We start from the raw sequence: 57,671 nt of genomic DNA on the forward strand, positions 1-57,671 counted from the left end.
CGCCCTCTTCTACCGCCACGACGCACCCGCCGACTCGGTGCTCGGCCAGGCCGATGTGAGCACCAACCGCTTCGTCTACGGCGTCTTCGTCGAGACCTCCTCCGTCACCCAGATCGCCTGGGAGGACGGGGTGCGCGCCACGATCTCCACCGGCCGCGAGCCGGCGACGCCGGTGCTCAACAGGGAGAACAACCTCGGGCTGATCCTGCAGGGCACCCGCGGCCGCATCGTCGTGAACGGCCAGGAGGCCGTCGTGCAGCGCTTCGGCGCCGACGGGATGCGCTTCCCGACCCCGTTCGAGACCGACGCGACGACATGGGACCACGGCATCGACCCGGCGATCTTCGCCTGCACCGAGGCGGCCGTCGCCGACCTGGTGGACGCGCTCCAGCGGGGCACGGAGCCGGTGCTCGACGTGCGCCACGCGCTCGCCGGAGCGGAGATCATCTTCGCGACGTACGAGAGCGCGCGGTCGCGCGGTCGCGTCAGCCTGCCGCTCGGCGTCTACGACAACGCCCTGACCACCGGGGTCGCCGACGGGCTGTGGTCGCCGGTCGGCGAACTGCGGTCGACCTGGTGAAGGGGGACGTCATGACGACGGCGACGGTCGTCCTCACCGGGGACGACGTGTACGAGGATCTGTTCGGCGCGGGCGTCGAGCTCCAGGAGCTGCTGGCCGAGGAAGGCCTCGCGACGCGGGTGCGCATCGGCTGCGGATCCCTCGCCTCCGGCGCACCCGGCGCACCCGGCGCACCCGGCGACGCCGTCATCGCCCTCTACCGCGCGGCCGGGGACCTGGGACCGCGCGAGCGCGCCGGGCTGCAGGATGCCGTCGCCGCCGGCACCGGCCTCCTCGCGGTGCACTCGACCGCGTACTTCGACGACGGCGCCGAGGCCGACGATGCCCTCGCCGGGCTGATCGGCGCGCGCTACCTCGACCACGGACCGCGCCCGCACGAGAGCCGCTACCGGGTGCACCTCGCCGAGCATCCCGTGACCGCCGGCGTCGAGCCGTTCGACCTCGAGCACGAGCACTACCGGCTCGCGCTGCAGCCCGGCGCCGACGTGCTCGCCTGGCGCGAGGCGCCGTACGGGCGGGAGCCGCTCGTGACGGCGCACCGCTACGGCCGGGGCCGCGTCTGCTACCTGCAGTTCGGCCACGATCTGCGCGCGTGGGCCTCCGAGGGCGTCCGCGCTCTGGTCGCCGGCGCCGCGCGGTGGCTCACCGAGCCGACCGCCGCCTCCACCCCCGCATCCACCACCGACCCCACCCGTCCGACCGAGACCGAGGACCGCATCCTGCCATGAGAGTGCTCCTGAGACGAGCCGTCTTCTACCTGATCACCGCCTGGGCCGCGATCAGCCTCAACTTCCTGCTCCCGCGCATCATGCCGGGCAGCCCCGCCGACGCGTTGATCGCGAAGTTCCACGGCAAGCTGTCGCCGCAGGCCATCGAGGCGCTCCGCGTGCTGTTCGGCCAGAGCGACGCCAGCCTGTGGCAGCAGTACCTCGACTACTGGAAGAACCTGTTCAGCGGCAACTTCGGCATCTCGTACGCCTACTACCCGACGCCGGTGGCCGACGTGCTGGCGAGCAGCATCGGCTGGACCCTGGTGCTCATCACCGTCTGCACCGTCCTGGGCTTCGTGATCGGCACGGGCCTCGGGATGATCGTCGGCTGGAAGCGCGGCAGCTGGCTCGACGGCCTCATCCCGGTGACGACGCTGCTGTCGAGCATCCCGTACTTCTGGTTCGCGATCTGCGTCGTGCTGATCTTCTCCATCGTGCTGCACTGGTTCCCGCTCTCGGGCGGCTACTCGGTGACCGAGACGATCGGCTGGAACATCGGCTTCATCGGCAGCGCCACGTACTACGCGATCCTGCCCGCGCTCACGATCGTGGTCGCCTCCATCGGGGGCTGGCTGATCGGGATGCGCAACATGATGGTCACCACCCTCAGCGAGGACTACGTGCGCCTGGCGGAGGCGAAGGGGCTCTCCAAGCGCCGGGTGATGGTCACCTACGCCGCACGGAACGCCATCCTGCCGTCGTTCTCGAGCTTCGCGATGTCGCTCGGCTTCGTGGTCGGCGGCTCCATCGTGACCGAGGTGGTCTTCAACTACCCCGGCATCGGCACGGTGCTCTTCAAAGCGGCGCAGGCGCAGGACTACCCGCTCATGCAGGGCATCTTCCTGGTCATCACCATCACGGTGCTGATCGCGAACATGCTCGCCGACCTCATGTACGTCTTCCTCGACCCCCGCACCCGAGAGAGCTGAGAGCGCATCCCATGGCCATCGCAACCGCCACCGTCGCCGACGCCGAGTCCGGCGAGACGGACACCCCCACCTCCCGCTTCGCCTGGCTGCGCGCCTTCCGCCGGCCGTGGACGCTCGCAGGCGTCGTCATCGTCGCCGTGTTCTGCGTGCTCGCGATCATCGGACCCTGGATCGCGCCGTACGATCCGTCGGCCGTGAGCAAGCAGACCCTGGCGCCGCCGAGCCCGGAGCACTGGCTGGGCACGACCCAGACCGGCCAGGACGTGCTCTCGCAGATGCTGTACGGCACCCAGATCTCGCTGCTCGTCGGCGTGGGCGCCGCGATCGTCGCCACCGTGCTGTCGGTGATCGTCGGCCTCGCCGCCGGCTATCTGGGCGGTCTCTCGGACGAGCTGCTGTCCCTCCTCGCGAACGTCTTCCTGGTGATCCCGGCGCTGCCGCTGACGGTCATCCTGGCCTCGTACCTGCCGAAATCGGGATCGCTCGGCATCATCCTGGTCATCTCGATCACCGGGTGGGCGTGGGGCGCCCGGGTGCTGCGCGCCCAGACGCTCTCGCTGCGCAAACGGGACTTCGTGGAGGCGGCGCGCGCGACCGGCGAGCGCACGTCGAGCATCATCTTCCGCGACATCTTCCCCAACCAGATCGCGGTGATCGCGGCCAGCTTCCTCGGCACCGTCACCGGAGCGATCCTCACGCAGGCGAGCCTGGCGTTCCTCGGGCTCACCAACGTGACCGAGTGGTCGTGGGGCACCATCCTCTACTGGGCGCTGGTGTCGAGCGCGATGCTCACCGGGGCGTGGTGGTGGTTCGTCCCCGCCGGTCTCGCGATCGCGCTGCTGGGCACCGGCCTCTCGCTCGTCAACTTCGGCATCGACGAGTTCATCAACCCGCGGCTCCGTCAGGCCGGCATCGGCACCAGGAAGGCGCAGAAGGCCCAGGCCCGCGCTCAGCGCGCCAAGATCGTGCGTCGCCCGGCGCGGGGGCGGGGCGAGCGCGCGGCCCACCGCCCGTTCGACCCGGCGACCAGCGACGTCATCCTCCGCGTCGAGAACCTGCACGTCGACTACATCGGGGAGTCCTCGGTCACGCCGGCGGTCAACGACGTGTCGCTCGCGCTCCGCCGCGGCGAGGTGCTCGGCATCGCCGGCGAGTCCGGCTCCGGCAAGTCCACGCTGGCGTACGCCATCACGCGGCTGCACAAGCCGCCGGCGCAGATCACCAGCGGGCGGATGCTCTACACGAACCCGGACGGCTCCGTGACCGACATCCTCGCGATGGGCGATTCCGACCTGCGGGACTTCCGCTGGGAGGAGCTCTCGATCGTGTTCCAGTCGGCGATGCACGCGCTCAACCCCGTGCTCACCGTCGGCGCCCAGATCGACGACGTCCTGCGGGCGCACCGGCCCGGGATGTCGCAGGCCGCGCGCGCGGCGCGGGTGGTCGAGCTGCTCGGGCTCGTCGGCATCCAGACCGACCGCGTGAACGCCTACCCGCACGAGCTCTCCGGCGGCATGCGCCAGCGCGCGATGATCGCGGTCGGACTCGCGCTCGACCCCGAGATCATCGTGATGGACGAGCCGACGACCGCGCTCGACGTGGTCATCCAGCGTCAGATCATCGAGAAGATCATCGAGCTGAAGGACCGCCTGGGCTTCGCCGTGGTCTTCATCACGCACGACCTGTCCCTGCTCATCGAGCTGTCGGACACGATCGCGGTGATGTACGCCGGCCGCGTGGTCGAGCTGGCGGACGCCTCGGAGTTCTACCGCAATCCGCGGCACCCGTACAGCCAGGGGCTGCTCGCGTCGTTCCCGACCCTGTCCGGCCCGAAGCGCGAGCTCGCCGGCATCCCGGGGTCGCCGCCCGACCTGCGCCGCCTGCCCGCGGGATGCGCGTTCGCCGAGCGCTGCCCGCTGGCCTTCGACCGCTGCCACGAGGTGGTCCCCGAGCTGCTGAAGCTCTCCGGACCCGCCGAATGGCGCCAGGCCGAGGCCGCCTGCCTGCTCTACGAGGGCGACGGCACCGCGCCCGACCGCCCCGCCCAGGACGGCCGCGACGCCGTCGAGATGGAGGACGCCCGATGACCGCGATCGAGACGACGGCCGCCGCCGCGCCCGAGCAGCCCGACGTGCCGGTGCTGGAGGCCCTGCACGTCACCAAGCACTTCGCCGCACGCGGCGGGCTCTTCTCCCGGGGGCCGAAGCGGGTGGTGCACGCCGCCGACGACGTGTCGCTGGCCCTCCACGCGGGGCGCATCATGGCGCTGGTGGGGGAGTCGGGATCCGGCAAGTCCACCTTCGCCCGGCTGCTCGCCCAGCTGCACCCGGTGACGAGCGGGGAGATCCGGTACCGCGGCCGGACCGTGCGCGTGAAGGGCGGCCGGTCGCTGCGCGAGCACGTCAGCCGCGTGCAGCTGATCCTCCAGGACCCGTTCGGGTCGTTCAACCCCGTGGCGACGATCGCCAGGACCCTCACGCGCGCCGTGCGCATCCATCACCCGCAGGCGTCGGCGAAGGAGCAGACCCGCATCATCGACGACCTGCTCGGCCAGGTGAGCCTGCGCCCTGCGCGCCAGTTCACCGCGAAATACCCGCACGAGCTCTCGGGCGGACAGCTGCAGCGCATCTCGATCGCGCGCGCCCTCGCGGCGAACCCGGACGTGTTCCTCGCCGACGAGCCCGTGTCGAGCCTCGACGTGTCGATCCGCTTGGGCGTGCTCAACCTGCTGCGCCGACTGGTCGAGGAGCGCGGCGTCGCCCTGCTCTACGTGACGCACGACATCGCCTCTGCACGCTACTTCGCCGAGGACACCAGCGTCATGTACGCCGGGCAGCTGGTGGAGGCCGGACCGAGCGAGACGGTCACGCAGAAGGCCGCGCACCCGTACACCCAGCTGCTCATCGCCTCCGCGCCGGACCCCTCGAGGCCCGACGACGAGCGCCCGCGCGACATCGGGCAGCCGCCGAGCCTCATCGATCCGCCGAGCGGCTGCCGCTTCCACCCGCGCTGCCCGTTCGCCATGGAGCGCTGCCGCACCGACGCGCCGCCGGCCTTCGCGCTCGACGACGGCCAGTGGGCGAAGTGCTGGCTCTACGCGGACGACGCCGAGGCCGCGGCCGGCCGCGCCGACAACGCGGTCGCCTACGGCCTGGGCCCGGTGCGCCCGGCCGGCCGCCGCATCACCACCGGGCCCCACGCGGCCCCCTCAGACGCTCCAGCGACAACCGAAACCAAGGGAGACCAGCAATGAATCGCAGAAGGTCCGTGCGCCGCGCCGTCATCGGCGCGACGCTCGCCGCCTCACTCGTCGTACCGCTCGCCGCCTGCTCGTCGAACGGCTCGGGCTCGGGTGACGGACTGATCCTCAATGTGGCGAGTCAGTCCGACAGCCTCACCCAGTCCTTCAACCCGTACCTGCCGAACACGGCGCAGGGGGCGACCTACACGAACCAGGGCGCAGGCGGCTTCATCTACGAGCCGCTCGTGCAGATCAACAACGTCGACATCGGCAAGGACATCCCCTGGCTGGCCAAGTCGTGGGAGTGGTCGAACGAGAACAAGACGCTCACCCTGCACCTGCAGAGCGGTGTGAAGTGGACCGACGGCCAGAAGTTCTCGGCCGACGACGTCGTCTTCACCTACGACATGCTGAAGAAGTACCCGGCGCTCAACGTGGGCGGCGTCGACTTCGACACCATCACCGCACCCGACCCCGACACGGTGGTGATGACCTTCGCCTCCCCGTCGGAGACCAAGTTCACCTCGCTGGTCTCGGCCGCGATCGTGTCCAAGCACATCTGGTCGAAGGTCGGCGATCCCACCACCTACGTCGACAAGAACCCGGTCGGGACCGGCCCGTTCGTCCTCGACACGTTCTCGCCGCAGAGCTTCGTGCTCAAGACGAACAAGGACTACTGGCAGGACCCGGCGAAGATCGCGGGCATCCGGTTCATCCCGTACAAGGACAACCAGGGCCAGACGAACGCGCTCGTGCAGGGCCAGGCCGACTGGTCGGGCACCTACATCGCCGACGCCGAGAAGACCTACCTCTCCAAGAGCAAGGACAACCACTACTGGGCGCCCGTGGTCGGTTCCGACGGCCTGATCCCGAACCTCGAGAAGTGGCCGCTCAGCGACATCGCCGTCCGCCGCGCGATCAGCCTGGGCGTCGACCGCGCGCAGGTCGGAGCCGCGACGGACTCGCCGCCGGCGACGAGCCAGACCGGGTTGCCGATGCCCGCGTTCGAGAGCGAGGTCGCCGCGAAGTACAAGGGCCTCGACTTCAAGCAGGACAAGCCGGCCGCCGAGAAGCAGCTGACGGACGCCGGGTACACCAAGGGCTCCGACGGCTTCTACGAGAAGGACGGCAAGAAGGTCGAGTTCTCGGTGAGCTTCCCCGCGTCGTACACCGACATCGCCGCCCGCGCCCAGGTGCTCGTCTCGCAGCTGAAGGACATCGGGATCAAGCTCGACATCGACACCACGTCGGTGAACGACATCAACAAGATCACCGCCGACGGCACCTTCCAGTCGACCATCGGCTACCCGGTCGGCCCCGCGCCCCGCGCGTTCAACATCTACGACTCGATGATGAACCCCAACAAGTACTACCCGGTCGGGCAGGCGACGCCGACGTTCGAGAACATCGAGCGCTTCAACGACCCGGTCGCGAAGGAGCTGTTCGCGCAGTACCCGCTCGCGACCACCGACGAGGAGCGCTCCGCGATCCTCGAGAAGCTGCAGGGGATCTGGATCGACCAGCTGCCGATGATCGTGATGTTCTACTGGGGCAACTACGGCGACTGGAGCAGCGCGAAGGTCACCGGCTGGCCCAGCGAGAAGGACCCGTACTTCGCGCCCTACCCCAACCCGGTGGTGGCGCTGAAGCTGAAGCCGGTCTCCTGAACCTCCGGGAGCATCGGGAATGACGATCCGCGGGCGGGCCGGCGACCACCGGTCCGCCCGCGGTGTGGACAACGAGAAGACGAGATGAGCCGAAACAGATCCGCACTCGTCGTCGTGAACGGCGACGACATCCACCACGACCTCCTCACCGCCTCGCAGGTGTACCAGCAACTGGGCATCGAGGCCGGCCTCGTGACCCGGCGCGGGATGGGGATGAACCGCTTCGTCGACGCCCGGCCGGAGACCGCCGACGCCGACACCTACCTGCTCTACACCTCCGGCGGCCAGTTCCCGACGGCGCAGCAGGAGGCGCTCGCCGCGGCCGTCGCCGGAGGCAAGGGCCTCGTGGGCGTCCACGGAGCCAACATCCTCGGCTGGGAGGGCGACGGTCTCGACCCCGCCGACCGGCCGATGTTCGGGCTGCTCGGCAACCGGTACCTGTCGCACGGACCGGGCCACCACGAGGGCCGCCACACGATCGAGATCGTGGGCGAGCATCCCATCACCGCCGGGATGGCCGATTTCGACCTCTTCGACGAGTACTACGAGTTCGAGCTCGCGGACGAGGACGTGCAGGTGCTCGCCCAGCGCCATCGCGCCGACGGCGCCGTCATCCCCGTGATGTACGCGCGCGAGGTCGGGGCGGGCCGGGTCGTCTACCTGGCCCTCGGCCACGACCTGCGGGCCTGGGGCGAGCCGCCCGTGCGGGAGCTCGTCCGCCGCGCCCTGCAGTGGACGGCGGGCGCGCTGTGAGCGCCGGGTCCGTCACGACGGCCGCGCCGATCGCCGTCATGGGATACACGATCCTGGAGCAGGGACTCGCCGATCTGGAGGGGACGTTCGCGAGGGTCGCCGAGATCGGCTACCTCGGCGTCGAGACGTACGGGCTGGTCGAGGAGTACGGACCGGAGCGCGTGCGCGCGGCCGCCGACTCCGCGGGGCTCGCCATCACGAGTGCCCACACGCCGTTCCCGGCGGGGGCGTCGGCGGACCGCATCCTGGACACGGCCGAGGCACTCGGGGCGGAGACGCTCGTCTGGTCGATGGAGCGGGAGGAGTTCGACTCGCCCGCCGCCATCGCCGCCGGGGTCCGGCGCATCAACGAGGCTGCCGAAAACGCGGCCGTGCGGGGGCTCACGATCGCGTATCACAACCACTTCGCCGAGTTCGCGAACGCGTTCGACGGGCGCCAGGCCTACGACCTCCTGCTCGAGCTGCTCGACCCCCGGGTCGTCATCGAGCTCGACGCGTACTGGGCGCGCATGGGCGGTGCCGACCCGGCCGAGGTGCTGACCCGCCTCGGGGACCGCGCCCGGCTCGTCCACATCAAGGACGGCCCCGCGGTCAGCTACGAGGACGATGTCATGGTCCCGATCGGAGCGGGCGCGATGGACTGGGAGCGCATCCTGACCGCGCCCTCCGGCCTGCGCTGGCACATCGTCGAGCTGGAGCGGCTGAGCGTCGACACCATCGACGCGCTCGAGCAGTCGTACCGCCACCTGGTCGGCGCCGGACTCTCCACGGGGAGGACCGCATGAGCGGGCGCATCCTCTTCCTCGGCGGCAACGGGATGATCGGCTCGGCCGCCGCGCACGAAGCCGTCGCCTCGGGCGCGGAGCTCACGATCGTCACCCGCTCCGAGCCCCGGCGGCCGGTGCCGCCGGGGGCGCGCGTACTGAACGGCGACGTGCGCGATCCCGCCGCCCTCCGCGCGCTGCTCGGCGACGAGCGGTGGGACGCGGTGGTCAACTGGGTCGCCTTCACCCCGGCCGACCTCGACGGCCACGTCGAGTACTTCGGCGAGCGCACCGGCCAGTACGTGCTCATCTCCACCTGCTCGGTGTTCGGGCGGCCGGTGCCGCTCCTCCCGATCACGGAGTCGAGCCCGCGACGGCAGCCGGTGTTCGGCTACGCGCGCGACAAGATCGCGTGCGAGCTCGCGCTCGAGGAGGCCCACCGCGAGCACGGCTTCCCGGTCACCATCGTGCGCCCGTTCCACACCTACGACGAGACGACCGTCCCGCTGCTGTCGGGCTGGACGGCGGTGGAGCGGATGCGGGCCGGCGAGCCCGTGGTGGTCCACGGCGACGGCACCTCGCTGTGGACCCTCATGCACTCCAGCGACTTCGCCCGCGCCTTCGTCCCCCTGCTCGGCGAGGGCCATGCGATCGGCGAGAGCGTGAACGTCGTGAGCGGCGAGGTGCTCACCTGGGACCAGATCCACCTCGAGCTGGCGCGGGCCGCCGGCGTGCGCGACCCGCTGCTCGTCCATCGCTCGAGCCAGACGATCGCCGCGGAGATCCCGGGCTGGGACGAGGTGCTCGAGCACGACTTCCGGCACACGATGCTGTTCGACACCACGAAGCTGCGGCGGCTCGTCCCCGGCTTCGCACCGCGGGTCTCGTTCGCCGAGGGGGCGCGGCAGGTGGTGCGTCACCACGACGCCCATCCCGCGGCGCGGGAGGTGAGCACAGAGCTCGCTGCGGCGTTCGACCGGCTTGCCTCGCCGCCTCACGGTTCCCGAGTGGTATGAATGAGGCACGCGATCGGCAAGGGGAGGATAGCCACTGTGACGCAGCCGGAGACACTCGGGGGTAGTGCGGTCGCCGCCATCCGCCCCGACTACCCCGAACCCCTGTGGATCCAGGTCATCAACCTGATCACCAACGAGATCGCCGCGGGCGTGCTGAAGCCCGGGATGCGGCTGCCTCCGGAGCGCGAGCTCTGCCAGCAGCTCTCCATCTCGCGGGTCACCCTGCGCAAGGCCCTGAGCCAGCTGGTCGAGGACGGCGTGCTCAGCGCCTCCCACGGCCGTGGCTGGTACGTCGCGCAGACCCCGTCGGTCGGCAAGGACTTCCCGAACAGCCTCGAGTCGTTCACCGAGACGGCCACGCGGATGGGGCTGTCGGCGACGTCGCTCGTCCTGCGCGCCGAGACCAAGCCGGCGACCCTCGACGAGGCGGAGGAGCTGGCTGTCGCCCCCGGCACGCCGCTCTTCCACCTGGAGCGCGTGCGGCTGCTCGACGGCGTGCCGATCGCGGTGGACGTCACCCGCATCCCGACCGCGCTCGCCCCGTCGCTCGAGCAGGTCGACTTCGCGACGGCCTCCTTCTATCAGGCGCTCGCGGACGCGGGTGTCGAACCGCTGCGCGCGGACGCGACGATCGAGGCCCGCGAGTCGACGGAGACGATCGCCGAGCACCTCGGGCTCGACCTCGCCAAGCCGGTGCTCGTGATGCGCCAGGTGGCCGTCGACCACAGCGAGCACCCGATCTTCGTCTCGACCATCACGTACGCGGGCGAGCGCTACCGGCTGCGCACGAACTTCGCCCGGGCCCGCTGACCCGCTGACCCGCTGACCCGCTGCGCACATTCGTGCCGAATGTCGACTATGCGAGCCGCATAGTCGACATTCGGCACGAATGTGCCGGGGCACGGCCTCAGCGGGCGGCGGCGAACTCGCGGATGAAGAGGGTCTGCGCGTCGATCATCCGGCGGATCTCCTCCGGGTCGACCGACTCGTCGGAGGCGTGGATGCGCGACTGCGCGGTGTCCTCCGCGCCCCAGAGCACGATCGCGGCGTCGGGCGACACCTTCTTCAGCGAGGCGACGAGCGGGATCGACCCACCGGCGCCGATCGACTCGGCCGGCACGCCGAAGGCCGTCCCGAGCGCATCCATCGCCGAGGTGATCGCCGGATGCGACTCGTCGACCCGGAAGGCGTGGCCCACCTTCACCTTCTCGACCTCCACCTCGCAGTTCCACGGGCGCTGCGACCGCAGGTGCGCCATCAGCGCCTCGAGCTGGGCGTCGCCGTCCGAGCCCGGGACGATGCGCATGGACAGCTTCGCCGTGACCGACGGCAGGAGGACGTTCGACGCCTCGGCCGTGTTCGGCAGGTCCATCCCGAGCACCGTGACCGAGGGCTTTGCCCAGATGCGGTCGGAGAGGGAGCCGGTGCCGAGGTAGTCGACGCCGGGCAGGATGGCGGAGCCGGCGCGGTAGGCGGACTCGTCCATGTCGGCGCCCGGCCAGGCGCCCGCATCCACGCCGGGGATGACCGTGTCGCCGTTCTCGTCGTGCAGGGAGTCGAGGATGCGGATCATCGCCGTCATCGCATCCGGGGCCGCGCCGCCGAACTCGCCCGAGTGGACGGGGTTGGCGAGGGTGCGCACGGTGACGGTGCACGCGACGTCGCCGCGCAGGGCCGTGGTGAGCGCGGGGCGTCCGGCCTCCTGCGGTCCGAGGTCGGCGATAACGAAGGCGTCGGCGGCCATCAGCTCGGGGTTCGCCTCGACGAACTCCTCCAGGTGCGAGATGGTCTCCTCCTCGCCCTCGATCAGGATCTTGACCCGGCAGGGACGGTCGGGACCGAGCAGGCGCAGGGTGCCGTAGTGGATGACGAGACCGGACTTGTCGTCGGCGGCGCCGCGGCCGTAGATGCGGCCGTCGTCCTTGCGGGTCGGCTCGAACGGTTCGGAGCTCCAGCCCTGGCTCGCGGGAGCGGGCTGCACGTCGTAGTGCGCGTAGAGCAGCACCGTCGGCGCGCCCTCGGGCCCGGGGAGGTCGGCGTAGACGCAGGGGTAGCCTCCCGGCACGTCGAGCAGGCGCACGCCGTCGGCGCCCGCCGCCTCGAAGAGCTCGACCACCGCGCGGCCCATCGCGTGGACCGGCTCGGCGTCGAAGCCGGGGAAGGCGATCGAGGGGATGCGCACCAGCGCATCCAGGCGGTCGAGGACGTCGGGCATGAGGGCTTCGGCTTCGGACACGGGCGCTCCTAACGGTTCAGGATGGGATGACGAGCTGGATGAGCAGCCCCGACACGACGACGGACACCCACGAGACCAGCATAGGAATCGTGAACGAGTGCCAGATCGGCACCGGGGTGAGCCGGGTGGATCCGGTGCGGTCGGTCTCCACCGCCGCGATCTGCGAGCCGTTGGCCGGGAAAAGCCAGACGCCGATCAGCGACGGCCACATGGCGGTGATGACGCCGGGCGCGAGGCCGGCGGCCAGGGCGATCGGGATGAGGGTGTTGGTCGTCGCCGACTGGCTGGTGGTCAGACCGGCGACGAGGAAGAGGGCGACGGCCAGCAGCAGCGGCTGCGCGGTGATCAGCTGACCCAGCGGCTCGATGATCGTCTTCTGGTTGGCGGAGATGAAGGTGTCGGCCATCCACGCGATGCCGAACAGCGCGACCGCGGCGACGTAGCCGGAGCGCAGGAGGGGCTGCTCCACCACGAGCGACGGCTTGACCTTGCGCACCAGGATGATCGCCAGGGCGACCGTGAACATCACCATCTCGATCACCGGGGACATGCCGATCGGCACCGGCTTCCCGTCCGCATCGGGGAAGGCGGGGCGCAGGGCCGGGAACAGACCGAGCGCGACGACGAGGAGGGTGCCGACGATGAAGATCCAGGCCGCGGTCTGGCCGCCCGGCGGCACCGTGTGCTCGACGGGGGCGGCGCCGGCGCTCGTCCGCCGCGCGGCCTTCGTGGCTGAGTGGGGACCGGAATCGGAACCGGCACCGGCCGCGGCCTCCGCGCCACCCGACGTCCGGGCGGCGAAGCTCGCCTCCAGCGCCGCGGGCACCTCGACCGTGCCGGCCTCGACCCGCTTGCGGAACACCGGGTCGGCGATCAGCTCCCTCCCGATCCGCTGCTGCACGAACGAGGTCACGATGCAGGCGACGATCGCGGACGGCACCGTGATCGCCAGCACCTGCGGCAACCCGAACCCCTTGGCCTCCATCAGCACGAGGTACGCCGCCATCGCCGCCGAGACCGGGCTCGCCGTGATCCCGAGCCCGGAGGTCACGGTCGACGCCGCGAGCGCCCGCTCCGGCCGCTGCCCGTTGCGGTAGGCCGTCTCGTAGATCACCGGGATCAGGGCGAAGAAGATGTTCGACGTCCCCGACAGCACCGTGAACACGAACGCCACCAGCGGCGCCACGTACGTGAGCCGGCGGGGATTGCGCTGGATGATCCTCGACGCGATCGAGACGAGGAAGTCGATGCCGCCGGCGGCCTGCATCGCCGACGACGCCGTGATCACCGCGATGATGATGAAGAACGCGTCGACCGGGGGAGAGCCGGGCGGCAGCCGGAACACGAACACCAGGATCGCGGTGCCCACCACTCCCCACAGCCCCAGCCCGATCCCGCCGACGCGCACGCCGAGCACGATCGCGCCGATGACGACGCATGCCTGCAGGATGACGAGAACGACTTCCATGGCGACCTCCCCCTCGGCGACAGCATGCCCGACGGAGCGGCCGGTGTGAAGGCCCGGCGTCCGGGATATTCCGTTAAATGCCTTGTTCCGGTGACAGTGGAACGTGCCAATTTCCCGAATGGCACGTAGAGTGGAGCCGGGAGAACGGAGGGAGCGGCATGTCACCGACGATCGACGCGATGTCGCCGGCAGAAGCGCGACGGCTCGCGCTCGAACTCGTGGCCGCACGGCTTCCTGCCGGGTGGTCGCTCTCGCCAGCGTCCGGTCTGGATCTCGTGCTGACGTCCCCGGACGGCATCGCCACGAGCGTGATGGTCGACGCGAAGAACACCGTCGCGCGACGCGACCTGGCGGGCATCGAGGCGAACCTCCGGCCCTCGGCCGGACCATCGGACACCGATGGGGTCAGGCTGGTCACCGCCCGCTACCTCTCGCCCCCGGTGCGGGAGGAATTGCGTGGCCGCGGGCTCTCGTTCGCCGACACGACGGGCAACATCGAACTCTCGTCGGCGAGACCCGGCCTGTTCGTTCGTGACGTCGGTGCGGACGCCGACCCCTTCCGTCGCTCCGGGCGGCCGCGCGGCACTCTCAAGGGCGAACCGGCGGCGCGGGTGGTTCGTGCGCTGGTCGACCGGCGGAGGTCATGGAAGGCGACGGAACTGGTCGAAGCCGCTCGGACGTCCGTGGGCGCCACCTATCGCGTCGTCGACTATCTCGAGAGCGAGGGGTTGGTGACGATGCGGGATGACACGGGGACGTTCACCGTCCCGGATTGGCGGCGTCTTCTCGAGGCGTGGAGCGCCGACTTCAACACGTTCGAGGTCAATCGCGTCAGCGCGTGGATCGCACCGCGTGGCGTTCAGGAACTGACCGAGCGGGTCGGCGCGGCCGGTGCGCCCGTGCCGTACGCGGCCACGGCATCCGTCGCGGCGGCGACCTGGGCTCCGTACGCCCCGGTGCGTTCGGCCTTCTTCTACGCCGAGGATGCGCGAGCGATCGCCGAGACGTGGGATCTGCGACGTGCGGACCAGGGTGCCAACGTCTTCCTGCTGGAGCCGACGAAGCTGGACGACGTCGCCTTGGTCGGGGCCCGGGCCCGCACCGATGGCCTCGTGGTCGCGGCGCCGTCGCAGGTCGCCGTCGATCTCCTGAACGGCCCCGGCCGGAGTCCCAGCGAAGCAGAGGAACTCCTGTCCTGGATGACTGATCACGAGGACGAGTGGCGCTCGTGACCGACGCGATTCTCGTCCGCGCGCGCCGAGCGCTGCTCGACGCTCTCGAGGCGCTCGGGCCGCATCGGGAGTCCGTGGTGCTCGTCGGAGCCCAGGCGGTCTACCTGCACACGGGCGCGGCCGACGTCGCGCTGGCGGAGTTCACGATCGATGCGGATCTCGCGTTCGATGCACGGACGCTGGGAGACGATCCGCGGATCGAGGCGGCGATGATGTCGGCCGGCTTCGAGCACGGCGTCTCCAGGAATCCGGGCGTCTGGACATCGAAAGACGGGGTCCAGGTCGATCTGATGGTCCCAGCGGCTATCGCTGGGAGCGGGCGCCGATCCGTGCACGCTCCTCCGCACGATCGGAGCGCACTTCGGAAGAGTTCCGGGCTCGAAGCCGCGCTGGTGGACCAGTCGTCCCGCTCGGTCTCGTCGCTCGACTCGTCGGACTCCCGGACCTTCGACATCGCGGTCGCCGGGCCCGCAGCCCTCCTCGTCGCCAAGCTCCACAAACTGGCGGACCGGATCGCCGGCGAGCGCGCCGTGGAGAACAAGGACGCCCACGACGTGTACCGGATCCTGGTCGCGATCGGAACGACGGCCCTGGCCGACGATCTGCGCCTGCTCGCAGCCCACCCGCTGAGCGCGTCGACCACGACGGAATCGATCGGATTCCTCGCCGAGTACTTCGCCGCCGGACCGGATGCCGCCGGCCCGCGGATGGCCGGTGCGGCGGAGGAGTTGGTCGGCGACCCGGCGACGGTCGGTCTGGCGGCGAGCATCCTCGCCTCCGACCTGCTCGCTGCGCTGAGGGTGTGAAGGCCCGGCGTCAGACCCCGGCGAGCAGCTCCGTCACCGCCGCGTCGTCGGCCCAGGCGCGCGCCCAGTGGCGGCCGTCGGCGGGGCCGGTGTCGGCCTCGGAGACGAGCACGTCGGGGGAGGCGTGGTGCCGGTCCGGGTCGATCACGAACGGTTCCGAGCGGGGGTCCGGCGCCGCGCGCACCAGCAGCTGCGTGTAGGGGTGGATGGGGTCGAGGATGACGGCGCTCGACGGTCCGCGCTCCACCACCCGGCCGTGCCGCATCACGACGATCTGCGTGGAGAAGTGCCGCGCGGTGGCGAGGTCGTGGGTGATGTAGAGCACGGCGAGGTTGCGCTCGCGCTTGAGGTCGTCGAGCAGTTGCAGGATCTCGAGGCGGATGGAGACGTCGAGCATCGAGACGGGCTCGTCGGCGATGAGCACCTCGGGCCGCGGTGCGAGGGCGCGGGCGATCGCGATGCGCTGGCGCTGGCCGCCGGAGAGCTCGTGCGGGTACTTGGCGAGGATCTCGGCCGCCGGGCCCAGGTTCACCGAGTCGAGCAGGCGGTGCAGCTCGCGCTCCTCCTCGGCGCGGGTGCGCACGATGCCGTGGATGCGCAGCGGCCGGGCCAGCTGGTGGCGGATCGGGAGGGACGGGTTGAGCGACGAGAACGGGTCCTGGAACACCATCTGCACCCGCTTGCGGTATGCCTTGGTGGCGCGGCGGCCCGTTCCGATGTGCTCGCCGTCGAGGGTGACGTCTCCCGCGGTCGGCTCGACGAGACGGATCAGCATCTTGGCGATCGTCGACTTGCCGCTGCCCGACTCGCCGACCAGGGCCACGGACTCGCCGGGGCGCACGAGCAGCGACACGTCGTCGACGGCGCGCAGCGTGGCTCCGCGCAGGCCGGTCCCGCGGATCTGGTAGTTCTTGCTCAGGTGACGGGCGTCGAGCGTGGTCACGCGCGCGCCTCCTCTCGTGGGGTGGCCGGGCCGCGATCCACATAGCGGGTGCCGGTGATCGGGGTGTCGCCGCGGAGGCTCGGGAACGAGCTCAGCAGGTGCCGGGTGTAGTCGTGGCCGGCGCCGTCGAGCAGCGCCTGCGGAGTGTTCTCCTCCACCAGCCGGCCCGACAGCATGACGCCGACCCGGTCGCTGATCTCGAGCAGCAGCCCGAGGTCGTGGGTGATGAAGAGCACGGCGAAGCCGAATTCGCTGCGGAGGCGGTCGATCTCCTCCAGGATGTTGCGCTGCACCACCACGTCGAGGGCGGTGGTCGGCTCGTCCATGATGATGAGGCGCGGCCGGAGGGCCAGCGCCATCGCGATCATGACGCGCTGGCGCATCCCGCCGCTCAGCTCGTGCGGGTAGCTGCGGAGGCGGTCGACCGGGATGCCGACCGTGCGGAGCAGCTCGGCGGCGCGCTCCCGGCGTTCCGCCTTGTTCAGGCCGGCGCGGTGGTCGAGGAAGACGTCCTCGATCTGCGGGCCGATGCGGTGCACGGGGTTGAGCGCGTTCATGGCGCCCTGGAAGACCATGGAGATCTCCTGCCAGCGGAAGGCGCGTAGCTCGCGGCCGCCGAGGCCGAGGATGTCGGTCGTCCCGCCGTCCTCGCGGCGCCACTCGATCGAGCCGCCGCTGATCTCGGCGGGCGCCTGCAGGAGGCGGGTGATCGTGTAGGCGAGGGTGGACTTGCCGCAGCCGGACTCGCCGGCCAGTCCCACGATCTCGCCGGGGTGGATGTCGAGGGAGACGCCGTCGACGGCGCGGACCGGCCGGTCGGTGGCGTAGTCGACGGTGAGGTCGCGGATGCGCAGCAGCGGCTCGCTCATGCGGCGGCTCCCTTCGGGCGGGACGAGCGGGAGCGCTTCGCGATGGCGGCGGTCCGCAGGCGCGGGTTGATGCGCTCGTCGATGGAGAAGTTGATCAGGCCGAGGGCCGCGCCGAGGATGGCGATGCAGAGGCCGGGCGGCACGAACCACCACCAGGCGCCGAGCGTGATCGCCTGGGCGTTCTGCGCGAAGAACAGGATGCTGCCCCAGCTCTTGCCGCCGGGGGCTCCCAGCCCGAGGAACGAGAGTCCCGCTTCGGCGAGGATGGCGCCCAGGGCGCCGAAGACGAACTGGGAGGCGATGATCGGCATGAGGTTGGGCAGGATCTCGCGGAGCATGATGCGCCAGTTGGACTCGCTGGCGACGCGGGCGGCGTCGACGTAGTCGCGGGAGCGCACCGAGAGGGTCTGCGCGCGGAGGACGCGGGCCGCGCCGGCCCACGACACCAGGGCGATGACGACCGCGATGACGACGATGTCCCGCGACTCGACGTAATCGGTCACGATGATCAGCAGCGGCAGCCCGGGGATGACGAGGAACACGTTGCTGACCAGCGAGGACGCGTTGTCCCAGAAGCCGCCGAGGAAGGCGCCGCCGACGCCGAAGATCATCGACAGGACGACCGTGATCGCGCCGGCGACGACGCCGATGACGACCGAGCCGGAGGTGCCGGCGACCACCTGGCCGAAGACGTCCTGGCCGATGTTGGTCGTGCCGAACCAGTGCGCGGCGCTGGGCGGCTGGAGGCCGGCCGGGCTCGACTGGTTGGGGTTCGGGACGAGGAAGGGCGCGACGATCGCCACGACGGCGAAGAAGACGCACACCGCCAGCCCGACCCAGAACTTCCAGCCGCGGGACGTGCGCCGACGGCCGGTCGCGCGCCCGGTGGCGCGGAAGAACCCGGTGCGCGGCGGTCCCGCGTCCGGCTCGGAGCCCGAGAGGTCGGGGTCGGCGAGTTCTTGCTGCGTGAAGCTCATGATGCTCTCCTAGTTCGCCAGCCGGGTGCGCGGGTCGATGAAGCCGTAGACGAGGTCGACGACGAGGTTCGCGCCGAGCACGGCGAGGGTGATGATGAGGAACAGCGCCTGCATCAGCGGGTAGTCGTTGTTCTGCACGGCGGTCAGCAGGGTGAAGCCGACGCCGGGATAGCCGAAGACGCTCTCGGTGACGACCGAGCCGTTGACGATGAAGCCGAGGGACATGGCGAACCCGGCCACCGACGGCAGCAGAGCGTTGCGCATGGCGTAGGAGCCGAAGACGCGAGTCGGCCGCAGGCCCTTGGCGCGGGCGGTGACCACGTAGTCCTCCGCCATCGTCGACACCATCATGTTGCGGGTGCCGAGCAGCTGGCCGGAGACGGAGGCGAGGATGATCGTGATGGCCGGGAGCATTCCGTAGAGGAGGACGGAGCCGATGAACTCCGGTGTGAAGCCCGGAGTGATGTTGAGGTCGTAGCCTCCGCTCACCGGGAACCAGTGCAGGATCGACCCGAAGACGTAGACGAGGACGAGCGCGAGCCAGAAGTAGGGGATCGCCGAGAAGAACGTCGACGCGGGGAGGATGCCGTCGGTCCAGGTGCCGCGGCGCCAGCCGAGCCACGAGCCGAACACGATGCCGATGACGTAGCTGATGACGGTGGCGAGCCCGACCAGGCAGAGGGTCCAGGGCAGCGCCTGCATCACGACCTCGATGGCCGGGGTGGGGTAGTAGCTCACCGAGAGACCGAAGTTGCCGGTGAAGATGTTGTGGAGGTACTGGCCGTACTGCACGATCAGCGGATCGTGCGAGACGCCGAACTGCAATTCGAGCGCGTGGCGCGCCTCGGGCGGCATCGGGGCGACGCCCTGCGTCTTGGCGAGGATGACGTCGACCGGGCTCCCCTTGACCAGGCGGGGGAGCAGGAAGTTCAGGGTGATCGCGATCCACGCGGCGATCAGGTAGAAGCCGAGCTTGTTCAGGTAGTAGCGCATAGGAGGGTTCCCGCCGGTCGGGGCGCCCGGCGGCGGAAGGGATCCGCCGCCGGGCACCGGGGAGTCACTTGACGGGCTTCAGCGACTTCGCGATGTAGCCGATGTTGCCGGAGAGCCAGTTGGACGGCGTCGCCCAGAGGTTCTCCGTCGTGGGCATCCCGGTGAAGTACTGGTCGCGGTAGGTGGTGACCGCGCCGTTCTGGCTCAGGATGATGTACGGCTGGTTCTCGGCGAAGTAGGTGCCGAGCGCCTGGTAGGCGCTGGTCAGCTTAGCCGGGTCGTTGGTCCCGCCCGCCTCGGCGATGAGCCCGTCGACCGTCGGGTCGTCGAACCGCACGAAGTTGGCGTTCGCCGGCTTGCCGACGGGTGCGCTCTTGGCCGAGTCGAGGCTGTCGCTGAACTGCTGGAACGGGTTGGGGCCGGTCGGGATGCGGTCGTCCAGCAGGTCGAACGTGCCGTTCTGCCGGGCGGTGGAGTAGGCGCCGAGCGACAGCTCCTCCGGGGTCGCGGTGACGCCGATCTTGGCGAAGTCCTGCACGAGGAGCTGGTTGGCCGTGATGGTGTCGGTGTAGCCCGTGACGGTGCTGAGCTTGAAGGTCACCGGGCGGCCGTCCTTGCCGAGCAGCTTGCCGGAGCCGTCGTAGCTGTAGCCCGCGCCGGTGAGGATCTTCTTCGCCTGCTCGATGTCCTGGTCGAGCGTCTTCCCCTTGTAGGCGGCGGGGATGTACGCCTCGTCGCGCGGCTGGAGGAGGCTGGTCGGGTTGGCCGGGGTGTCGGTGCCGCCGAAGGCCTGCTTGATGATCGCGTCGCGGTCGATCGACAGGCTGAGGGCCTGGCGGAAGGCCAGGTCGTCGAACGGCGCCTTGCTGAGGTTGGGCATGAGGACCTTGATGTCCGCGGGGATCGACGTGTACTTGTTGTACTTCGGGTCCTTGTCGACGAACGACTTCTGCACGTCCTGCAGGGCGATGCCGGCCCAGTCGATCTGTCCCGCGTTGAGCGAGTTGAGCGCCGCGGCGTTGCCCGTGGAGGTGACGAGGCGGATGCCGGGGATGCCCGGCTGGCCCTGCTGGTAGTAGTCCTTGTTGGCGGTCAGCGTCACCGACTGCGGCGTGAACTGGCCGAAGTCGAACGCGCCGGTCCCGACCGGCTTCTGGTTGGTCGTCTTGGACGGGTCCGGGATCGACTTCCAGATGTGCTCGGGCACGATGAACGTGAGCCCGAGGAGGCGGTACTCGTTCGGGTAGTCCGGCTGGGTGAGGGTGATGGTGGCGTGCGTGTCGTCCACGGCCTTCGCCTCGGCGATCTTGAGCCCGTAGAGGTTGATCGCCGGGTTCGCCTTGATCAGGTTGTACGTGTACGCGACGTCGGCGGCGGTGAACGGCTTGCCGTCCTGCCAGGTGACGCCGTCGCGCAGGGTGACGGTGTAGGTGAGGCCGTCGGGCGAGACGGTGTACTCCGTGCCGAGCCAGGGCTGGGGCTTCTCGTTCTTGGCGGAGTTGAAGTAGAAGAGGGGCTCGTAGACGGCGCCCAGGATCGCGCCGTTCGCGCCGTAGGCGACGTCGGTGGCGAACGGGTTGAAGTTGTTGGTGAGGTTGCCCGGGTTGCCGGAATAGACGTTGATGTAGCGCGAGCTGCTGCTGGTGTTCGATGAGCCGTCGCCGGCGCATCCCGTGATGATCAGCGTGACGGCTGCCACGGATGCCAGCGCCGCAGCCACTCGCATCTTCATTGACCTGCGTGGGTGCACTTCACTTCTCCTCGGTATCGGGGTGGGTTGACCGAGAGCATACATAGCGGTCACTAGAGGTAGCAAGAGGTATTTTGTTTCCAGAAGATTACGGCTTTAGGTATAGACCAAATGCGTACCACATGGCTACTATGACAAACACCCACCGCCCCACAGGAGGAAATGTGATTCGAGTCGGTCTTCTCGGTTCCGGTTTCATCGCCGACACCTACGCTGACGCCCTGCAAGACGTCCGCGGAGCCGAGATCGTTGCCACCTACTCCCGCGACCTCGCCCGCGCCGAGGCCTTCGCGGAGAAGTGGGGGCCCATCGCGCGCCAGTACGACGACATCGCGGGGCTCTGCGCCGATCCGGAGGTGGACCTCGTCGTCATCGCCCTCCCCAACGAGGCGCACGTGGAGGCCGTCCGGATCGCCGCCGCGGCCGGCAAGGGCATCGTCTGCACCAAGCCCCTCGCGCGCACCGGCGCCGAGGCGGCCGAGATCGTGCGGATCGTGCGCGAGGCCGGTGTCTGGCACGGGTACGCCGAGAGCTCGGTCTTCTCGCCCAACATCGCCAAGGCCCACCAGATGGTCACCGCGGGCGCCATCGGCGCGCCCCTGACCATGCGGGCGCGGGAGGCGCACTCCGGCCCGCACGCCCCGCACTTCTGGGACGCCGAGACGGCCGGCGGCGGCGCCCTGCTCGATATGGGGTGCCACACCGTCGAGTCGGCCCGCCACTTCTTCGGCAAGGACAACCCGGTCACCGAGGTCTTCGCCTGGGGGTCGACCATGGTCCACACCGACAAGACGACGGGAGAGGACACGGCGATCGCGCTCCTGAAGTTCGCCGGCGGCCAGCTCGCGCAGATCGAGTCGTCGTGGATCGAGAAGGGCGGGATGCAGCTGCGCCACGAGCTCGTCGGCACCGCCGGCCGCCTGGTGACCGACACCTCCCACACTCCGGTCTGGGGGTTCATCGAGAACCCCGCGGGCTACCTCGTCGAGAAGGCCGACGCCGAGACCGGGTGGGTGTACCCGGTGCCGGAGGAGGCGCGCGCGTACGGCTTCAGCCAGGAGATGCGGCACTTCGTCGAGCGTTTCGCCGCCGGGACGACCCCGGACGAGACCTTCGATGACGGCTTCATCGTGAACTGCATCCTCGACGCCTGCTACACCTCCATGCGCACGGGCGTCTGGGAGACGGTGAGCTTCGAGCGATGACGCAGACGCCTGAAGCGGCCTCCCTGAGCATCGGCCAGGCGAGTGTCCGCACCGACTACCCCGACCCGCTGTGGGTGCAGGCCGCCGACTCCCTGCGGGGGCGGATCGCGAGCGGCGAGCTGCGGTCCGGCAGCCGCCTCCCGCCGGAGCGCGAGCTCTGCCAGCTCCTCGGCATCAGCCGGGTCACCCTGCGCAAGGCGCTGCAATCGCTCGTCGAGGACGGCGCGCTCGCTCCGTCGCACGGCCGCGGCTGGTACGTCTCGGGCGGGGGCGACACCCGCAACGAGTGGCCGAACAGCCTCGAGTCCTTCACCGAGACCGCCGCGCGGATGGGCCTCGCGGCCACGTCGCGCGTGCTGCGGGCGAGCACCGCGCCCGCGACCATCGACGACGCCGAGCTGCTCGGCATCGCGCCCGGGCTCCCGCTGTTCCGGCTCGGCCGCGTGCGCATGCTCGGCGGTGTGCCGATCGCGCTCGACTGGGCCCTCATCCCCGCGGCGCTCCTGCCGGACGCCGACCGGCACGACTTCGCGGTCGACTCCCTCTACGAGGCGCTCACCGCCGCGGGCAACGAGCTCGCGAACGCCGAGACGACGATCGAGGCGCGCGAAGCCGGGACCGACATCGCCGACCAGCTCGGCCTCGAAGCCGGCACCCCCACCCTCGTGATGCACCAGGTGGTGCGCAACCGCGCCGAGCGGGCCGTGCTCGCCTCGACCGTCCAGTACGCAGGCGACCGCTATCGCCTGCGCACCTACTTCGCCCGACACAACCGAACGGAGACCCTGTGACCGACACCGCCACGCCCGCGACGACGACCGTCGCCGCCGCCCTGGCCTCGCTCCGCCCGGAGGAGATCACCGCCGCGCGCGCCATCCTCGAACGCGACGGCCTGCTCGGCCCGGACACCCACGTGTCGTACTTCGGCCTGCTCGAGCAGGACAAGCGCACGCTGCTGGCGCCGGGCGCGGTGCCCGAGGCCCGCCGTTTCCGGGCGATGCTCGTGGACCTGGCCTCCGGCGCCTCGTTCGACGTCGTCGTGTGCCCGGCCGAGGACCGCGTCGTCTCCGCCGTCGAGCTCGACCCGGCGCAGGGGCAGGTCCCCGTCGTGCTGGCCGAGTTCGGGCTGGTGGAGGAGATCGTGCACCAGGACGCGCGCTGGCTGGCCGCCATGGCCAAGCGCGGGCTCACCGATCTGTCGACGCTGCGGGTCAACCCGCTCTCGGCCGGAGTGCTCGCGCCCGAGGAGAGCGGCCGCCGCATCCAGCGCTGCTTCACCTTCGTGCAGAAGACCCCGGACGATCTCGGCTGGGCGCACCCGGTCGACGGCGTCACCGTGATGGTCGACGTGGTCACCCGCGAGGTCCTCGACGTCATCGACTACGTCGACCTCCCGGTGCCGCAGGAGGACGGCAACTTCCACCTCCCGGAGTGGGTCGGCAAGCCCCCGCGGGCCGGGCTCAAGCCGATCGAGATCACCCAGCCGGAGGGACCGAGCTTCACGATCGACGATGACGGCGTGCTGTCGTGGGCCGGCTGGAAGCTGCAGGTCTCGTTCGACCAGCGCGAAGGGCTGGTCTTCCACAACGTCTCGATCGACGACGACGGCGAACAGCGTCCGGTGCTGTACCGGGCCTCCATCGCCGAGATGATGGTGCCGTACGGCGACCCGAGCCCGCAGCGCTGGTTCCAGAACTTCTTCGACTGCGGCGAGTACCTCCTCGGCGGCTTCGCGAACTCCCTCGAGCTGGGCTGCGACTGCGTCGGCGACATCACCTACCTCGACGCGACGCTGGCAGACAACGCGGGCGAGGTGCGCGTGGTGCCGCAGGCGATCTGCATCCACGAGGAGGACACCGGGATCCTCTGGAAGCACTTCGACAACTGGAACGGCTCCAGCGACTCCCGCCGCAACCGCCGCCTGGTGGTCAGCTTCTTCGTGACCGTCGGCAACTACGACTACGGCTTCTACTGGTACTTCTCGCTCGACGGCGCGATCGAGCTGGAGGTGAAGGCGACGGGCGTCGTGTTCACCTCCGCCTATCCCGGGCCCGGCTACGCGTACGCCTCCGAGCTCGCCCCCGGGCTGGGGGCGCCGTACCACCAGCACCTCTTCTCCGCCCGGCTCGACATGATGGTCGACGGGACGAGGAACAACGTGGACGAGCTGGAGGCGGTGCTCGTGCCGCGCGGACCGGAGAACCCGACCGGCACCGGCATCACCCAGACCGTCACCCGGCTGCGCACCGAGAAGGAGGCGCAGCGGATGGCCGACAACGCCCGCGGCCGCGTCTGGCTGGTCTCGAACCCGCACAAGCAGAACCGCCTCGGTCGCGACGTCGGCTACGTGCTCTTCCCCGAGGGCCGGCCGGCCCTGCTGGCGGACGAGCAGTCGGACATCCACGCGCGCGCGACCTACTCGGCCAAGCACCTGTGGGTCACCCCGTACGAGCCGGGCGAGCTGTACCCGGCCGGCGATCTCGTCAACATGCACCCCGGCGGTGCCGGACTGCCCGCCTGGACCGCCGCGGACCGCGACGTGGAGGACGCCGACGTGGTGCTGTGGCACACCTTCGGGCTCACGCACTTCCCGCGCATCGAGGACTGGCCGATCATGCCGGTCGACTCCGCCGGCTTCGTGCTGAAGCCGCACGGGTTCTTCGGCGCGAACCCGACCATGGACATCCCGGAGCCGGCGGCCCACTGCGCACCGGGCCAGCACGGGCACGGGCACGCGGCACCCGAGCACGCGAGCCACGGCCACGAAGGCCACGGCCACGACGGCCACGACCACGACGGCCACGACCACGAAGGGCGCCACGCATGAGTCTCGGCATCCAGCTCTACAGCGTCCGAGACGACATCGGACCGGACCAGCTGACCGCCACCCTCACCCGGCTCGCCGGCTTCGGGTTCACCCACGCGGAGCCCTACGACATCCTGAGCGACACCGAAGGCCTGAACGCGGCCCTCGACGCCGCCGGGCTGCAGGCCGAGACGGCGCACGCCAAGATCACCGAGCTCGACCACGAGCGCGTGCTCGACGCGGCGGAACGGCTCGGCATCGGCACGGTCATCGTCCCGTTCGTGCCTCCCGCGAGCATCGCGGATCGCGACGGGGTGCTCGCGCTCGCCGCGGCGATCAACGCCCTCGTCCCCGTGGCCGCCGACCGGGGGATCCGCCTCGGCTATCACAACCACGACTTCGAGTTCGCGCAGCGCATCGGCGACCGCACGGTCTACGACGTGCTCGTCGACGCGCTCGACCCGGCCGTGGTCCTGGAGCTCGACACGTACTGGGCCGCCGTCGGCGGGGAGGACGTGAACACGCTCCTCCCGCGGCTGGGCGAGCGGGTGCGCTTCCTCCACGTGAAGGAGGACGGGACGAACCCGTTCGACGTCGCCGAGGTCGTCGGTCTCGCCTCCGCGCTCGAGCTGCCGGTCGTCGAGGTGGTCGTGCACGAGGGGGACGTGTTCCCGCTGATCGAGCGCAACGCCGACTTCTTCTCCGGGCTGGTGCGGGCATGACGGCCACGGGCGTCGGCATCGTCGGGGCCGGCAACATCTCCGACGAGTACCTCAGGTCGCTGGCGACCTACCCGGACGTGCGCGTCGTCGCGATCGCCGACCTCGACCCGGACCGCGCCCGCGCCCAGGCCGAGCGCTTCGGGGTGCCGGAGGCGGTGACGGTGGAGCAGCTCCTCGCGCGCGACGACGTCGAGATCGTGGTCAACCTGACCATCCCGGCCGCGCACGCCGAGGTCGCGCTCGCCGCCATCGCCGCGGGGAAGCACGTGTGGGGCGAGAAGCCGCTCACCCTCGATCTGGCGACCGCCCGCGCGGTGCTCGACGCGGCGGCGGACGCGGGGGTCGTGGTCGCGAACGCGCCGGACACCATCCTGGGCGAGGGCATCCAGAACGCGCACCGGCTGCTCGCGGAGGGCGCGATCGGGGAGCCGCGCACGCTGCTCACCCTCATGCAGGGACCGGGACCGGACGCCTGGCATCCGCGGCCGCAGTTCCTGTTCGCGCGCGGAGCCGGCCCGCTCTTCGACATCGGCCCGTACTACGTGAGCACGATGATCCAGCTGCTCGGACCGATCGCGTCGGTGGAGGCCGTCGGCCAGCGCCCGCGCGCCGAGCGCGTCGTCGGCTCCGGACCGGACGCGGGCACGCGGTTCCCGGTCGAGGTCGACACGCACCTCAGCGTGCTCACGCGCTTCGCCTCCGGCGTCGTCGGGACCTCCGTCTACAGCTTCGACTCGCCCCGGCGCCGCCAGGCGTTCGAGATCACCGGGGCGGACGGCGTGCTGGAGGTTCCGGTCAGCGGCTTCGACGGAGCGACCCGCGTGCTCGCGGGCGACGACCGCGAGACCGACTGGGTCGAGGTGCCGCCGCCCGGCGTGCACCGCGAACGCGGCGTTGGCGTGCTCGAACTCGCCCGCGCCCTGCGCGACGGCCGCGCGCCGCGCGCCTCGGGGGAGCTCGCGCTGCACGCCCTCGAGGTGATGCTCGCGATCGAGCGATCGGCCGAGACGGGCACGGCCGTCGCGATCGAGAGCACCGCTCCCGTCGTGGAGCCGTTGCCGACAGAGTGGGATCCGACGGCGTCGACGCCGCACGGGACCGCACCATCCACGTCGGGAGGAACCCTCCCGGCACCAGCTAGGGGAGTCCGATGAACGGGTACATCACTTTCGCGTCCGCCCGCGCGACGCAGGCCGAGGAGCTCGGGCGCGCGATCCCGCAGATCGCCGACCAGATCGCGGCACGCGCCGACCGGGGCCAGCTCGCGGGACCGGGCCCGATCTTCGTGGGCATCGGCGCGAGCCTCGCCGCGGCGTGCGCACCGGTGTGGTCGCTGCGTTCGCGCGGCATCCACTCGTGGCGGCTCGGCGCGGGCGACTACCCGCTGCCGTTCCCGCACAGCGCGCACCCCATCGTCGGCATCTCGCAGAGCGGCCGCAGCGCCGAGACGCTCGCCGTGCTCGAATCCGTGCCCGAGGAGCTGCGGTTCGCCGTGGTCAACAGCGAGCCGTCCCCGATCGGCCGGATCGCGTCCAGCCTGTCGCTCGGCAACCTCGCCGACAGCTACGCGTCCACGCTCGGCTACACGGCGACCATCGCCGCGCTCGGGATGCTCGCCGACGGCTGGGACGGCGGCCGACCGGACCAGGGCTGGTCCACCCTCGCCGAGACGTTCGCCGACGCGGAGGAGCGGCTCGCCGCACCGGTCGCGGCGCTGGCCGAGCTGTTCGCGACGGTCTCGTCGAGCGACTTCGTCGGTGCCGGTCCGGCCGTCGGCTCGGCCGAGGCCGGTGCCCTGCTGTTCCGCGAGGTCGCCCGCATCCCCGCGACCGGGATGAGCACGCGCCAGTACCTGCACGGCTCGATGGAGTCCGCCGGCGACGGCGTGCACGTGGTCTTCGGCGACAGCAGGGAGCTCGATCTGGCGACGACGCTCGCCGACGCGGGCCATCACGTCGTGCTGATCACGGGCGAGCAGGTCCCGGGATCGCGGACCCTGCACCCGGTGCGGCTCCCGAAGCTCCCGGCGCCCCAGCGCGCGATCCTGGAGGCCCTGGTGATGCAGCAGCTCGTGGGGGCCGTCGCCGACGTGCGCGGCGTCGACATCGAGGAGTTCGTCTTCCACAACGCGGACACGAAGGTGCCCGCGGACGCGGGAGGGGTCGCGTGACGACCACCACCCCCCTGATCGTGGGCTTGGATGCCGGAGGCACCAAGCTCGGCGCACGCGCGGAGGCCTTCGACGGCTCGCGCGTCGTCGACGTCGCTCTGCCGGCGGAGGAATGGAGCGCTTCGCCGGCGAGCGACGCCGCTCGATGGCTGCACGACCGCCTCCGGCGCGTGCTCCCCGACGGCTCGATCGTCGCCGCTCTCGGCGTCGGAGCCCAGGGGCTCGACACCGTCGAGCACGCCCACGAGCTGCGGGAGCAGCTCGCGGCCCTGGGCTATCGCGCCGTCGTCGTCAACGACGCCGAGCTGCTCGTGCCGGCAGCCGGGCGGAGGTCGGGCATCGGCGTCATCGCCGGCACCGGCTCGATCGCGGTCGGCGCCGACGCATCCGGCCGCACACTGTTCGCCGGCGGATGGGGATGGGTGCTCGGCGACGAGGGCGGTGCTCCGGCCGTGGTGCGCGAGGCCGCCGTCGCCGCTCTGCGCGCGGACGACGAAGGTGCGCCCGACGACGGACTCCTCTCCGCCCTGCAGACCGCCTTCGGCGTGACCTCGGCCCCCGCGCTCGCGCGCGCGGTCAACGACGACCCGACTCCGGAGAACTGGGGCCCGCGGGCGCCGGCCGTCTTCGCGGCGGCGGACGCGGGCTCGGCCCTCGCCATCGGCGTCGTCGAGGAGGCCGCGCACAGCCTCGCCGAGCTGGTCGACCGTCTTATCGCCCGGGGAGCCGCCGGGACCGACGTGGTGGTCGCCGGAAGCGTCTTCGCGCATCAGCCCCGCCTGCTCTCGGCCTTCTCCGGGGCTCTGGCGGTCGCGCATCCCGGTCTCGCCATGGTGCCGCTCACGGACGCGCCGGTCGCCGGCGCCGTCGAGCTCGCCCGGCGGCTCGTGGGCTAGCCCGCGACACGCATCCCACCCCCTTCACATCGCAGTACAGCCGCACGCAGAACAAAGGAGTCAGCACATGGCCATCGCCACCGTCAATCCCGCCACCGGAGAGACCCTCGAGACGTTCGAGCCGCACACGGCCGAGCAGCTCGAGGGCATCCTCGCCGCCGCCGAGTCCGCGTTCCGCGGCCTCGCTCGCACCTCGTTCGAGGAGCGCGGAGCGTGGATGCGCGCCGCCGCCGACCTGCTCGACGCCGAGCTCGACGAGGTCGCGGCGCTCGTGACCACCGAGATGGGCAAGACCATCGGCACCGCGAAGTACGAGGTCGCCAAGTCGGCCCGCGGGATGCGCTGGTACGCCGACCACGCCGCCGAGTACCTCGCCGACGAGCACCCGGTCGCCGCGGGAGACGTGGGCGCCTCCGCCGTCAGCGTGCGGTACCAGCCCATCGGCACGGTGCTGGCCGTCATGCCGTGGAACTACCCGTTCTGGCAGGTGATCCGCTTCGCCGCCCCCGCGCTGATGGCCGGCAACACCGGCATCCTGAAGCACGCCTCCAGCGTCCCGCAGAGCGCCCTCTACCTGGGATCGCTGTTCGAGCGGGCCGGATTCCCGGCCGGCGCCTTCCAGACCGTGCTGGTCGAAGGCGGAGCCGTCGCCCCCTTGATCGACGACCGTCGCATCCGCGCCGTCACCCTCACCGGTTCCGTCGGCGCCGGTTCGGCGGTGGCCGAGGCCGCGGGCCGCAACATCAAGAAGTCGGTGCTCGAGCTGGGCGGCACGGACGTGTTCGTCGTGATGCCGAGCGCCGATGTCGCGGCCGCCGCGTCCGCCGGCGTGAACGCGCGGGTGCAGAACTCGGGCCAGAGCTGCATCGCGGCCAAGCGCTACTACGTGCACGCCGACGTCTACGACGCCTTCGAGGAGGCCTTCGTCGCCGGGATGCGCGCCCAGGTGACGGGCGATCCGTTCGACGAGGCCACCTCGTTCGGCCCGCTCGCCACCGAGCAGGTGCGTCGCGACACCCACGAGTTGGTCGCCGACGCGATCGCCAAGGGCGCGACGGTGCTGACCGGCGGGGAGCTGCCGGACGGCCCCGGCTGGTTCTACCCCGCGACCGTCCTGCGCGATGTGACGCCCGAGATGCGGATCTACCGCGAGGAGTGCTTCGGCCCGGTCGCCTGCCTCTACCCGGTCGCGTCCGCGGAGGAGGCCGTGGAGCGGTCCAACGACTCTGACTTCGGGCTGAGCTCGAGCGTGTGGACCACCGACGACGCCGAGGCGGAGCTGTTCCAGCAGGGCATCGAGGCCGGCGGCGTCTTCGTGAACGGGCTCACCGCCTCCTTCCCCCAGCTGCCGTTCGGCGGCGTCAAGGACTCCGGCTACGGCCGCGAGCTGTCGGCGCTCGGCATCCGCGAGTTCACGAACGTGAAGACCGTCTGGCGCGCGTGAGCACCGTCGGGGCCGTGTCGCGACCGCGACCCGCACCGGGTCGCGGGTCGCGGCACGGCCTCGCGCTCGCCCTCGCGCACGAGACGCCGCCGGCCGCGCTGATGATCGCCGGCTGCCTCGCGGGGAGCGCCGCCGCGCTCTGCGCCGCAGCGCTCGCGCTCGCCCTGCTCTCGGCGGGGTACGCGCGGGCCGCGCGGCGCTCGCCGTCCGCGCGCGAGCACGTGGTCGATCTCTGGGCGATGCTGCTCGTGATGGTGGGCATGGCGTTCGCGGGATCGGCCGTGCGGGGGTCGGCGGCCGTGAGCGCCGTCGAGGCCGCAGGCGGCGGGGGGACGGGGGCGGCGCCGCACCACCATGCCATCGCGGCCTCCGGCCCGCTCGCCACCGGCATCGTGGTGGTCGCGGTGGTGGGCTGGCTGGTCGCGCGCCTCCTCCTCGCGCGCCGCGTCGTGCGCCTCCACACGGTCGTCTCCGCTGCGGTGTGCGGGGGGATGCTCGCCGCGATGGCCGTGATGTGACCGTGACGCCGCCGGGTGCGCCGACCCGCGGGGATGCGCATTCCCGTCGGCGTGCCGACCCGGTAGGGTGACTCTGTGGTCGAGGCACAGAGCGATGCGGCGCCGCGCCGTCCGGTGACTCTGACCGACGTCGCGCGGCACGCCGGAGTGTCCCAGCCGACCGCCTCCCGGGTCCTCAACGGCAGCGCCCGCACGGTGGCCGAGAACTACCGCAAGCGCGTGCTGGAGGCGGCGCAGGAGCTCGGGTACACGCCCAACCTCGCCGCGCAGGCGATCGCGCGCGGCACTTCCGGCACCATCGCGCTGGTCATCGGCGGCATCTCCGACCCGTACTTCTCCGCGCTGGCGGCCGCGCTGATGAAGCAGGCGGAGACCTACGGGCTGCGCGTCTCCATCGCGGTCACCGACCGGCGCGTCGACCGCGAGCTCGAACTCGTGCGCGAGCTGCGCGGGCAGCAGCCGCGCGCCATCGTCCTCGCCGGCACCGGCTACGTCGACCCGCCGAACGGCGACGAGCTGGTCGCCGAACTGCGGCGCTTCGAGGAGACGGGCGGCAAGGTCGTGCTGATCAGCCGCACCGACCTGCCGTTCGAGACCGTCACCTTCGACACCCACGAGGGCGCGCGCGAACTCGCGGCCGAGCTGGCCGGCCTCGGCTACCGGCGTGCCCTGGTGCTGGGCAGCGGGACGCCGCTGCTGTCGATGCAGCAGCGGGTCGACGGCTTCGTGGAAGGCTTCGGCGGCACGACCACCGTCGCGTACCCGGAGTTCTCGTGGGCCGGCACGCGCGACTTCATCCGCGCCCTCCCCGACGACGAGCTCGCCGCCCTCGAGCTGATCTTCGCCATCACCGACGACATGGCGCTCGGTGCGATCGCCGGTCTGCGCGACCGCGGGCGGCGCATCCCGCAGGACGTCGCCGTGGCCGGTTTCGACGACATCACCACCCTGCGCGACGTCGTCCCGCCGCTGACGACCGTGCACGTGCCCCTCGACCAGGTCGCGGAGGAGACGGTGCGCCGCGCCCTCGACGCCGACGGGGGAGGGCGCACGGTGCCGGCGCACCCGGTCATCCGCGCCTCCACGCCGCCGGTGCGCCGATAGGTTGGGCGTGTGAGCCTGAACACCCCCACCCTGACCGACGTGGCCGCGCACGCGGGCGTGTCGCTCGCCACGGCCTCCCGCGCGCTCAACGGCAGTGCCCGCAAGGTCAACCCCGAGCTGCAGGAGCGCGTGCTCGCCTCCGCGCGCACGCTCGGCTACAGCGCGAACGTGCAGGCGCAGGCGGTCGCGCGCGGCACCAGCAACGTCGTCGCGCTCGTCGTCGGCGACATCGCCGACCCGTACTTCGCCTCGATCTCGTCCGGCGTCGTGCGGGTGGCCGACGAGCGGGGGCTGGTCGTGACGATCACCGCCACCGGCCCCTACGCCGGACCGGAGTCGACGGCCAGGGAGGAGGCGGCGCTCGACGCCCTCCGCGGCCAGCGCCCGCGGGCCGTCGTGCTGGCCGGCAGCCGGGTCGTCGGCACGGACACCCGCCCCGGCGACGGCGGCCGCGTGGCCGCCATCGGCTCCGGCGCACGGGGACTGCGCACCGTCGACGTCGACAACAGGGGAGGCGCGGCGGCCCTCGCCACGGAGCTCCTCGCGCTCGGATACCGGGATGTCGCCGTGCTCGCCGGGCCGGAGGAGCTCGTGACCGTGCGCGACCGCGTGGACGGGTTCCGCTCGGTCCTGCCCTCGGCGCGGGTCGTGCACGCGGAGTTCACGCGGGAGGGCGGCCATCGGGCGATGACCGCCCTGCTGGCCGCGGGGGAGCGGCCCGACTGCGTCTTCGCGGTCAGCGACGTGATGGCGATCGGCGCGATGGCGGCGCTGCGCGAGGCCGGCATCGTTCCGGGCGAGGGGATCGGCGTGGCCGGCTTCGACGACATCCCGCTCGTGGCCGACGTGACCCCGGCCCTCACCTCCGTCGCGCTGCCGCTGGCCGACATCGGCGCGCGCGCCCTCGAGCTGGCCCTCGCGGACGACCCGTCGCCCGCGGAGCCGGTGCCGGCCGCGGTGCGCCTGCGCGCCTCCACGCCGCGTCGCTGACGGGCGCCCGAGCCCCGGCCTAGAGCTTGACGCCGCCGGAGATCAGGTCGATCTTCCAGTAGCGCTGCAACGACAGGAAGAGGATCGCGAGCGGTACGATCGACACCAGCACGCCGGCGATGACGATGGAGTACTGGGCCGCCTGGCCGCCGGTGATGATCATCAGCCCGTAGAGGCCGAGCGTGAGCGGGTACAGCTGGTCGTTGTTGAGCATCACGAACGGCAGGAGGAAGTTGTTCCAGATCCCGATGAACTGGAGCAGGAACACGGTCACCAGCGCCGGCATCATCAGTCGCGACCCGACGGACCAGAAGATGCGCCACTCGCTGCCGCCGTCGATGCGGGCGGCCTCCATGATCTCGTCGGGCACCGAGGCCTCCGCGTAGATCTTGCACAGGTAGATCGCGAAGGGCGACACCAGCTGGGGGAGGATGACGGACGCGTAGTTGTTCGTCATCCCGAACTTCGCCATGAGCAGGAACTGGGGGATGGCGAGCATGATCTGCGGCAGCAGCACGGCGGCCACGATGAGGCGGAAGATCCATTTGGACCCGGCGAAGCGGTACTTGCCGAGCGCGTAGCCGGCCGCACCCGCGACGACGGTGGAGAGGACCCCGCCGCCGATCGCGTAGATCACCGAGTTGAGCGCCCAGCGACCGAAGATGCCGCCGTTGTAGGTGAAGAGCGCCTGCAGGTTGGTCCAGAAGCCGCCGGTGAAGGAGGGGACGAACGGCGGGGTGGAGAACAGCTGATCGTTGGTCTTGGTCGACGCGATGACGATCCAGAGCACGGGCAGCACGCAGTAGAGCGCGCCGACGATGAGGATGAGGGTGGGCACGATGCGCACACCGGTGCGGGAGCTCAGCGGGGCTCGTCCGGTGCGCGGGGCGGTGGGCCGCGGGGCGGTCAGGGTGGTCATCGGGTCTCCCTCCGGGCGATGCGCCGGCCGATCACGTTGACGAGCACGGTGGCGCCGACCGTCATGACGATGAGGATGAACGAGGTGGCCGCTCCCTCGTAGATGCTGTTGTTGACGAACGCGTCGGTGTAGACGCGCATCAGCGGCACCCAGGTGGACGAGATCGCGTTGGCGAGCGGCTTGAGCGTCGTGGGCTCGTTGAACAGCTGCAGCGCGCCGATCACCGAGAAGAGCGCGACCATCGTGATCGCCGGCGCGATGAGGGGCAGCTTGATGCGCAGCGCGATCTGCAGCTCGGTCGCGCCGTCGAGCTCCGCCGCCTCGAAGAGGTCCTTCGGGAGGCTGCGGACGGCGGTGTAGAGGATGACCATGTTGAAGCCGACCACGCCCCAGACCGCCACGTTGGCGACGGAGAAGAAGATCCCGGTGCTCCCGAAGTAGTCGATGACCTTGCCGCCGATGGGGCTGGTGGCGGGCAGGTACATGAACCCCCAGAGCAGCGAGGCGACGACGCCGGGCACCGCGTAGGGCAGGAAGATCGCCAGCCGGGTGACGCCGACGAGTCGCGCCCGCTTGACGTCGAGGCAGAGGGCGAACGTGGTGGCGAGCACGATGGTGAGCGGGACGCCGATGACGGCGACGATCAGCATGCGCCCGAGGCCGGCCCAGAACTCGGGGTCGACGAGGGTGCTGACGTAGTTGGCGAAGCCGGCGAACACCTCGGTGGGTGCGCCGCCGCCGAGCAGGCCGCCGCCGACCTTCAGCTGCAGGAAGCTGAGGACCACCGCGTAGACCCCCGGTGCCACCGTGAACAGGAGCAGGAGGACGACGGCGGGCGTGACGAGGAGGACGGGCAGAAGGGTCGGCCCGCGGCGCGGGCGACGCCCGGTCCTGGGCGGGGTGGCGGCGGGGGCGCGGCGCCCGGAGCGCGCCGGCGCCGGTGGTGCGGTGCTGTCTCCGATGACGGCCATGAGCTGATTCTCCTCGGACGGAGGTGGATGGGGGATGGGGGATGGGGGAAGGGGATGAGGGTGGAGCCGAGCGGGGACGACGGGGTTTGCGGGCATCGTCCCCGCCCGGGCGGGTGGCAGCGGGTCAGCCGGCGACCTTGAAGCCGATCTTCTTCATGTCGGTGACCGTGTCGGACTGCATGGTGTCCAGCGCGGCCGACAGCTGCGACTTGTTCTGCAGGGCCGCGGCGAACGCGTTCGAGTACGAGTCGAACGTGACGTTCGCGTTGGGTCCCCAGATGTCGAAGGTCCGCACGCCCTTGGCGACCGACGCCATCAGCGTGTTGTAGTCCGGCTGGTTCGACATGAACGGCGGCGGGGTCTTCAGCTCGGGGGCCGACTGGTTCGACAGGCTGGCCGGGAAGACCTGCACGTTCGTGATCAGCGAGGCGACGCCCTCCTTCGAGGAGTTCATCCACTTGACGAACTTGGCCGCCTCCGCTGGGTGCTTCGAGTTGGCCGTGACGGCCTCCGTCTCACCGCCCCAGATGCCGACCGTGTCGTCCCCCGCGGTCCAGGCGGGGAGCGCGACGGCCTCCCACTTGCCCGCGGTGTCCTTGGCGATCGACGGAAGCTGGTTGGGAGCCCACTGCGCCCCGACCCAGCCGACGAGCGTGCCGTTGTTCATGTCGGTGTTCCACTGGGCGGACCAGTTGGGCTCCGGGCTGACGACGCCCTGGTCGACCAGGCCGCCCCAGAAGTCGGCGACCTTCTTGCTGGCGGCGTCGTTGATGTTCACCTTCCAGGTGTCGCCGGAGGCGCTCCACCAGTTGGCGCCCGCCTGCTGCGCGAGGCCTGCGAACCAGCCCGGGTCGGCGGCGGTGAAGTTGCCGATGTACTTGGAGGGGTCGGCCGCGTGGATCTTGGCCGCGTCCGCCGCGTACTCGTCCCAGGTCTTCGGCGGGGTGAGCCCCATCGAATCCCAGATGTCCTTGCGGTAGAAGAACACCATCGGGCACACGTTCTGCGGAACGCCGTAGGTCTTGCCCTCGAACTGCACCTGGGCGAGCGTCGACTTCGAGAAGTCGCCCGAGAGGTCGCCGACGTACTTGTCGATCGGGATGACCACCTTGTTGGCGATCAGGGCCGGGAGGGCCTGGTACTCGACCTCGGTGACGTCGGGGTTGGTGCCGGCCTTGTTGTTGGTGATGAGCTTGTTGTACAGGGTGTAGCCGGTGCCGGACGGCTTGGTCAGCTTGACCTGGATGTCCGGATTGGCCTTGTTCCACTCGTCGACGACGGCCTGCATGCCGCCGTCCCAGTTGACGTAGGACAGGGTGACCTTGCCGCCGCTCGTCGAGCTTCCGCTCGGCGAGCTGGAGCAGCCGGTCAGGACCGTGGCGGTCGCGGCGGCGACGCCGACGATCGCGCCGATGGTCCTCAGCGTTGACTTCCTCACTGTGTGCATCTCCTTTGATGGGGTTCCGTGGTGCGGTGGTCGTGGTGCGGGGCGGTTCAGCCCTCGGCCCAGGCGGGGTAGCGCACGGGGGAGGTCTGGAGGCCGATCCACTGCCGGCGGGTGAAGCCGGCGAGCTGGCCCTCGCCGCCGTGGCGGGCGTAGCCGTCGTTCACGTGCACTTCGTTGCTCGACACGCGCTCGGCGAATGCGAGCCCGCGCATCGGGTCTCCGGTGAAGACCGAGTTCATCAGCGTCCGGTGGCGGTTGACGAGCGCGAGCGCCTCGGCTTCGTCGTCGACGACGGTGATGGGCATCACCGGGCCGAAGATCTCCTCGGTGAACACCGGAAGGTCGGGTGTGACGCCGGTGAGCACGGTGGGCTGGTAGAACAGGCCGTCGTGGGTGCCGCCGGTAGCGATCGTCGCGCCGCCCGCCACCGAGGGCGCGACGAGGCCGTCGGCGAAACGGCGCAGCTGGGTCTCGCTGACGATCGGGCCGAGGTCGACGTCGTCGCGCAGGGGGTCGCCCACCCGGAGGGCGCGGACGCGCTCCACGACGGCCTCGGTGAACGCGTCGGCCACCGCACGCTGCACGATGTGGCGGCCTGCCGAGATGCAGGTCTGCCCCTGGTACCAGAGGGCGGCCCACACCGCGCAGCTGGCGGCCTGGTCGATGTCGGCGTCGTCGAGCACGACGAACGCGTTGTCTCCGCCGAGCTCGGTGGCGACCGGGGTGAAGGTGCGGGCCGCGAAGGCGGCGATCTGGTGACCGACCTCGAACGAGCCGGTGAAGTGGATGAGGTCGAGCCCGGGATGCTCGCTGAGCGTGCGACCGGTGGTCGGGCCGTCGCCCGGGACGACCGCGAGCACGCCCGCCGGGACGCCGGCGGCCAGCGCCGCCTCGGCGAGGATCTGCCCTCCCGCCACCGGAGTCAGCTCCGCGGGCTTGAGCACGACGGCGTTGCCGTAGGCGAGGCCGGGGGCCAGGGCGCGCATCGCCAGGCTCATCGGGTAGTTCCAGGGCACGATCAGGCCGATCACGCCGAGCGGGACCGCGCGCGAGAGCGACAGCTTGCCCTGCTTGTACGGCGGGAGGATGCTGCCCGCGTTCTCGGTCAGCTGCGTCGCCGAGTTGTTCAGCTGGGTGATCGACTGGCCGAGCTCCTCCTCCGCCTTCTCGAGGGTGCCGCCGGTCTCCCGGATGAGCAGGGTCAGCAGCTCGTCGCGCCGGTTCTCCAGCTCCTCGGCGAAGCGGCGGATGATCGCCGAGCGCGTGTTGGCGTCCACGTCGCCCCAGCCCGGCTGGGCACGGCGGGCCGCCTCGACCGCCCGGTCGACCTGGGCCGGGGACGCGTTCCCGTACGTGGCGAACGGGATGCCGGCCGCCTTGTCGAGCACGGGCAGGCCGTCGCCGGCCTCCGGCCGTTCGAACCGGCCATCGATGAACACCTGGACGTCGTAGTCGCGCAGCTCGCGCATGGGGCGTGCCTCCTGGGTGGGGGTGGGGGACGGGGTGGGTACGGAGACGGTCTCAGGCAACGGCGATCAGAGCTTCCTTCGTGACGGGATGTTCGGCCGGCCGGCCGGCGGCGAACCGTTGGACCTCGTGCAGGGCGCACTCGCCGAGGCGGCGCAGCTCGGTGCCGAGCGCGCCGGCCACGTGCGGGGTCAGGACGACGCCGGGCAGCGTGCGCAGGGGGTGACCGGCCGGAAGCGGCTCCGGGTCCGTCACGTCGAGCACGACGCGGAGGCCGGAGTCGCGCACGGCGGCGGTGAGGGCCTCCTGATCGACGATCGGGGCCCGCGCGGTGTTGATGAGCGTCGCCCCGTGGGGGAGCAGGGCGAGCTGAGCGGCGCCGATCATCCCGATCGTCTCGGGCAGGAGCGGCGCGTGCACGCTGACGATGGTGGAGCGCTCGAACAGCTCGTCGAGGCCGGCCTGGCGCGCCCGGCGAAGGATCGGGTCGCCCGGCTCCAGCGAGGGGTCGTAGAGCAGCACGTCGATGTCGAACGGATCGAGCAGCTCGATCACGCGGCGGCCGACCCGGGAGGCGCCGACGATGCCGACCGTGCGGTTGAAGTTGCCGATGGACGGGTCGGGCTCGCGCGTGTAGACGTCGGGGTCGGCCGCGTAGCCGCGGATGTAGTCGGGGACGCGCTTGCCCGCGAGGAGGATCATCGCCAGGGTGTACTCGGCGACCGGGTACGCGTTGGCGCTGGCCGCGCTGGTGACGAGCAGGCCGTGCTTCCAGACCGCGTCGTCGATGTGGCCCTTGACGGTGCCGGCCGCGTGGACGATGGCGCGCAGGCGGGGCATCCTGGCGAGCTCCTCCGCCCCGATGCGCGGTGCGCCCCATCCGGTGATGAGCACCTCCACCCGCTCGAGGAGGCCGGCGGGGGCCGACGCGAAGTCGGTGATCGTCTGCGTCGGGTCCAGGTCGGCGGCGCGGGTGAGCGCGGCCAGGTCGTCGGGGCCGAACAGCAGTCCGGGCAGGTCCGGCCGCATGGCGAATGCGGCGACGGGCGTGCGTCGTGCTGTCATCGTCGACTCCTCGATCGGGTTGGATTGCGCATTCCCAGAATGCGCATTCCCAACTATGCGACGCGGATCGTCGTTCGTCAAGAAAAACTTCGGAGAGGAGTGCTGAGCGCCGGCCGGACGTCAGGAGACGAGCCAGCGGACCGCCCGCTCGAGGATCCGGCGGTGCGTGGGCGCGTCGTACGACGCGGCGTCGTGGCCGAGCGCGTCGTAGAACACCTTCGCGTCGCCGTAGCGGCGCGCCCAGACGAGCGGGTGCTCCCGGCCCTCGTGCTCGTGCGAGGCGAGCGCCACCACGGCCGGGTCGACCCGCAGGTCCGTGTAGCGCTCGTCGACCACGGTGAAGTCGTCCAGCCCGGCGACGAGGGGGTCGCGCTCCGGGTGCACCAGGATGGTCGCCGGCCCGCGGTCCGGATGGAAGGAGGTGCCGCGCGCCCAGACCCCGCCGAGGATCGCCTCCCACTCCGGGATGCCGCGGAGCGACGTCGAGGTGACGTGCGACACCAGCAGTGGGCGCCCGCGGCGGAGGTGCGCCAGCAGGCCGAGGCGGCCACGCGCCTCGGCCTCGGGATCGGGATCGCCGGTGTGCGCCGGGTCGCCGATGTTGAGGACCAGCAGGTCGGGGTCGTCGTCGGTCAGGGCGGCCATGCGCGCGTCGACCTCCTCCGAGGTCTCCACCTCCAGGCCCTGGTCGCGGACGATCGCGGCCAGCCGGGCCGAGGTCTCCGGGAAGGGGTGCCACGGGTCGGCGTAGCGGCCGGCGCCGCTCAGGATCAGTGCTCGCATGGGGTCCTCCTGCTGTTCACGCTACGGGATGGTAAGCGCTCTCCGCTGCGCCGCGCCAATCCCGCGCCCCTCCCGCACGCTCCTGCACCCGCGGATTCCCCGCACGGGTTGACAGTCGCGCGGGGCGGTCTACGGTGACCCACCGGCAAGCGCTTTCTCGCGCTCGAAACCGATCACCGTGGATCGTAAGGAGAACCGTGTCCGACACCGCCGTCGCCTCCCCGCGCCTCACCCCCGACCAGCGCAACGCGTTCGCCGCGTCCCTGCTGGGCTGGATGATGGATGCCTTCGACTACTTCATCATCGTGCTCGTCTACGCCGACATCGGCGCCGAGTTCGGCGTCCCGCTGGAGCAGATGGCCTTCCTGACGACCATCACGCTCATCATGCGCCCCGTCGGCGCCTACCTGTTCGGGGTGTGGGCCGACCGGGTCGGCCGCCGCATCCCGCTGATCGCCGACGTGTGCTTCTACTCGGTCGTCGGCTTCCTCTGCGCGTTCGCGCCGAACTTCACCGTGCTGTTCATCCTGCGCCTGCTGTACGGCATCGGGATGGGCGGCGAGTGGGGTCTCGGCGCAGCGCTCACGATGGAGAAGGTGCCGCGCACCCGCCGCGGCCTGTACTCCGGCATCCTGCAGGCGGGCTACTCGGCGGGCTACCTGCTCGCGGCGCTCGCCTTCCTGCTCGTGCACTCGGTGTTCGGGCTGAGCTGGCGCTGGCTGTTCGCGCTGAGCATCCTCCCGGCGCTGATCTCGCTGATCATCCGCTCGCGGGTGCGCGAGTCCGAGGTGTGGGAGACGTCGCGGGACAAGCTGCGCGCGAGCGGCAGCTCGATCCGCCGGGTCTTCTTCGACGGTGCGGTGCTGCGCCGGTTCGTCTACCTCGTGCTCCTGATGGCGGCCTTCAACTGGATGAGCCACGGCACGCAGGACATCTATCCGACGTTCCTCAAGGCCACCGACAACGGCGGTGCCGGGCTCGATGCGGCGACGGCGGGATGGATCGCGGTCGTCTACAACGTGGGCGCGATCATCGGCTGCATCGTCCTCGGCTCGCTGTCCGACCGCTGGGGGCGCAAGGCGACGATCATCCTGGGCGCAGCACTGACCCTGCCGATCATCCCGATCTTCGCCTTCTCCACGACGGCGGGGATGCTGTGCCTGGGGTCCGCCCTCATCCAGTTCACGACCCAGGGAGCGTGGGGAGCCATCCCGGCGCATCTGAACGAGATGTCGCCGAACGCCATCCGCGGCTTCTACCCCGGCGTCACGTACCAGCTCGGCAACGTCATCGCGGCGTTCAACCTGCCGATCCAGCAGGCGCTGGCGCCGCAGCTCGGCTATCCCTGGGCGATGGCGTCGACGGTCGGGGTGGCGGCGATCGCCGTGATCGTGCTGACCGCGATCGGCAAGCAGGCCCACGCGGTGTCGTTCACGGAAGAGAACGCGGGCGAGGCTCCCGCCGCCAGGGAGGCGTGAAGTGGGAGGGGCTTGCGCCACCCGGATCGGGCCGGTACCGTTCTGGTAAGCGCTTTCCCGCATTGCGGAGCGCGAGCATCGCACGCAGAGCACAAAGGAGTACACGTGTCGTCGATCGGCATCATCATGAACGGCGTCTCCGGACGCATGGGCTACCGGCAGCACCTGGTGCGGTCGATCCTCGCGATCCGCGAGCAGGGCGGCGTGCTGCTCTCCGACGGCACGCGGGTGCAGGTCGAGCCGCTGCTCGTCGGCCGCAGCGAGGAGAAGCTCGCCGAGCTCGCGAAGCGCCATGACATCCCGGACTACACGACCGACCTCGACGCGGCGCTGGCCGACGACCGCTGGCAGATCTACGCCGACTTCCTGGTCACGAAGGCGCGCAGCACCGCGATCCGCAAGGCGATCGCCGCCGGCAAGGCCATCTACACCGAGAAGCCCACCGCGGAGTCGTTCGAGGAGGCGCTCGAGCTCGCCCGCCTCGCCGACGAGGCCGGCATCAAGAACGGCGTCGTGCACGACAAGCTCTACCTGCCCGGGATGCGCAAGCTCAAGCGGCTCATCGACTCCGGCTTCTTCGGCCGCATCCTCTCGGTGCGGGGCGAGTTCGGCTACTGGGTGTTCGAGGGGGACTGGCAGGCGGCGCAACGCCCCTCCTGGAACTACCGCGCGGAGGACGGCGGCGGGATCGTCGTCGACATGTTCCCGCACTGGAGCTACGTGCTCGAGAACCTGTTCGGGCGGGTCGAGTCGGTCTACGCGCACGCGGTCACCGAGATCCCGCAGCGCGTCGACGAGCAGGGCCGGCCGTACGCCGCCACCGCCGACGACGCCGCGTACGCCATCTTCCAGCTGGCCGGCGGCGTGACCGCGCAGCTGAACTCCAGCTGGACCACCCGGGTCAACCGCGACGAGCTGGTCGAGTTCCAGGTCGACGGCACGCACGGCAGCGCCGTCGTCGGGCTCTTCGGCTGCAAGATCCAGCCGCGCAACGCGACGCCCAAGCCGGTGTGGAACCCCGACCTCGCCGACGAGCACGACTACGACGGCGACTGGATCGAGTCGCCCGCCAACGACGTGTTCGAGAACGGCTTCAAGACGCAGTGGGAGGAGTTCCTGCGCCACGTGCTGGAGGACGGCCCGAACGCGTTCGACTTCCTCGCCGGCGCGCGCGGCGTGCAGTTGGCGGAGGAGGGCCTCCGCTCGTCGCGCGAGGGCCGCCGCATCGACCTCGCCGAGGTGCGCCTTCCCGAGGTCGCCCGATGACCGACGTCGCCGTGCGCGCCGTCACGCTGGTCCGCGCGGACGGCACCACCTCCACCGCCGACCTCGCGGCGCCGGCCGTGACCGAGCGTCCCACCTCTCCGCTGCAGTCGCGCGTCGCCTACGCGGCGGCGCACGTCATCCCGAAGCCCTGGGCCGACAACGTGCCAGGCGCTCCGGCCGACATCGACTGGGATGCGACGCTCGCCTTCCGCCGGCACGTCTACGGCTGGGGCCTCGGCGTCGCCGACGCGATGGACACCGCCCAGCGCAACATGGGGCTCGACGCCGCCGCGACCCGCGAGCTCATCCGCCGCAGCGCCGACGAGGCCCGCGCGGTGGGCGGCTCGGTCGTTGCCGGCGTGAACACCGACCACGTGGCGGACGAGGTCATCGGCCTCGACGCCGTGATCGACGCCTACGTCGAGCAGCTGCACTTCACCGAGGATGCGGGCGCCGGGGTCGTGCTCATGGCGAGCCGGCACCTCGCGCGCGCCGCGCAGACGCCGGCCGACTACGAGCGCGTCTACGGGGCGGTGCTCGCGCAGGCGGCCGCCCCGGTCGTCCTGCACTGGCTCGGCGAGGCGTTCGACCCCGCGCTGGCGGGCTACTTCGGCGACGCCGACACGGTCCTGCGGATCATCGAGGCGGGCGGTGACAAAGTGGCGGGCATCAAGATGAGCCTCCTCGACGCGGACGCCGAGGTCGCGCTGCGCTCCCGGCTGCCCGAGGGCGTGCGGATGTTCACCGGCGACGACTTCAACTACGTCGGGCTGATTGAGGGAACGGGGGAGGCGCACTCCGACGCGCTCCTCGGTGCGTTCGCCGCGCTCGCGCCCAGCGCCTCCGCGGCCATCCAGGCGCTCGACGCGGGCGACTCCGAGCGCTACCGCGCCATCCTCGGCCCGACGGAGGCGCTGTCGCGGCAGGTCTTCGCCGCGCCGACCTACTTCTACAAGACCGGCGTCGCCTTCCTCTCCTGGCTCAACGGCCACCAGGACGCCTTCGCCATGGTCGGCGGCCTGCACGCCGCGCGCAGCCTCCCGCATCTCTCGGAGATCGTGCGGCTCGCCGGGGCGTGCGGGGCCCTCGAACGCCCCGACCTGGCCGCCCAGCGCTGGTCGGACCTGCTGCGCCTGAACGGGGTCGACGCGTGACCGCCCCGGCCCGGCTGTCGCTCAACCAGGCCACGATCAAGTACGCGAACCTGGCCGACGCACTGCGGCTGACCGCGGCGGCCGGCATCGAGGCCATCGGCGTCTGGCGCGAGCCCGTCGCCGAGGTGGGGCTGGCGGAGGCGACCCGGATGGTCGCCGACAGCGGCCTCCGCGTCTCCAGCCTCTGCCGCGGCGGGTTCTTCACCCTGCCCGAAGGCCCCGAACGCCGCGCGGCCATCGACGAGAACCGGCGCGCGATCGAGGAGACGGCGGCGCTCGCCGCGGCCGGCGCTCCCGGGTCCGCCGCGGTGCTCGTGCTCGTCGCCGGCGGCCTGCCCGCGGGATCGACGGACCTCGTCGGCGCGCGCGGCCGGGTCGGCGACGCCCTCGCCGAGCTGGAGCCGGAGGCTCGCGCAGCCGGGGTGACCCTCGCCATCGAAGCCCTGCACCCGATGTACGCCGCCGATCGCGCCGTCGTGTCTACGCTCGGGCAGGCCCTCGACCTGGCCGAGCCGTTCCCGGCCGAGTCGGTCGGCGTGGTGGTGGACACCTTCCACATCTGGTGGGACCCGCAGGTGCTCGAGCAGATCGCCCGCGCCGGCGCCGCCGGACGCATCGCGAGCTACCAGGTCTGCGACTTCCTCACCCCCATCCCCGCCGACGCACTGCTCGGCCGGGGAATGATGGGCGACGGCCACATCGACTTCGCCGGCCTGACCGCCGCGGTCGAGGCGACGGGATACGCGGGGGACGTCGAGGTGGAGATCTTCAACGCCGACATCTGGGCCGCCGATCCGGAGGAGGTCGTGGCCCGCACCGTCCGGGCGTTCGAGCGCAGCATCCCGCTGCGGTCTGTGCCAGTGTGAGACGCGTGACCGCCCGCACCGTCGTCGTCGCCCCGGACTCGTTCAAGGGCTCCGCCACGGCCGCCGAGGTGGCGGAGGCGCTCGGCGCGGGCTGGCACAGCGTGCGGCCGCAGGACGCGGTGGTGCTCGCACCGACGGCCGACGGCGGCGAGGGGACCCTGGACGCGTTCGCCGTGGCCGTGCCCGGAGCGCAGCGACGACCGGTGCGTGTGCTCGGCCCGTCCGGCGACACCGTGGACGCGGCCTGGCTGGCACTGCCGGACGGTTCGGCCCTCGTCGAGCTCGCCGCGACCAGCGGGCTGGGCCTCCTGCGATCTCCCGCCCCCTTCGACGCCCACACCGTCGGCTTCGGCCAGGCCATCGCCGCCGCGCTCGACGCCGGAGCGACCTCCCTCCTCCTCGCGATCGGCGGCAGCGCCTCGACCGACGGCGGCGCCGGGATGCTGACCGCGCTCGGCGCCCGGCTCCTCGATGCGGACGGGCAGCCGGTCGCCCCCGGCAATCGCGGCCTGGCGGACCTCGCCCGGGTGGATCTCTCCGGCCTCCGGCCGCTCCCCGCCGGTGGCGCGCACATCCTGAGCGACGTGACCAGCCCGCTGTCGGGGCCGGATGGCGCCGCCGCGGTCTTCGGACCGCAGAAGGGGGCGGCCCCCGCGGATGTCCCGGAGCTCGACGCCGGGCTCGCGCGGCTGGCGGCGGTGCTGGGGGCCGCGCTGGAGGCGGGGCAGGAGGGCGCGGATTGCCCGCACTCGGACGCAGGTGCTGCCTCCGCAGCCGTCACCGCGTCCGCTGTCGCACCGGCTTCCGCCGCCTCCGCTGTCGCACCGGCTTCCGCCGCCGCCTCCGTTGTCGCCGTCGACGAACCGGGTACAGGGGCCGCGGGAGGCACCGGGTACGGCCTGCGGGTGTGGGGCGCGACGATGGCTCCGGGTGCGGCGGCCGTCGCCGACGCGCTCGGACTGCCGGAGCGCATCGCGTCGGCCGACCTCGTCATCACGGGGGAGGGGCGCTACGACAGCCAGTCGGCCTCCGGCAAGGCGCCGGAGCACGTCGCCGCCCTCGCGCGCCGTGCCGGCATCCCGGTGCTGCTCGCCGCCGGAGCGATCACCGCGGAGCCGCACGGCTTCGCCGACGCCGTCGCCCTCACCGACCTGGCCGGCGGCACCGACGCCGCCCTGGCCGACCCGCTCCGCTGGGCCCGCGCCGCCGGCGCCGCCCTCGCCTCCCGCGCCGCCGACTGACGCACCACCGCAGCCGCGGCCAACGGAGGAGATCCGCGCCCACCGCTCACGCATCCCCTCCGTTCCCTGCTCGACCCGGGCGCGTCGCGTGGAACCTCCTCCGTTGCCCACGGCGTGGTCAAAGGAGGAGACTCGCGCCCACCGCTCACGCATCCCCTCCGTTCCCTGCTCGAGCCGGGCGCGTCGCGTAGAACCTCCTCCGTTGCCCACGGCGTGGACAACGGAGGAGATCCCGCGCCCGAGGCGGCGTGTCGGAGGGGAACGGAGGGGATTCGGGGTGGGGAGGGGCTGGATCTCCTCCGAAAGCGCTGCGGGCGCCGCGCGCCCTACGGCCGCGCGCCCTACGGCCGCGCGGCCGCGTACTGCGCGCGGATCACGGCGCGCGTGTCGACGGGCAGCCGCTCCGCCGCCTCCACCGTCCACACCGGGCGCTCGCCCGTCAGCGCCCACGCGGCCTGCACCGCACCGCCGTCGGCGACGTACTCCCCGGGGGCCGGGATGACGACGGGCGCGTCGAACACCTGCGCGGCGACCGCGGCGACAGCCGGGTTCTGCGCGGCGCCGCCGATGAGCAGGATGCGCTGCTCGGTCACGCCGACCCCGCGCACGGCGTCGAGCCCGTCGGCAAGCCCGCACAGCATCCCTTCGATCGCCGCGCGGGCGAGGTTGGCTGGGGTGGTGGAGGCGAGGGTCAGGCCGTGCAGGCCGGCCTTCGCGTCCGGGAGGTTGGGGGTGCGCTCGCCCTCGAAGTACGGCACGAGCACCACGCCGCCGGCACCGGGCTCGGCGGTGAGGGCCAGCTCCGCGAGGCCGTCGTGGTCGAGGTTCAGGAGGCGCGCGATCGCGTCGAGCACGCGCGCGGCGTTGAGCGTGGCGATGAGGGGCAGGGAGAGTCCGCTCGCGTCGGCGAAGCCGGCGACGGTTCCTGTCGGGTCTGCGGAGGGGGTGTCCGTGACGGCGAAGACCGTTCCGCTGGTGCCGATGGAGACGACCACGTCACCGTCCGCGGCGCCGAGTCCCAGCGCAGCGCCGGCGTTGTCCCCGGCTCCGGGGCCCACGAGCACGCCGGACGGGGTGCGGCCCGCGGCCTCGCCCGGCCCGAGCACGCGGGGAAGCACCACGCCGGGTGCGCCGGCATCGGCTCCCGGATCGCCGTCCGACGTGCCGCCGGCCTCCCGGCCCGCCACGCCGAGCGCGCGCGAGAACAGGTCCAGGTCGTACTCTCCGGTGCGCGCGCTCCAGTAGGCGGTGCCGCTGGCGTCGGAACGGTCGGTGGTCAGCGCCTCCAGGTCCGGCCCGAGCGGGCTCTCGTCGGCGGGGCCGTAGCCGCGCAGCCGCCAGGTCAGCCAGTCGTGCGGGAGGGCGACGGCGGCGACGCGCGCGGCGTTCGCGGGCTCCGCCTCCCGCAGCCAGCGCAGCTTGGTGGCGGTGAAGGAGGCGACCGGCACGACCCCGACGCGCTCGGCGTACGCGTCAGCGCCGACCTCGTCGATCAGGTCGCGGGCGGCCTGCGCCGAGCGGGTGTCGTTCCAGAGCAGGGCGTCGCGGATGACGCGCCCCTCGGCGTCGAGCACGACCATCCCGTGCTGCTGGCCGGCGATGGAGATCGCGGCCACGTCGTCGAGTCCGCCGGCGGCGGCCAGCGCCTCCTGCAGGGCGTTCCACCAGGCGGCGGGCGCGACCTCGGTGCCGTCGGGGTGGGCGGCCCGGCCGCTGCGCACGAGGGCGCCGGTCTCCAGGTCGCGCACGACCACCTTGCAGCTCTGCGTCGAGGAGTCGACGCCGGCGACGAGTGTCACGTCACTGTGTCCTAACGATCGATCGAGGTGCACGTCGTGGTCGTCATCCTCGCAGGGATGAGCGCCACGACGTGCACCTCGACGGGTGAAGCGGGGTGGAGGGGGAGGTGGGAGGGTGGGCGTCTCAGCGGGCGTTGAGGAGGTGCTCGAGCGCCAGCTGCTGCAGGCGCACGAAGCCGAAGCCCTTGCCGCCGAAGTAGGCGCTCGCGTCGAAGTCCTCGTAGGCGCTGCGGTCGGCGAGCAGGTCGTCGTAGCTCTCGCCGGCGCCGAGCGTCGTCTCCGACAGCTCGTTGACCTTGGCGGCCTCGAGCGCCTCCTGCACGTCGGGGTCGGCGCGGAACGCGGCCGCGCGCTCCTTGAGCAGCAGGTAGGTGCGCATGTTCGCCGCGGCGGAGTCCCAGACGCCCGACGCGTCCTCGGTGCGCGACGGCTTGTAGTCGAAGTGGCGCGGACCCTCGTAGGCCTGGCCGCCGTTCGGGCCGCCGTTCTCGAGCAGGTCGACCAGGGCGAAGGCGTTCTGGAGGTCGCCGTGGCCGAAGACGAGGTCCTGGTCGTACTTGATGCCGCGCTGCCCGTTGAGGTCGATGTGGTAGAGCTTGCCGTGGTAGAGCGCCTGCGCGATGCCGGCGGCGAAGTTCAGGCCCGCCATCTGCTCGTGCCCGACCTCGGGGTTGAGGCCGACGAGCTCGGGGCGCTCCAGCGAGTTGATGAAGGCGAGCGCGTGGCCGACCGTCGGCAGCAGGATGTCGCCGCGGGGCTCGTTCGGCTTCGGCTCGATGGCGAAGCGGATGTCGTAGCCCTTGTCGGTGACGTAGTCGCCGAGCAGGTTGACGGCCTCCCGGTAGCGCTCGAGCGCGGCGCCGATGTTCTTGGCGGAGTCGTACTCGGCGCCCTCGCGGCCGCCCCACATCACGAACGTCTTGGCGCCGAGCTCGGCGGCCAGGTCGAGGTTGCGCAGCACCTTGCGCAGCGCGAAGCGGCGCACCGAGCGGTCGTTGGAGGTGAATCCGCCGTCCTTGAAGACCGGGGCGCTGAAGAGGTTGGTGGTGACCATCGGCACGATGAGGCCGGTGTCGGCGAGGGCCTGCTTGAGGCGGTCGATCTGGGTCTGGCGCTCGGCGTCGGTCGAGCCGAACGCGAACAGGTCGTCGTCGTGGAAGGTGAGGCCGTAGGCGCCGAGCTCGCTGAGCTTGGTCACGGCCTCGACCACGTCGAGCTGGGGGCGGGTGGGGCCGCCGAACGGGTCGGTGCCGTTGTAGCCGATCGTCCACAGTCCGAACGAGAACTTGTCGGCGCGGGTGGGGGTGAGGCTCATGGTTCTGTATTCCTTCAGCGTCGTCGGTGATTTGTTGTTTCGATAAACTTATACCAGGCCGGACACGGCCTCGTCCAGTGCCAGCCCCTCGACCGACTCGCGCTCGATGGAGACGCCCACGAAGCGCTCGTGGTCGGGCGTGACCTCGTGCACGTCGCCCGTGACGACGACGGTCGCCGTCGTCGCGCGGTCCGCGCAGGAGGCGCCGACCCACAGGTCGACCGCACCCGGTTCCACGATCCGCCGGAATCGGCGATCCGTGAAGGCCAGCCGCGTCGACGGCACGGTGAAGCGCACCACGGCCTCCTCGCCCGCCTCGAGCTCGACGCGCTGGTAGCCCAGCAGCTGGGCGACGGGACGGGTGACGCTCGCGCTCACGTCGTGGCCGTAGAGCTGCACGACATCCGTGCCCGCGCGGTCGCCGGTGTTGCGCACGCGGACGGTCGCGGTGAACGCGTCGCCCGCCGCGACCTCCGCCTCCACCTCGAGGCCGTCGTGCTCGAACGCGGTGTACGTCAGGCCGTGGCCGAAGGGCAGCGTTGGCGTGCTGTCCGCGCTCGTGATCTCGGTGGGGCCGCCCAGCCGGGGGTGGAGGTACGAGTAGGGCTGTGCGCCCGCGGAGCGCGGCAGCGACACCGGCAGCCGGCCCGAGGGGGAGACGCGGCCGGAGAGCACGGAAGCGATGGCCGCTCCGCCCTCCTCGCCCGGGAAGAAGGCCTGCAGCACGGCGGCGGGGGCGCCGTCGTCGGTGCGGTCGCCGCCGACGGCCCAGTCGAGCGCGTACGGCCGGCCCGAGAGCACGACCATCACCACGGGGGTCCCGGTGCGCACGACGGCCTGCACCAGTTCGCGCTGCACGCCCGGCAGGTCCAGGCTCTCCACGTCGTTGCCCTCGCCGACGGTGCCGCGGCCGAAGAGCCCGGCACGGTCGCCGACCACGACGATCGCCACGTCCGCGGCCTCGGCCGCCTCGACGGCGTGTGCGAAGCCGGAGCGGTCGTCGCCCTCCACGTCGCAGCCGCGCACGTGGGTGATCGCGGCGTGCGGGAACTCGGCGGTCACCGCCTTCAGTAGCGAGGGGATCTCGAAGCCCAGCGGTACCTCGGGGTGGTGCGCCAGCACGTGGTTCGCGAACGAGTAGCAGCCCATCAGCGCCTCGGGGGCGTCCGCGTTGGGGCCGAGCACCGCGATGCGACGGGTCGCCGGCCGCGTGTCCAGGGGCAGCAGACCGCCGTTGGTCAGCAGCACCACCGACTCCTCGGCCAGCTCCCGTGCGATCGCGCGGTGCTCCGGGGTGTCGAGGTCGATGGAGGTGGGAGGCTCGGCGAAGGTCTCGTCGAGCAGCCCGAGCTCCTCCTTCTGCGCCAGGACGCGCAGCACGGCCTGGTCGACGAGCGCCTCGTCGGTCAGCCCGGCGCGCACCCGTGCGGCGAGCGGCTCCAGGAACGCGTCCCCGGTCGGCAGCTCCACGTCGATGCCGGCGGCCAGCGCCAGCTCGGCCGCCTCGCCCCGGTCGGCCGCGACCGCGTGCATCGTGCGCAGGAAGTCGACCGAGAAGTAGTCGGAGACCACGACGCCGTCGAAGCCCCACTCGTCGCGCAGCACGCCGGTCAGGTACTCGGCGTTCGCGCCCACGGGCACGCCGTCGATCTCGGCGTACGAGTTCATCACCGACCGCACCCCGCCGTCCCGGACCGCCATCTCGAACGGCGGGAGCAGCACATCCCGCACCTCCCGGGTGCCCGCGTGCACCGGGGCGTGGTTGCGGCCGGCCTGCGAGGCCGAGTAGCCGACGAAGTGCTTGAGGGTCGCGTGCACGCCCGAGGACTGCAGCCCGCGCACGTACGCCGTGCCGATCGTGCCGACCACGTACGGGTCCTCGGCGATGCACTCGTCCACGCGTCCCCAGCGCGGGTCGCGGATGACGTCGAGCACCGGGGCGAGGCCCTGGTGGATGCCCAGCTCGCGCATCGAACCGCCGATCAGGGCCGCCATCCGCTCCACCAGGCCGGGGTCGAAGGAGGCGCCCCAGGCGAGCGGCGTCGGGAAGGTCGCGGCCTTCCACGCCGCCAGCCCGGTCAGGCACTCCTCGTGCACGAGGGCCGGGATGCCGAGCCGGGTCTGCTCGACCAGCCGGCGCTGCTCGCCCCACAGCCAGGCGGCGCGCTCGGCCGGGTCCACCGGGCGCGTGCCGTACACCCGGGTGAGCTGGCCGAGGCCGTGCTCGGTCGCCTCCTGGTACGACGTGGAGTTGCCCAGCTCGCCCGCCATCGGCGCGACGACCTCGTCGCCTTTGTCCACCCAGTAGCCCACCAGCTGGGCGAGCTTCTCCTCGAGGGTCATCCGGGCGTGCAGGTCGCGCACGCGGTCGGTGGGGTCGAGAGGGGTCATGGTCAGATCACACTTCTTTCTGCGGCGCGCGGAGCGTCGCCAGGGGAGGGGCCGGTCAGCCCTTGACGGCGCCGGTCAGCCCGCCGACGATGCGGCGCTCGAACAGGCTGAAGAAGATCAGCGCCGGGATCATGGAGAGGGAGGTGAACGCGAGCACCTGCGCGGTGTCGGTGGCGTACTGCGACGAGAACGCCTGCACGCCGAGCGGCAGGGTGAACGTCGAGTCGTTGTTGAGGATGAAGAGCGGCAGCAGGTAGCTGTTCCAGCTGCCGATGAAGGCCAGGATGCCGGTCGTGATCACGCCGGGCAGCGACAGGCGCAGCACCATCCGGAAGAAGAAGCCCAGGCGGCTGCAGCCGTCGATGAAGGCCGCCTCCTGGATCTCGTCCGGGATGGCGCGCAGGAACGGCACCAGGATGATGATCGTCGTCGGCAGCGCGAACGCGATCTGCGGGATGATCACCCCGCCGAGCGAGTTCATCAGGCCGAGGTTGCGCACCACGAGGTAGAGCGGCGTGATGGCCACCGTGATCGGGAACATCAGCCCGGCGGCGAACAGCGCGTAGAGGGCGCCCCGGCCGCGGAACTGGTAGCGCGCGAGCACGTAGCTCGCCATCAGGCCGAGCCCCACGGCGCCGATCGTGGTCACCAGCGCGACGATCGTGGAGTTGAGCACCTGGCCCCAGAACACGCTGCCGCCGAGGACGTTCAGGTAGTTCTGCACGTTCCACGGGTTCGGGAAGCCGGCCGGATCGACCGTGATCTGCGAGTTGGTGCGGAAGCCGCCCAGGATGATGTAGATGATCGGCACGACCATCAGCGCGATCACGACGAACGCGATGAAGTAGACCGTCGGCGAGCCCCAGGGCAGCCGCTCCTTCGTGGAGCGCTTCGACGGGTTCGTGCCGCTCCCGCGGCGCCGGGTCCGCCCGGCGGTGAGCGCGGTCATCGGGTCTTCCTTTCGGTGAGGGCGCCTGCGGTGTCACGGCGGAGCACGAAGCGCTGGTAGATGAGCGCGACGACGAGGGAGATCAGGAAGATCACGACCGCGACCGCGTTGCCGTAGCCGTAGTTGCCCGCGTTGCGGCCGTTCGCGACCATGTAGGTCGCCATCGTCGAGGTGCCCGCCGTCGATGCGACGTACTGGCCCCAGATGATGTAGACGAGGTCGAACAGCTGCAGCGCGCCGATGATCGACAGGAACGCCCAGATCCGCAGCGTCGGCCCGAGCAGGGGGAGGGTGATCCGGCGCTGCATCTGCCAGTAGGAGGCGCCGTCGAGCGCGGCGGCCTCGTACAGCTCCTCCGGGATGCCCTGGAGGCCGGCGAGGAAGAGGATGACGGCGAAGCCGACGTACTTCCAGGTCAGGATGCCCATCAGGGTCCAGATGGCGATGTTCGGGTCGGAGAGCCAGTCGTGCGCGAGGCTGCCGAGCCCGAGGTTGTGCAGCATCCCGTTGAGCGCGCCGTTGGTCGAGAGCATCAGGCTCCAGCCCGTGCCGACCACCACCTCCGAGATAACGTAGGGGACGAAGATCAGGATGCGGATGATCGACTGGCCGCGCATCCGGCGGTTGAGCAGCAGCGCCAGCAGGATCGCGATCGGGCCCTGGATGACCAGGGACATCACGACGATGAAGGCGTTGTGCCCGATGGCCTGCAGGAACGCCGGGTCGGTGAGGATGACGACGTAGTTCTGCAGCCCGACGAAGTCGGTGGGCGGGCCGTACCCGGCCCAGCGGTAGAAGCCGTAGTAGGCGGCCATCGCGACCGGGAGGATCACGAAGGCCAGGAAGACGATGACGGCCGGGCCGGCCAGAAGGGCGATCTCTGCGCGGCCGGACCAGCCGGCGCCGCGCCGGCGCGGCCGCGACGGGAGCGACGCCTTCGCGCCGCTCCCGTCGTGCTGCGCGAGATCCGACGTCGACACGGAGCCGGGGCGGGTGGTCTCGCGGGTGGTGCTCACGGGTGGTCCTCTCAGCCCTTCTTGGCGGCGTCGTTCGCCGCCTGGATGAGGCCCTTCGGGTCGCTCTTGCCCGCCAGCATGTCGACGACCGCGACGTTCAGCGCGTTGCCGATGTTCTGGCCGAGCACGGTGTCGAGCCACTGCGAGACGTACGGCGCCTTGTTGTAGGCGGCGAGCACGTCCTGCAGGTAGGGCTCGGTGACCTGCTTCTGCGCCTCCGTGTTGACCGGCGGGGCGTTGAAGGCCTTGTAGTAGGCCTCCTGCACCGGGGTCGTCGCGATGTAGTTGAGGAAGTCGGCGCACTGCTTCGGCGCCTTGACCGAGCACGAGTAGCCGTCGACGCCGCCCATGATGGCGCCGGGCTCGCCCTTGCCGCCGGAGAGCTCCGGGAAGGGGTAGAAGCCGAGGTCGGGCAGCGGCTTCTGGTCGGGCGTCAGGGAGGCGATCACTCCCGGGTCCCAGGCGCCCATGAGCTCCATGGCCGCCTTGTGGTTGGCCACCAGGCCGGCCGAGCTGCCGGCGCCCTGCTGTGCCGAGGTGGTGAGGAAGCCGTCGTTGAACGGGTTCTGCGCGGCGAAGTCCTGCAGGTCCTGCGCGGCCTTCAGCCAGCAGCCGTCGGAGAAGTCCTTCGAGTCGGCGGTCTTCTCCATCGTCGCGGGCGAGCACTCGCGCAGCGCGAACCAGTAGAACCAGTGCGCGGCCGGCCAGGCGTCCTTCGCGCCGAGCGCGATGGGGGCGACGCCGGTGGCCTTGAGCTTCTGCACATCGGCGCTCAGGTCGTCGATGGTGGCGGGAGCCTCGGTGATCCCGGCGGCCTTGAAGAGGTCCTGGCTGTAGAACAGCCCGCCCGGCAGCACCGAGACCGGCATGGCCCAGACCTTGTCCTGGTACGTCTCGGCCTTGAAGGAGGCGTCGGAGACGACCTTCTTGGTGTCGGAGGAGACCTTGTCGGTGAGGTCCATCAGCTGGCCGGCCTGCACCATCGCCGCCATCTTGCCGCCGCCGCGCTGCAGGAAGATGTCAGGGGCGTCGCCGGAGTTCAGCGCGGTCTGGAGCTTGCCGTCGAGGTCCTCGTTCTGGATCGCCTGGACCTTGATGGTGACGTTCGGGTTCGCCTTCTCGAAGTCGGCGACCGTGGTCTTCCAGAACGCCGCACCGGGACCGGTGGTGGCGTTGTGCCAGAGGGTCATGGAGACCTTGCTGTCGCTGGAGCTGTCGGACGGACCGCTGCAGGCGCTGAGCGCCAGCGATCCGAGAACCAGGACAGCCGCCCCCGTCAGGAGCTTCATGCCTTTCATGTGATTCCAACCTGTTCTCTTCGTTGAGTGGGGCGCCGCCGCGCGATGCCCCGTTTCGGGTGTCGTCTCGTCCGCCGTGCAACTGCCTCGTTCGCGAGCGGCGGGGTCGACCTCGCAGGACCCGGGGTGACCCGGACGGTGAGTGAAGTGTCGCAACCCCGCCCAGACGTGTCAAACGTTTTCGATATCGTTTTCGAAACCGATTTCCGGTGCTAGGCTCGCGCTCCATGGGACGCCGACCGACGATCAACGACGTGGCCGAGGCCGCGGGCGTCTCGGTCGCCACCGTGTCCAAAGCGGTCAACGGGCGCTACGGCGTCGCAGTGCAGACCGTCGAGCGCGTGCTGCAGGTGGTGCAGGAGCTCGGGTACGAGTCCAGCCTCGTCGCCAGCAGCATGCGGTCGCGGCAGACCGGCGTGATCGGCGTGCTCGTGGCCGACTTCGAGCCGTTCAGCGCCGAGATCCTGAAGGGCGTCGGCGCCGCCCTGCACGACTCGCGCTACGACCTCCTCGCGTACAGCGGATCGCGCCAGCTCTCGCCCGAAGGCTGGGAGCGGCGCTCGCTGAGCCGGCTCAGCGGCACCCTGATCGACGGCGTGATCATGGTCACGCCCACCGTGGTGAACGTCTCGGCGGACGTGCCGATCGTCGCGATCGACCCGCACACCGGCCGCGCCGACCTCCCCACGGTCGAGTCCGACAGCTTCGGCGGCGCGCGTCAGGCCACGGAGTTCCTGGTGCAGCTCGGCCATCGCCGCATCGGCTTCCTCGCCGGACGCCCGGACCTGCGCTCCTCCGGACTGCGCGACGCCGGCTACCGGCGTGCGCTGGGCGAGGCGGGCCTGGCCTACGACCCCGAGATCGTCGCCGTCGGCCGCTACGAGCCCGAGACGGTGCGGGAGGCTGCGCTGCGGCTCCTCGCACAGCCCGGCCGCCCGACCGCCGTGTTCGCGGCGAACGACCTCTCGGCCATCACCGTCATCGAGGTCGCGGCGGAGCTGGGCATCGACGTCCCCGGCGACCTGGCCGTCGTCGGTTTCGACGACGTGCCCGAGGCGTCGCAGTCGACGCCGCAGCTCACGACCATCCGGCAGCCCATCCAGGGCCTCGGCGCCGCCGCGGTCGGGATGCTGACGGCCCTCATGAACGACGAGACCCCCGAGAAGACGCACCTCGTCCTCCCCACGCGCCTCATCACCCGCGGCACGACCGCGCCCCCGCGCTGAATCGCCTGCGCCGCGACTGCGGTCCCGCGGGACGATTGCGGCGCGTCGACGGCGCGCAATCGTCCCGGGACGGCGCAGTCGCGGGCGGCAGGGCGCAATGCGGAGCGCGGAGCGCCCGGCGCCTCAGAGGGCGAAGCGCTCCCGCAGCCAGACCGCCTGCTTCTGCCAGTGGACGGTGCCGCCGCCCTCGTGGTCGTTGAACGCGTACACCTCGATCGTGCGATCCTCCGACCCGAGGTGGTTGTAGGCCGCGAAGGTCGTCGACGGCGGCACGACCGTGTCCATCAGCGCGACCGAGAACAGCGCGGGCGCGTGGATGCGGCGGGCAAAGTTCACGCCGTCGAAGTACGACAGCGTGCGGAAGACCTCGTCCACCCGGTCGCGGTGCACCGACAGGTACTGCGCCAGCTCGACGAACGGACCGTCCGCCGCCACGTCGGCGCCGCGCCGGTACGCGCACAGGAACGCGATGTCGGGCAGCACGGCCGATACGCCGTCCGCCAGCGCGCCGGCCGCGATCGCGATCCCGCCGCCCTGGCTGCCGCCGGTGACCGCGAGGCGCTCCGCGTCGACGAACGGCAGCGCGCGCGTGGCGTCGACGGCACGCACCGCGTCGGTGAACACGCGGCGGTAGTAGTAGTCGCGCGGGTCCTCGATGCCGCGGGTCATGAAGCCGGGGACCGACGGGCCGGTGCCGTGCGGGTCCGCGGTGGAGCCTCCCGAGCCCCAGCGGCTGCCCTGTCCGCGGGTGTCGACCATCACGTGCACGTACCCCGCGAGCGCCCACAGGGCGTTGTCGCCCGGGAGGCCGCGCCCGCCGCCGTAGCCCTGGTACTGCACGACCGCGGGGAGCGGGCCGTCCGCGTCTTTCGGCCGGGTCACCCACGCGCTCACCGGTTCGCCCCCGAAGCCCGGGAAGGTGAGGTCCTCCACGATCAGCTGCGTGATCGGCGTCTCGGCCGGGACGAGCGTGGCGGCGCCGCCCGCAGCGCGCGCCTCCTCCAGCGTCCCGGTCCAGAACGCGTCGAAGTCGGCCGGTTCGTCGACCTCCGGGCGATAGGCGAGCAGCTCGGCGTGCGTGAGGTCGGAGAGGGGCATGGCCGACATTGTGGCACAGCGACCGGATGGCCCAGCGACCGGATGGCCCAGCGGGTGGCGGATGCGGGGCGCACGAAAGTTTTCCAATCCGCCGCGGCCACTTGCGGGTCGCTCCGAGCCGCCGTTACCGTCACCAGGAGCCGAGCGCGAGGGAGCGGGACACGATGACGGATGTGGTGGGCCGCCTGCGGGTGGCGATGATCGGCTACGGCTTCATGGGGGCCGCCCACTCCCAGGGCTGGCGTGTCGCGCCGCGGTTCTTCGACCTCCCGGCCGAGCCCGTGATGCGCACGATCGTCGGGCGCGACGCGGAGCGCGTCGAGGCCGCCCGCGCGAAGCTCGGCTGGGAGCGGGCGGAGACCGACTGGCGTCGCGTGATGGACGACCCCGCGATCGACGTCGTCGACATCTGCTCGCCCGGCTCGTCGCACGCCGAGATCGCGATCGCGGCTCTGGATGCGGGCAAGCACGTGCTCTGCGAGAAGCCGCTCGCCAACACCGTCGCGGAAGCGGAGGCCATGGTCGCCGCCGCCGAGCGCGCCGGAGCCCGGGGTGTGCGGTCGATGGTGGGGTTCAGCTACCGGCGCGTGCCCGCGATCGGCTTCGCGCGGCGGCTGGTCGAGGAGGGGCGGCTCGGCACGATCCGTCAGGTGCGCGCCCTCTACCTCCAGGACTGGCTCACCGACGAGGACGGCCCGATGACGTGGCGGCTCGACAAGGAGCAGGCGGGCTCCGGCTCCCTCGGCGACATCGGCGCGCACGCGATCGACCTCGTCGAGCATCTGACCGGCTCGCAGCTGTCGAGCGTGTCCGGCACGCTCGCGACGTTCGTCGAGGAGCGCCCGTTGCTCGGCGAGACCGTCGGCCTCTCCGGGACCGCCTCCGCGGAGCGCGGACGCGTGACGGTGGACGACGCGGCCTGGTTCACCGCCCGCCTCGACGGCGGCGCCGCGGCGGGCGCGATCGGCGCCTTCGAGGCCACCCGCTACGCCACCGGCCGCAAGAACGCGCTCCGGATCGAGCTCTCCGGCTCCCGCGGCGCGATCGCCTTCGACCTGGAGGCGATGAACGAG

The 57,671-nt window shown here is 71.4% G+C and carries 50 protein-coding genes (2 of these 50 only partly in view); 30 read left to right on the forward strand and 20 right to left on the reverse strand.

Annotated features, from left to right (window positions below; all coding sequences use genetic code 11):
• The 10 genes from BGO91_RS12210 to BGO91_RS12255 form a co-directional block, all read left to right on the forward strand.
• On the forward strand, positions 1–580 hold the 3' portion of the coding sequence (locus tag BGO91_RS12210) for a Gfo/Idh/MocA family oxidoreductase (protein WP_290473019.1). 479 nt of this gene lie to the left of the window's left edge; only the last 580 of its 1,059 coding nucleotides appear in the window; its start codon lies off the left edge, out of view; it ends in the stop codon at positions 578–580.
• Positions 581–591: 11 nt separating this feature from the next.
• A complete protein-coding gene (locus BGO91_RS12215; protein WP_290473020.1) occupies positions 592–1,308 on the forward strand; it encodes a ThuA domain-containing protein in 717 nt (238 codons plus the stop codon).
• Positions 1,305–2,279, forward strand: coding sequence for an ABC transporter permease (locus BGO91_RS12220; protein WP_290473021.1), 975 nt, complete (start codon positions 1,305–1,307; stop codon positions 2,277–2,279). The genes BGO91_RS12215 and BGO91_RS12220 overlap by 4 nt, the downstream gene beginning before the upstream one ends.
• 11 nt (positions 2,280–2,290) lie before the next feature.
• Positions 2,291–4,366, forward strand: a complete 2,076-nt coding sequence (locus BGO91_RS12225) for a dipeptide/oligopeptide/nickel ABC transporter permease/ATP-binding protein (RefSeq protein ID WP_290473022.1) — start codon at positions 2,291–2,293, stop codon at positions 4,364–4,366.
• Positions 4,363–5,532 carry an ABC transporter ATP-binding protein gene (locus BGO91_RS12230; protein WP_290473023.1) on the forward strand — a complete coding sequence of 390 codons (1,170 nt, stop codon included), beginning with the start codon at positions 4,363–4,365 and terminating at the stop codon, positions 5,530–5,532. Before BGO91_RS12225 ends, BGO91_RS12230 begins: the two co-directional genes overlap by 4 nt.
• Positions 5,529–7,187, forward strand: coding sequence for an ABC transporter substrate-binding protein (locus BGO91_RS12235; protein WP_290473024.1), 1,659 nt, complete (start codon positions 5,529–5,531; stop codon positions 7,185–7,187). The genes BGO91_RS12230 and BGO91_RS12235 overlap by 4 nt, the downstream gene beginning before the upstream one ends.
• Positions 7,188–7,271: 84 nt before the next feature.
• Complete coding sequence (locus tag BGO91_RS12240; protein WP_290473025.1) at positions 7,272–7,940, forward strand: ThuA domain-containing protein; 669 nt, start codon at positions 7,272–7,274, stop codon at positions 7,938–7,940.
• On the forward strand, positions 7,937–8,725 hold the full coding sequence (locus BGO91_RS12245) for a sugar phosphate isomerase/epimerase (RefSeq protein ID WP_290473026.1): 789 nt from the start codon (positions 7,937–7,939) through the stop codon (positions 8,723–8,725). Before BGO91_RS12240 ends, BGO91_RS12245 begins: the two co-directional genes overlap by 4 nt.
• Positions 8,722–9,720: an NAD-dependent epimerase/dehydratase family protein gene (locus BGO91_RS12250; protein ID WP_290473027.1), complete on the forward strand. Its 999-nt coding sequence runs from the start codon at positions 8,722–8,724 to the stop codon at positions 9,718–9,720. The genes BGO91_RS12245 and BGO91_RS12250 overlap by 4 nt, the downstream gene beginning before the upstream one ends.
• A gap of 36 nt (positions 9,721–9,756) precedes the next feature.
• The gene (locus BGO91_RS12255) at positions 9,757–10,530 is read left to right on the forward strand and encodes a GntR family transcriptional regulator (RefSeq protein WP_290473028.1); all 774 of its coding nucleotides are present in this window, start codon (positions 9,757–9,759) and stop codon (positions 10,528–10,530) included.
• A 97-nt stretch (positions 10,531–10,627) separates the two neighbouring features.
• Here the strand turns inward: BGO91_RS12255 and BGO91_RS12260 are convergent, their stop codons facing one another.
• Positions 10,628–11,956: a M20/M25/M40 family metallo-hydrolase gene (locus tag BGO91_RS12260; RefSeq protein WP_290473029.1), complete on the reverse strand. Its 1,329-nt coding sequence runs from the start codon at positions 11,954–11,956 to the stop codon at positions 10,628–10,630.
• A gap of 16 nt (positions 11,957–11,972) precedes the next feature.
• Complete coding sequence (locus BGO91_RS12265; protein WP_290473030.1) at positions 11,973–13,424, reverse strand: anaerobic C4-dicarboxylate transporter family protein; 1,452 nt, start codon at positions 13,422–13,424, stop codon at positions 11,973–11,975.
• Between the two features lie 158 nt (positions 13,425–13,582).
• On the opposite strand from BGO91_RS12265, the gene BGO91_RS12270 reads away from it, so the two are divergent.
• Positions 13,583–14,656 (forward strand): hypothetical protein, encoded by a 1,074-nt coding sequence (locus BGO91_RS12270; RefSeq protein ID WP_290473031.1) that lies wholly within the window; start codon positions 13,583–13,585, stop codon positions 14,654–14,656.
• Complete coding sequence (locus tag BGO91_RS12275) at positions 14,653–15,462, forward strand: GSU2403 family nucleotidyltransferase fold protein (RefSeq protein WP_290473032.1); 810 nt, start codon at positions 14,653–14,655, stop codon at positions 15,460–15,462. Before BGO91_RS12270 ends, BGO91_RS12275 begins: the two co-directional genes overlap by 4 nt.
• Positions 15,463–15,472: 10 nt before the next feature.
• Here BGO91_RS12275 and BGO91_RS12280 read toward each other — a convergent pair whose 3' ends face one another.
• From BGO91_RS12280 to BGO91_RS12300, 5 genes are all read right to left on the reverse strand, one after another.
• A complete protein-coding gene (locus BGO91_RS12280) occupies positions 15,473–16,405 on the reverse strand; it encodes an ATP-binding cassette domain-containing protein (protein WP_290473033.1) in 933 nt (310 codons plus the stop codon).
• The gene (locus BGO91_RS12285) at positions 16,402–17,274 is read right to left on the reverse strand and encodes an ABC transporter ATP-binding protein (protein WP_290473034.1); all 873 of its coding nucleotides are present in this window, start codon (positions 17,272–17,274) and stop codon (positions 16,402–16,404) included. The genes BGO91_RS12280 and BGO91_RS12285 overlap by 4 nt, the downstream gene beginning before the upstream one ends.
• Positions 17,271–18,251 (reverse strand): ABC transporter permease, encoded by a 981-nt coding sequence (locus tag BGO91_RS12290; protein WP_290473035.1) that lies wholly within the window; start codon positions 18,249–18,251, stop codon positions 17,271–17,273. The genes BGO91_RS12285 and BGO91_RS12290 overlap by 4 nt, the downstream gene beginning before the upstream one ends.
• Positions 18,252–18,260: 9 nt before the next feature.
• Positions 18,261–19,244, reverse strand: coding sequence for an ABC transporter permease (locus tag BGO91_RS12295; RefSeq protein ID WP_290473036.1), 984 nt, complete (start codon positions 19,242–19,244; stop codon positions 18,261–18,263).
• A 64-nt stretch (positions 19,245–19,308) separates the two neighbouring features.
• Positions 19,309–20,976, reverse strand: a complete 1,668-nt coding sequence (locus BGO91_RS12300) for an ABC transporter substrate-binding protein (RefSeq protein WP_290473037.1) — start codon at positions 20,974–20,976, stop codon at positions 19,309–19,311.
• A 182-nt stretch (positions 20,977–21,158) separates the two neighbouring features.
• Here BGO91_RS12300 and BGO91_RS12305 point away from each other — a divergent pair, with 182 nt between their 5' ends.
• The 11 genes from BGO91_RS12305 to BGO91_RS12355 all read left to right on the forward strand — a co-directional run bounded on the left by BGO91_RS12305 (position 21,159) and on the right by BGO91_RS12355 (position 32,849).
• Positions 21,159–22,199 carry a Gfo/Idh/MocA family oxidoreductase gene (locus BGO91_RS12305; RefSeq protein ID WP_290473038.1) on the forward strand — a complete coding sequence of 347 codons (1,041 nt, stop codon included), beginning with the start codon at positions 21,159–21,161 and terminating at the stop codon, positions 22,197–22,199.
• Positions 22,196–22,990, forward strand: coding sequence for a GntR family transcriptional regulator (locus BGO91_RS12310; protein WP_290473039.1), 795 nt, complete (start codon positions 22,196–22,198; stop codon positions 22,988–22,990). The genes BGO91_RS12305 and BGO91_RS12310 overlap by 4 nt, the downstream gene beginning before the upstream one ends.
• Positions 22,987–25,026, forward strand: coding sequence for a primary-amine oxidase (locus BGO91_RS12315; RefSeq protein ID WP_290473040.1), 2,040 nt, complete (start codon positions 22,987–22,989; stop codon positions 25,024–25,026). Before BGO91_RS12310 ends, BGO91_RS12315 begins: the two co-directional genes overlap by 4 nt.
• Positions 25,023–25,727: a TIM barrel protein gene (locus tag BGO91_RS12320; RefSeq protein WP_290473041.1), complete on the forward strand. Its 705-nt coding sequence runs from the start codon at positions 25,023–25,025 to the stop codon at positions 25,725–25,727. The genes BGO91_RS12315 and BGO91_RS12320 overlap by 4 nt, the downstream gene beginning before the upstream one ends.
• A complete protein-coding gene (locus BGO91_RS12325; protein ID WP_290473042.1) occupies positions 25,724–26,881 on the forward strand; it encodes a Gfo/Idh/MocA family oxidoreductase in 1,158 nt (385 codons plus the stop codon). Before BGO91_RS12320 ends, BGO91_RS12325 begins: the two co-directional genes overlap by 4 nt.
• Entirely contained in the window at positions 26,878–27,897 is a 1,020-nt protein-coding gene (locus tag BGO91_RS12330; protein WP_290473043.1) for an SIS domain-containing protein, read from the forward strand. Before BGO91_RS12325 ends, BGO91_RS12330 begins: the two co-directional genes overlap by 4 nt.
• Entirely contained in the window at positions 27,894–28,793 is a 900-nt protein-coding gene (locus BGO91_RS12335) for a BadF/BadG/BcrA/BcrD ATPase family protein (protein WP_290473044.1), read from the forward strand. Before BGO91_RS12330 ends, BGO91_RS12335 begins: the two co-directional genes overlap by 4 nt.
• A 67-nt stretch (positions 28,794–28,860) precedes the next feature.
• Positions 28,861–30,237 (forward strand): aldehyde dehydrogenase AldH, encoded by a 1,377-nt coding sequence (gene aldh, locus BGO91_RS12340; protein ID WP_290473045.1) that lies wholly within the window; start codon positions 28,861–28,863, stop codon positions 30,235–30,237.
• The gene (locus BGO91_RS12345; RefSeq protein WP_290473046.1) at positions 30,234–30,755 is read left to right on the forward strand and encodes a hypothetical protein; all 522 of its coding nucleotides are present in this window, start codon (positions 30,234–30,236) and stop codon (positions 30,753–30,755) included. The genes aldh and BGO91_RS12345 overlap by 4 nt, the downstream gene beginning before the upstream one ends.
• 75 nt (positions 30,756–30,830) lie before the next feature.
• Positions 30,831–31,859: a LacI family DNA-binding transcriptional regulator gene (locus BGO91_RS12350; protein WP_290473047.1), complete on the forward strand. Its 1,029-nt coding sequence runs from the start codon at positions 30,831–30,833 to the stop codon at positions 31,857–31,859.
• Positions 31,860–31,868: 9 nt separating this feature from the next.
• Positions 31,869–32,849: a LacI family DNA-binding transcriptional regulator gene (locus BGO91_RS12355; RefSeq protein ID WP_290473048.1), complete on the forward strand. Its 981-nt coding sequence runs from the start codon at positions 31,869–31,871 to the stop codon at positions 32,847–32,849.
• A 19-nt stretch (positions 32,850–32,868) separates the two neighbouring features.
• Here BGO91_RS12355 and BGO91_RS12360 read toward each other — a convergent pair whose 3' ends face one another.
• The 6 genes from BGO91_RS12360 to BGO91_RS12385 all read right to left on the reverse strand — a co-directional run bounded on the left by BGO91_RS12360 (position 32,869) and on the right by BGO91_RS12385 (position 39,501).
• Positions 32,869–33,768, reverse strand: a complete 900-nt coding sequence (locus BGO91_RS12360; protein WP_290473049.1) for a carbohydrate ABC transporter permease — start codon at positions 33,766–33,768, stop codon at positions 32,869–32,871.
• On the reverse strand, positions 33,765–34,739 hold the full coding sequence (locus BGO91_RS12365) for a carbohydrate ABC transporter permease (protein ID WP_290473050.1): 975 nt from the start codon (positions 34,737–34,739) through the stop codon (positions 33,765–33,767). The genes BGO91_RS12360 and BGO91_RS12365 overlap by 4 nt, the downstream gene beginning before the upstream one ends.
• Before the next feature lie 124 nt (positions 34,740–34,863).
• The gene (locus BGO91_RS12370) at positions 34,864–36,177 is read right to left on the reverse strand and encodes an extracellular solute-binding protein (protein WP_290473051.1); all 1,314 of its coding nucleotides are present in this window, start codon (positions 36,175–36,177) and stop codon (positions 34,864–34,866) included.
• Between the two features lie 56 nt (positions 36,178–36,233).
• A complete protein-coding gene (locus tag BGO91_RS12375; protein ID WP_290473052.1) occupies positions 36,234–37,655 on the reverse strand; it encodes an aldehyde dehydrogenase family protein in 1,422 nt (473 codons plus the stop codon).
• Positions 37,656–37,707: 52 nt separating this feature from the next.
• Complete coding sequence (locus BGO91_RS12380) at positions 37,708–38,718, reverse strand: hydroxyacid dehydrogenase (RefSeq protein ID WP_290473053.1); 1,011 nt, start codon at positions 38,716–38,718, stop codon at positions 37,708–37,710.
• 120 nt (positions 38,719–38,838) lie between these two features.
• On the reverse strand, positions 38,839–39,501 hold the full coding sequence (locus BGO91_RS12385) for a ThuA domain-containing protein (RefSeq protein ID WP_290473054.1): 663 nt from the start codon (positions 39,499–39,501) through the stop codon (positions 38,839–38,841).
• A gap of 197 nt (positions 39,502–39,698) precedes the next feature.
• Between BGO91_RS12385 and BGO91_RS12390 the strand changes: the two genes are divergently transcribed.
• The 5 genes from BGO91_RS12390 (at position 39,699) to BGO91_RS12410 (ending at position 45,506) form a co-directional block, all read left to right on the forward strand.
• Complete coding sequence (locus BGO91_RS12390) at positions 39,699–40,979, forward strand: MFS transporter (RefSeq protein ID WP_290473055.1); 1,281 nt, start codon at positions 39,699–39,701, stop codon at positions 40,977–40,979.
• 105 nt (positions 40,980–41,084) lie between these two features.
• A complete protein-coding gene (locus BGO91_RS12395; protein ID WP_290473056.1) occupies positions 41,085–42,245 on the forward strand; it encodes a Gfo/Idh/MocA family oxidoreductase in 1,161 nt (386 codons plus the stop codon).
• The gene (locus BGO91_RS12400) at positions 42,242–43,399 is read left to right on the forward strand and encodes a dihydrodipicolinate synthase family protein (RefSeq protein WP_290473057.1); all 1,158 of its coding nucleotides are present in this window, start codon (positions 42,242–42,244) and stop codon (positions 43,397–43,399) included. Before BGO91_RS12395 ends, BGO91_RS12400 begins: the two co-directional genes overlap by 4 nt.
• Positions 43,396–44,265, forward strand: coding sequence for a sugar phosphate isomerase/epimerase (locus BGO91_RS12405; RefSeq protein WP_290473058.1), 870 nt, complete (start codon positions 43,396–43,398; stop codon positions 44,263–44,265). The genes BGO91_RS12400 and BGO91_RS12405 overlap by 4 nt, the downstream gene beginning before the upstream one ends.
• Positions 44,266–44,270: 5 nt before the next feature.
• Complete coding sequence (locus tag BGO91_RS12410; RefSeq protein ID WP_290473059.1) at positions 44,271–45,506, forward strand: glycerate kinase; 1,236 nt, start codon at positions 44,271–44,273, stop codon at positions 45,504–45,506.
• 341 nt (positions 45,507–45,847) lie between these two features.
• Here BGO91_RS12410 and BGO91_RS12415 read toward each other — a convergent pair whose 3' ends face one another.
• The 6 genes from BGO91_RS12415 to BGO91_RS12440 all read right to left on the reverse strand — a co-directional run bounded on the left by BGO91_RS12415 (position 45,848) and on the right by BGO91_RS12440 (position 54,274).
• Positions 45,848–47,305 (reverse strand): FGGY family carbohydrate kinase, encoded by a 1,458-nt coding sequence (locus BGO91_RS12415; RefSeq protein WP_290473060.1) that lies wholly within the window; start codon positions 47,303–47,305, stop codon positions 45,848–45,850.
• 124 nt (positions 47,306–47,429) lie between these two features.
• Positions 47,430–48,620, reverse strand: coding sequence for a xylose isomerase (gene xylA, locus BGO91_RS12420; protein ID WP_290473061.1), 1,191 nt, complete (start codon positions 48,618–48,620; stop codon positions 47,430–47,432).
• Positions 48,621–48,668: 48 nt separating this feature from the next.
• Positions 48,669–51,011: a glycoside hydrolase family 3 N-terminal domain-containing protein gene (locus BGO91_RS12425; RefSeq protein ID WP_290473062.1), complete on the reverse strand. Its 2,343-nt coding sequence runs from the start codon at positions 51,009–51,011 to the stop codon at positions 48,669–48,671.
• Positions 51,012–51,066: 55 nt separating this feature from the next.
• A complete protein-coding gene (locus BGO91_RS12430; protein WP_290473063.1) occupies positions 51,067–51,960 on the reverse strand; it encodes a carbohydrate ABC transporter permease in 894 nt (297 codons plus the stop codon).
• Positions 51,957–52,976: a carbohydrate ABC transporter permease gene (locus BGO91_RS12435; RefSeq protein ID WP_290473064.1), complete on the reverse strand. Its 1,020-nt coding sequence runs from the start codon at positions 52,974–52,976 to the stop codon at positions 51,957–51,959. The genes BGO91_RS12430 and BGO91_RS12435 overlap by 4 nt, the downstream gene beginning before the upstream one ends.
• Positions 52,977–52,987: 11 nt before the next feature.
• Positions 52,988–54,274, reverse strand: a complete 1,287-nt coding sequence (locus BGO91_RS12440) for an extracellular solute-binding protein (protein WP_290473065.1) — start codon at positions 54,272–54,274, stop codon at positions 52,988–52,990.
• A 227-nt stretch (positions 54,275–54,501) separates the two neighbouring features.
• Between BGO91_RS12440 and BGO91_RS12445 the strand changes: the two genes are divergently transcribed.
• Entirely contained in the window at positions 54,502–55,500 is a 999-nt protein-coding gene (locus tag BGO91_RS12445) for a LacI family DNA-binding transcriptional regulator (RefSeq protein ID WP_290473066.1), read from the forward strand.
• A gap of 123 nt (positions 55,501–55,623) precedes the next feature.
• Here the strand turns inward: BGO91_RS12445 and BGO91_RS12450 are convergent, their stop codons facing one another.
• Positions 55,624–56,598, reverse strand: a complete 975-nt coding sequence (locus tag BGO91_RS12450; protein WP_290473067.1) for an acetylxylan esterase — start codon at positions 56,596–56,598, stop codon at positions 55,624–55,626.
• A gap of 164 nt (positions 56,599–56,762) precedes the next feature.
• On the opposite strand from BGO91_RS12450, the gene BGO91_RS12455 reads away from it, so the two are divergent.
• Positions 56,763–57,671: the 5' portion of a Gfo/Idh/MocA family oxidoreductase gene (locus BGO91_RS12455; RefSeq protein WP_290473068.1), read on the forward strand. Its footprint extends 279 nt past the window's final position; the window shows 909 of its 1,188 coding nt (coding positions 1–909); it begins with the start codon at positions 56,763–56,765; its stop codon lies beyond the right edge, outside the window.

Origin of the sequence: Leifsonia sp. 71-9 (genome assembly GCF_001898805.1) — a bacterium.
Classification (GTDB): domain Bacteria; phylum Actinomycetota; class Actinomycetes; order Actinomycetales; family Microbacteriaceae; genus Leifsonia.

What these genes read in the sequence shown, in the direction of transcription:
- BGO91_RS12215 (WP_290473020.1), top strand. Translation starts at nt 592, where the DNA reads ATGACGACGGCGACGGTCGTCCTCACCGGGGACGACGTGTACGAGGAT.
- BGO91_RS12220 (WP_290473021.1), top strand. Translation starts at nt 1,305, where the DNA reads ATGAGAGTGCTCCTGAGACGAGCCGTCTTCTACCTGATCACCGCCTGG.
- BGO91_RS12225 (WP_290473022.1), top strand. Translation starts at nt 2,291, where the DNA reads ATGGCCATCGCAACCGCCACCGTCGCCGACGCCGAGTCCGGCGAGACG.
- BGO91_RS12230 (WP_290473023.1), top strand. Translation starts at nt 4,363, where the DNA reads ATGACCGCGATCGAGACGACGGCCGCCGCCGCGCCCGAGCAGCCCGAC.
- BGO91_RS12235 (WP_290473024.1), top strand. Translation starts at nt 5,529, where the DNA reads ATGAATCGCAGAAGGTCCGTGCGCCGCGCCGTCATCGGCGCGACGCTC.
- BGO91_RS12240 (WP_290473025.1), top strand. Translation starts at nt 7,272, where the DNA reads ATGAGCCGAAACAGATCCGCACTCGTCGTCGTGAACGGCGACGACATC.
- BGO91_RS12250 (WP_290473027.1), top strand. Translation starts at nt 8,722, where the DNA reads ATGAGCGGGCGCATCCTCTTCCTCGGCGGCAACGGGATGATCGGCTCG.
- BGO91_RS12265 (WP_290473030.1), bottom strand. Translation starts at nt 13,424, where the DNA reads ATGGAAGTCGTTCTCGTCATCCTGCAGGCATGCGTCGTCATCGGCGCG.
- BGO91_RS12270 (WP_290473031.1), top strand. Translation starts at nt 13,583, where the DNA reads ATGTCACCGACGATCGACGCGATGTCGCCGGCAGAAGCGCGACGGCTC.
- BGO91_RS12285 (WP_290473034.1), bottom strand. Translation starts at nt 17,274, where the DNA reads ATGAGCGAGCCGCTGCTGCGCATCCGCGACCTCACCGTCGACTACGCC.
- BGO91_RS12290 (WP_290473035.1), bottom strand. Translation starts at nt 18,251, where the DNA reads ATGAGCTTCACGCAGCAAGAACTCGCCGACCCCGACCTCTCGGGCTCC.
- BGO91_RS12295 (WP_290473036.1), bottom strand. Translation starts at nt 19,244, where the DNA reads ATGCGCTACTACCTGAACAAGCTCGGCTTCTACCTGATCGCCGCGTGG.
- BGO91_RS12300 (WP_290473037.1), bottom strand. Translation starts at nt 20,976, where the DNA reads ATGAAGATGCGAGTGGCTGCGGCGCTGGCATCCGTGGCAGCCGTCACG.
- BGO91_RS12310 (WP_290473039.1), top strand. Translation starts at nt 22,196, where the DNA reads ATGACGCAGACGCCTGAAGCGGCCTCCCTGAGCATCGGCCAGGCGAGT.
- BGO91_RS12320 (WP_290473041.1), top strand. Translation starts at nt 25,023, where the DNA reads ATGAGTCTCGGCATCCAGCTCTACAGCGTCCGAGACGACATCGGACCG.
- BGO91_RS12325 (WP_290473042.1), top strand. Translation starts at nt 25,724, where the DNA reads ATGACGGCCACGGGCGTCGGCATCGTCGGGGCCGGCAACATCTCCGAC.
- BGO91_RS12330 (WP_290473043.1), top strand. Translation starts at nt 26,878, where the DNA reads ATGAACGGGTACATCACTTTCGCGTCCGCCCGCGCGACGCAGGCCGAG.
- aldh (WP_290473045.1), top strand. Translation starts at nt 28,861, where the DNA reads ATGGCCATCGCCACCGTCAATCCCGCCACCGGAGAGACCCTCGAGACG.
- BGO91_RS12360 (WP_290473049.1), bottom strand. Translation starts at nt 33,768, where the DNA reads ATGACCACCCTGACCGCCCCGCGGCCCACCGCCCCGCGCACCGGACGA.
- BGO91_RS12365 (WP_290473050.1), bottom strand. Translation starts at nt 34,739, where the DNA reads ATGGCCGTCATCGGAGACAGCACCGCACCACCGGCGCCGGCGCGCTCC.
- BGO91_RS12375 (WP_290473052.1), bottom strand. Translation starts at nt 37,655, where the DNA reads ATGCGCGAGCTGCGCGACTACGACGTCCAGGTGTTCATCGATGGCCGG.
- BGO91_RS12380 (WP_290473053.1), bottom strand. Translation starts at nt 38,718, where the DNA reads ATGACAGCACGACGCACGCCCGTCGCCGCATTCGCCATGCGGCCGGAC.
- BGO91_RS12385 (WP_290473054.1), bottom strand. Translation starts at nt 39,501, where the DNA reads ATGCGAGCACTGATCCTGAGCGGCGCCGGCCGCTACGCCGACCCGTGG.
- BGO91_RS12400 (WP_290473057.1), top strand. Translation starts at nt 42,242, where the DNA reads ATGACCGACGTCGCCGTGCGCGCCGTCACGCTGGTCCGCGCGGACGGC.
- xylA (WP_290473061.1), bottom strand. Translation starts at nt 48,620, where the DNA reads ATGAGCCTCACCCCCACCCGCGCCGACAAGTTCTCGTTCGGACTGTGG.
- BGO91_RS12425 (WP_290473062.1), bottom strand. Translation starts at nt 51,011, where the DNA reads ATGACCCCTCTCGACCCCACCGACCGCGTGCGCGACCTGCACGCCCGG.
- BGO91_RS12430 (WP_290473063.1), bottom strand. Translation starts at nt 51,960, where the DNA reads ATGACCGCGCTCACCGCCGGGCGGACCCGGCGCCGCGGGAGCGGCACG.
- BGO91_RS12440 (WP_290473065.1), bottom strand. Translation starts at nt 54,274, where the DNA reads ATGAAAGGCATGAAGCTCCTGACGGGGGCGGCTGTCCTGGTTCTCGGA.
- BGO91_RS12445 (WP_290473066.1), top strand. Translation starts at nt 54,502, where the DNA reads ATGGGACGCCGACCGACGATCAACGACGTGGCCGAGGCCGCGGGCGTC.
- BGO91_RS12450 (WP_290473067.1), bottom strand. Translation starts at nt 56,598, where the DNA reads ATGCCCCTCTCCGACCTCACGCACGCCGAGCTGCTCGCCTATCGCCCG.